Source organism: Pseudomonas sp. B14(2017) (assembly GCF_002113255.1).
GTDB classification, from domain to species: Bacteria; Pseudomonadota; Gammaproteobacteria; order Pseudomonadales; family Pseudomonadaceae; genus Aquipseudomonas; species Aquipseudomonas putida_Z.
This window is the reverse complement of the sequence record NZ_NEJY01000018.1, coordinates 113094-168658: the sequence shown is the minus strand read 5'-3', so window position 1 is coordinate 168658 and position 55565 is coordinate 113094. Positions and strand designations below refer to the sequence as shown.

The 55565-nt window shown below is 60.7% G+C and carries 49 protein-coding genes, 2 tRNA genes and 2 pseudogenes (1 of these 53 only partly in view); 28 read left to right on the top strand and 25 right to left on the bottom strand.

From position 1 onward, the window contains the following. Positions 1-154 precede the first annotated feature (154 nt). The 6 genes from hisF to CAG34_RS19530 all read right to left on the bottom strand — a co-directional run bounded on the left by hisF (position 155) and on the right by CAG34_RS19530 (position 5141). Positions 155-925: an imidazole glycerol phosphate synthase subunit HisF gene (hisF, locus tag CAG34_RS19555; RefSeq protein WP_025337372.1), complete on the bottom strand. Its 771-nt coding sequence runs from the start codon at positions 923-925 to the stop codon at positions 155-157. Between the two features lie 10 nt (positions 926-935). Continuing rightward, positions 936-1673, bottom strand: a complete 738-nt coding sequence (hisA, locus tag CAG34_RS19550) for a 1-(5-phosphoribosyl)-5-[(5-phosphoribosylamino)methylideneamino]imidazole-4-carboxamide isomerase (protein ID WP_003257484.1) — start codon at positions 1671-1673, stop codon at positions 936-938. 27 nt (positions 1674-1700) lie between these two features. After that, positions 1701-1961, bottom strand: coding sequence for a DUF2164 domain-containing protein (locus CAG34_RS19545; RefSeq protein ID WP_003257483.1), 261 nt, complete (start codon positions 1959-1961; stop codon positions 1701-1703). Beyond that, positions 1962-2600 (bottom strand): imidazole glycerol phosphate synthase subunit HisH, encoded by a 639-nt coding sequence (hisH, locus tag CAG34_RS19540; protein ID WP_025337371.1) that lies wholly within the window; start codon positions 2598-2600, stop codon positions 1962-1964. After that, a complete protein-coding gene (gene hisB, locus CAG34_RS19535; protein WP_003255736.1) occupies positions 2601-3194 on the bottom strand; it encodes an imidazoleglycerol-phosphate dehydratase HisB in 594 nt (197 codons plus the stop codon). It abuts the gene before it with no gap. Between the two features lie 285 nt (positions 3195-3479). After that, positions 3480-5141 carry an OFA family MFS transporter gene (locus tag CAG34_RS19530; RefSeq protein WP_015268635.1) on the bottom strand — a complete coding sequence of 554 codons (1662 nt, stop codon included), beginning with the start codon at positions 5139-5141 and terminating at the stop codon, positions 3480-3482. 387 nt (positions 5142-5528) lie between these two features. On the opposite strand from CAG34_RS19530, the gene CAG34_RS19525 reads away from it, so the two are divergent. The 4 genes from CAG34_RS19525 (at position 5529) to CAG34_RS19510 (ending at position 9274) form a co-directional block, all read left to right on the top strand. After that, entirely contained in the window at positions 5529-7775 is a 2247-nt protein-coding gene (locus CAG34_RS19525; protein ID WP_085591898.1) for an AsmA family protein, read from the top strand. Beyond that, on the top strand, positions 7772-8839 hold the full coding sequence (gene mutY, locus CAG34_RS19520; RefSeq protein ID WP_085591896.1) for an A/G-specific adenine glycosylase: 1068 nt from the start codon (positions 7772-7774) through the stop codon (positions 8837-8839). Before CAG34_RS19525 ends, mutY begins: the two co-directional genes overlap by 4 nt. Further along, positions 8836-9108: an oxidative damage protection protein gene (locus CAG34_RS19515; RefSeq protein WP_003257478.1), complete on the top strand. Its 273-nt coding sequence runs from the start codon at positions 8836-8838 to the stop codon at positions 9106-9108. The genes mutY and CAG34_RS19515 overlap by 4 nt, the downstream gene beginning before the upstream one ends. 90 nt (positions 9109-9198) lie before the next feature. Continuing rightward, positions 9199-9274: transfer RNA gene (locus tag CAG34_RS19510), tRNA-Phe, on the top strand. A 141-nt stretch (positions 9275-9415) separates the two neighbouring features. On the opposite strand, the gene CAG34_RS19505 is transcribed toward CAG34_RS19510, so the two are convergent. Beyond that, positions 9416-9622: a hypothetical protein gene (locus CAG34_RS19505; protein ID WP_085591894.1), complete on the bottom strand. Its 207-nt coding sequence runs from the start codon at positions 9620-9622 to the stop codon at positions 9416-9418. Between the two features lie 192 nt (positions 9623-9814). Between CAG34_RS19505 and ppk2 the strand changes: the two genes are divergently transcribed. Together ppk2 and CAG34_RS19495 are read left to right on the top strand one after the other, a co-directional pair. Next, positions 9815-10795 carry a polyphosphate kinase 2 gene (gene ppk2, locus CAG34_RS19500; RefSeq protein ID WP_085591892.1) on the top strand — a complete coding sequence of 327 codons (981 nt, stop codon included), beginning with the start codon at positions 9815-9817 and terminating at the stop codon, positions 10793-10795. Between the two features lie 59 nt (positions 10796-10854). Further along, complete coding sequence (locus CAG34_RS19495; RefSeq protein WP_085591890.1) at positions 10855-11298, top strand: hypothetical protein; 444 nt, start codon at positions 10855-10857, stop codon at positions 11296-11298. 181 nt (positions 11299-11479) lie between these two features. Here the strand turns inward: CAG34_RS19495 and gabP are convergent, their stop codons facing one another. Further along, entirely contained in the window at positions 11480-12865 is a 1386-nt protein-coding gene (gene gabP / locus CAG34_RS19490) for a GABA permease (protein ID WP_025337364.1), read from the bottom strand. Between the two features lie 664 nt (positions 12866-13529). Between gabP and CAG34_RS19485 the strand changes: the two genes are divergently transcribed. The 5 genes from CAG34_RS19485 (at position 13530) to CAG34_RS19465 (ending at position 17840) form a co-directional block, all read left to right on the top strand. Continuing rightward, entirely contained in the window at positions 13530-14303 is a 774-nt protein-coding gene (locus CAG34_RS19485; protein WP_003257472.1) for an ABC transporter ATP-binding protein, read from the top strand. A gap of 11 nt (positions 14304-14314) precedes the next feature. Beyond that, entirely contained in the window at positions 14315-15070 is a 756-nt protein-coding gene (locus CAG34_RS19480) for an ABC transporter substrate-binding protein (RefSeq protein ID WP_075044342.1), read from the top strand. A gap of 54 nt (positions 15071-15124) precedes the next feature. Continuing rightward, the gene (locus tag CAG34_RS19475) at positions 15125-15817 is read left to right on the top strand and encodes an ABC transporter permease (protein ID WP_025337363.1); all 693 of its coding nucleotides are present in this window, start codon (positions 15125-15127) and stop codon (positions 15815-15817) included. Next, entirely contained in the window at positions 15817-16506 is a 690-nt protein-coding gene (locus CAG34_RS19470; protein WP_015268628.1) for an ABC transporter permease, read from the top strand. The genes CAG34_RS19475 and CAG34_RS19470 overlap by 1 nt, the downstream gene beginning before the upstream one ends. 128 nt (positions 16507-16634) lie before the next feature. Further along, complete coding sequence (locus CAG34_RS19465) at positions 16635-17840, top strand: methyltransferase (protein WP_085591888.1); 1206 nt, start codon at positions 16635-16637, stop codon at positions 17838-17840. Positions 17841-18228: 388 nt separating this feature from the next. On the opposite strand, the gene CAG34_RS19460 is transcribed toward CAG34_RS19465, so the two are convergent. Next, a complete protein-coding gene (locus CAG34_RS19460) occupies positions 18229-18519 on the bottom strand; it encodes a DUF3077 domain-containing protein (protein ID WP_003257466.1) in 291 nt (96 codons plus the stop codon). 566 nt (positions 18520-19085) lie between these two features. Here CAG34_RS19460 and CAG34_RS19455 point away from each other — a divergent pair. From CAG34_RS19455 to CAG34_RS29255, 7 genes and pseudogenes are all read left to right on the top strand, one after another. Further along, entirely contained in the window at positions 19086-19334 is a 249-nt protein-coding gene (locus CAG34_RS19455; RefSeq protein ID WP_015268625.1) for a hypothetical protein, read from the top strand. Positions 19335-19432: 98 nt separating this feature from the next. Next, a tRNA-Thr gene (locus CAG34_RS19450) sits at positions 19433-19508 on the top strand. A gap of 164 nt (positions 19509-19672) precedes the next feature. Next, positions 19673-21001 carry an integrase arm-type DNA-binding domain-containing protein gene (locus tag CAG34_RS19445; protein WP_085591886.1) on the top strand — a complete coding sequence of 443 codons (1329 nt, stop codon included), beginning with the start codon at positions 19673-19675 and terminating at the stop codon, positions 20999-21001. A gap of 894 nt (positions 21002-21895) precedes the next feature. Then, positions 21896-22876: an integrase domain-containing protein gene (locus tag CAG34_RS19435; RefSeq protein ID WP_085591884.1), complete on the top strand. Its 981-nt coding sequence runs from the start codon at positions 21896-21898 to the stop codon at positions 22874-22876. Beyond that, positions 22873-23160: pseudogene (locus CAG34_RS29260) on the top strand (hypothetical protein). The gene CAG34_RS19435 and the pseudogene CAG34_RS29260 overlap by 4 nt, the downstream one beginning before the upstream one ends. Positions 23161-23833: 673 nt before the next feature. Then, positions 23834-24202, top strand: coding sequence for a hypothetical protein (locus CAG34_RS28445; RefSeq protein ID WP_135002095.1), 369 nt, complete (start codon positions 23834-23836; stop codon positions 24200-24202). Between the two features lie 317 nt (positions 24203-24519). Continuing rightward, positions 24520-24699, top strand: a pseudogene (locus CAG34_RS29255) (transposase); the annotation flags it as partial. Between the two features lie 322 nt (positions 24700-25021). Here the strand turns inward: CAG34_RS29255 and CAG34_RS19420 are convergent. The 9 genes from CAG34_RS19420 to CAG34_RS19380 form a co-directional block, all read right to left on the bottom strand. After that, positions 25022-26014, bottom strand: a complete 993-nt coding sequence (locus CAG34_RS19420; RefSeq protein ID WP_085591880.1) for a hypothetical protein — start codon at positions 26012-26014, stop codon at positions 25022-25024. A gap of 167 nt (positions 26015-26181) precedes the next feature. Beyond that, a complete protein-coding gene (locus tag CAG34_RS19415) occupies positions 26182-26745 on the bottom strand; it encodes a hypothetical protein (RefSeq protein ID WP_085591878.1) in 564 nt (187 codons plus the stop codon). A gap of 170 nt (positions 26746-26915) precedes the next feature. Next, positions 26916-27290 (bottom strand): DUF6527 family protein, encoded by a 375-nt coding sequence (locus tag CAG34_RS29250; protein ID WP_371858053.1) that lies wholly within the window; start codon positions 27288-27290, stop codon positions 26916-26918. Between the two features lie 77 nt (positions 27291-27367). Further along, a complete protein-coding gene (locus CAG34_RS19405) occupies positions 27368-28549 on the bottom strand; it encodes a ThiF family adenylyltransferase (protein WP_085591874.1) in 1182 nt (393 codons plus the stop codon). Beyond that, positions 28524-29273 (bottom strand): multiubiquitin domain-containing protein, encoded by a 750-nt coding sequence (locus tag CAG34_RS19400; protein ID WP_085591872.1) that lies wholly within the window; start codon positions 29271-29273, stop codon positions 28524-28526. The genes CAG34_RS19405 and CAG34_RS19400 overlap by 26 nt, the downstream gene beginning before the upstream one ends. Before the next feature lie 81 nt (positions 29274-29354). Continuing rightward, positions 29355-32741, bottom strand: coding sequence for a UvrD-helicase domain-containing protein (locus CAG34_RS19395; protein WP_085591870.1), 3387 nt, complete (start codon positions 32739-32741; stop codon positions 29355-29357). 2 nt (positions 32742-32743) lie between these two features. Further along, positions 32744-33313: a hypothetical protein gene (locus tag CAG34_RS19390; RefSeq protein ID WP_085591868.1), complete on the bottom strand. Its 570-nt coding sequence runs from the start codon at positions 33311-33313 to the stop codon at positions 32744-32746. Beyond that, positions 33313-34071 (bottom strand): ATPase, encoded by a 759-nt coding sequence (locus CAG34_RS19385; protein ID WP_085591866.1) that lies wholly within the window; start codon positions 34069-34071, stop codon positions 33313-33315. The genes CAG34_RS19390 and CAG34_RS19385 overlap by 1 nt, the downstream gene beginning before the upstream one ends. A gap of 770 nt (positions 34072-34841) precedes the next feature. Further along, positions 34842-35192 (bottom strand): transcriptional regulator, encoded by a 351-nt coding sequence (locus CAG34_RS19380; protein WP_256573567.1) that lies wholly within the window; start codon positions 35190-35192, stop codon positions 34842-34844. Between the two features lie 163 nt (positions 35193-35355). On the opposite strand from CAG34_RS19380, the gene CAG34_RS19375 reads away from it, so the two are divergent. Beyond that, a complete protein-coding gene (locus CAG34_RS19375; protein ID WP_085591864.1) occupies positions 35356-35562 on the top strand; it encodes a DUF3079 domain-containing protein in 207 nt (68 codons plus the stop codon). 594 nt (positions 35563-36156) lie between these two features. On the opposite strand, the gene CAG34_RS19370 is transcribed toward CAG34_RS19375, so the two are convergent. Continuing rightward, positions 36157-38454: a TonB-dependent siderophore receptor gene (locus CAG34_RS19370; RefSeq protein ID WP_085591862.1), complete on the bottom strand. Its 2298-nt coding sequence runs from the start codon at positions 38452-38454 to the stop codon at positions 36157-36159. A gap of 140 nt (positions 38455-38594) precedes the next feature. Here CAG34_RS19370 and CAG34_RS19365 point away from each other — a divergent pair, with 140 nt between their 5' ends. The 3 genes from CAG34_RS19365 (at position 38595) to CAG34_RS19355 (ending at position 42588) form a co-directional block, all read left to right on the top strand. After that, on the top strand, positions 38595-39314 hold the full coding sequence (locus CAG34_RS19365; RefSeq protein WP_025337347.1) for a response regulator: 720 nt from the start codon (positions 38595-38597) through the stop codon (positions 39312-39314). A gap of 1 nt (position 39315) precedes the next feature. After that, positions 39316-40683, top strand: a complete 1368-nt coding sequence (locus tag CAG34_RS19360) for an ATP-binding protein (RefSeq protein ID WP_085591860.1) — start codon at positions 39316-39318, stop codon at positions 40681-40683. 240 nt (positions 40684-40923) lie between these two features. After that, entirely contained in the window at positions 40924-42588 is a 1665-nt protein-coding gene (locus tag CAG34_RS19355) for an FMN-binding glutamate synthase family protein (RefSeq protein WP_085591858.1), read from the top strand. Positions 42589-42715: 127 nt separating this feature from the next. Here CAG34_RS19355 and CAG34_RS19350 read toward each other — a convergent pair whose 3' ends face one another. Continuing rightward, a complete protein-coding gene (locus tag CAG34_RS19350) occupies positions 42716-44035 on the bottom strand; it encodes an OprD family porin (RefSeq protein WP_085591856.1) in 1320 nt (439 codons plus the stop codon). A gap of 504 nt (positions 44036-44539) precedes the next feature. On the opposite strand from CAG34_RS19350, the gene CAG34_RS19345 reads away from it, so the two are divergent. Then, positions 44540-46618, top strand: a complete 2079-nt coding sequence (locus CAG34_RS19345) for a TonB-dependent siderophore receptor (RefSeq protein ID WP_085591854.1) — start codon at positions 44540-44542, stop codon at positions 46616-46618. A gap of 133 nt (positions 46619-46751) precedes the next feature. Here CAG34_RS19345 and CAG34_RS29245 read toward each other — a convergent pair whose 3' ends face one another. Together CAG34_RS29245 and aguA are read right to left on the bottom strand one after the other, a co-directional pair. Next, entirely contained in the window at positions 46752-46949 is a 198-nt protein-coding gene (locus tag CAG34_RS29245) for a hypothetical protein (RefSeq protein WP_075044327.1), read from the bottom strand. A 186-nt stretch (positions 46950-47135) separates the two neighbouring features. Next, on the bottom strand, positions 47136-48242 hold the full coding sequence (aguA, locus tag CAG34_RS19335) for an agmatine deiminase (protein ID WP_025337343.1): 1107 nt from the start codon (positions 48240-48242) through the stop codon (positions 47136-47138). Between the two features lie 279 nt (positions 48243-48521). Between aguA and rfbC the strand changes: the two genes are divergently transcribed. Genes rfbC through CAG34_RS19315 form a run of 4 tightly spaced genes read left to right on the top strand, consistent with a single transcriptional unit; the run spans position 48522 to position 52782 of the window. Next, entirely contained in the window at positions 48522-49067 is a 546-nt protein-coding gene (gene rfbC / locus CAG34_RS19330; RefSeq protein WP_085591852.1) for a dTDP-4-dehydrorhamnose 3,5-epimerase, read from the top strand. A gap of 42 nt (positions 49068-49109) precedes the next feature. Then, positions 49110-50924: an ATP-binding protein gene (locus CAG34_RS19325; protein ID WP_085591850.1), complete on the top strand. Its 1815-nt coding sequence runs from the start codon at positions 49110-49112 to the stop codon at positions 50922-50924. Beyond that, positions 50921-52327 (top strand): sigma-54 dependent transcriptional regulator, encoded by a 1407-nt coding sequence (locus CAG34_RS19320; protein WP_085591848.1) that lies wholly within the window; start codon positions 50921-50923, stop codon positions 52325-52327. The genes CAG34_RS19325 and CAG34_RS19320 overlap by 4 nt, the downstream gene beginning before the upstream one ends. Further along, positions 52327-52782, top strand: a complete 456-nt coding sequence (locus tag CAG34_RS19315; protein ID WP_085591846.1) for a YiiD C-terminal domain-containing protein — start codon at positions 52327-52329, stop codon at positions 52780-52782. Before CAG34_RS19320 ends, CAG34_RS19315 begins: the two co-directional genes overlap by 1 nt. Positions 52783-52971: 189 nt before the next feature. On the opposite strand, the gene cysQ is transcribed toward CAG34_RS19315, so the two are convergent. After that, positions 52972-53790 carry a 3'(2'),5'-bisphosphate nucleotidase CysQ gene (gene cysQ, locus CAG34_RS19310; protein WP_085591844.1) on the bottom strand — a complete coding sequence of 273 codons (819 nt, stop codon included), beginning with the start codon at positions 53788-53790 and terminating at the stop codon, positions 52972-52974. After that, positions 53787-54353: an ADP compounds hydrolase NudE gene (nudE, locus tag CAG34_RS19305; protein ID WP_015268611.1), complete on the bottom strand. Its 567-nt coding sequence runs from the start codon at positions 54351-54353 to the stop codon at positions 53787-53789. Before nudE ends, cysQ begins: the two co-directional genes overlap by 4 nt. Before the next feature lie 64 nt (positions 54354-54417). Between nudE and yrfG the strand changes: the two genes are divergently transcribed. Next, positions 54418-55080, top strand: coding sequence for a GMP/IMP nucleotidase (gene yrfG / locus CAG34_RS19300; RefSeq protein WP_085591842.1), 663 nt, complete (start codon positions 54418-54420; stop codon positions 55078-55080). Positions 55081-55192: 112 nt separating this feature from the next. Here yrfG and lysM read toward each other — a convergent pair whose 3' ends face one another. Then, a protein-coding gene (lysM, locus tag CAG34_RS19295) for a peptidoglycan-binding protein LysM (RefSeq protein WP_085591840.1) crosses the window boundary here: on the bottom strand, positions 55193-55565 show its 3' portion. It continues 68 nt past the right edge of the window; only the last 373 of its 441 coding nucleotides appear in the window; its start codon lies off the right edge, out of view; the stop codon is at positions 55193-55195.

The window sequence follows — 55565 nt, the reverse complement described above, 5'->3', positions numbered from 1 at the left end:
ACCATGACCGCATCAGGCTGAAACTCAATGGCCTGAGCCCTGTCAGCTACAGGACTCAGGCCACTGGCTAAAACTGTCCAACTTTTCGGGGGCAGTCCAACCTGTGGGAGCTGGCTTGCCGGCGATGGGCTGCAAAGCAGCCCCAATTAATCGATCAGCGAACGACGATCCCGCGCGAAGCCATGTAGGCCTTGGCTTCCGGCACCGTGTACTCACCAAAGTGGAAGATACTGGCCGCCAGCACCGCACTGGCGTGCCCTTCCAGAATACCGTCAGCCAGGTGCTGCAGGTTACCCACCCCGCCCGAGGCAATCACCGGAATACCCAGCGCATCACTGATCGCACGGGTAACACCCAGGTCGAAGCCGTTCTTCATGCCGTCCTGGTCCATGCTGGTCAGCAGGATCTCGCCGGCCCCCAGGCCTTCCATCTTCTTCGCCCATTCAACAGCATCCAGCCCGGTAGGCTTGCGCCCACCGTGGGTGAAAATCTCCCAACGCGGCTGCTCACCCGGCCCGGACACCTTCTTGGCGTCGATGGCGACAACGATGCACTGCGAACCGAAACGGTCCGCTGCCTCGCCGACAAACTCCGGGTTGAACACCGCGGCCGTGTTGATCGAGACCTTGTCGGCACCGGCATTGAGCAGGTTGCGGATGTCCTGCACGGTGCGCACGCCACCGCCCACGGTCAGCGGGATGAACACCTGGCTGGCCATGCGCTCGACGGTATGCAGGGTAGTGTCGCGGCCATCGACGCTGGCGGTGATGTCGAGGAAGGTGATTTCGTCGGCACCTTGCTCGTCGTAGCGACGGGCGATTTCCACCGGGTCGCCGGCATCACGGATGTTCTCGAACTTGACGCCCTTGACCACCCGGCCGTTGTCCACGTCCAGGCAAGGGATGATGCGCTTGGCCAGTGCCATGGTTCAGTCCTCAGCCTTGGTAGTTGTCGCAGAAGGCCTGGGCCTCGGCGACATCGAGGGTGCCTTCGTAGATGGCACGGCCGGTGATGGCGCCGATGATGCCCGGGGCCTTGGCGTCCAGCAGGGCCTTGATGTCGCCCAGGTTGTGGATGCCGCCCGAGGCGATCACCGGGATCGAGGTAGCTTCTGCCAGCGCCTTGGTGAACGGCACGTTGCAGCCCTGCATCATGCCGTCCTTGGCGATGTCGGTGTAGACGATCGCCGAGACGCCATCGGCCTCGAAACGCTTGGCCAGGTCGATGACCTGCACCGAGCTCACTTCAGCCCAGCCGTCGGTGGCGACGAAGCCGTCCTTGGCGTCCAGGCCAACGATGACCTTGCCCGGGAAGGCCTTGCACGCTTCGGCGACGAACTCCGGCTGCTTGACCGCCTTGGTGCCGATGATCACGTAGCTGACGCCAGCCTTGACGTAGTGCTCGATGGTTTCCAGCGAGCGGATGCCACCGCCGATCTGGATCGGCAGGGTCGGGTAGCGCTTGGCAATGGCGGTGACCACTTCACCGTTGACCGGCTGGCCTTCGAAGGCGCCGTTGAGGTCGACCAGGTGCAGGCGGCGGCAGCCACCCTCGACCCACTTGGCGGCCATGCTCACCGGGTCGTCGGAAAATACCGTGGAGTCTTCCATGCGGCCCTGGCGCAGGCGCACGCAGGCACCGTCCTTCAGATCGATAGCGGGGATAATCAGCATCTTGGGAACCTGTCTGTTCTTGGGTTTTCAGGGCTTCTCGAGCGCCCACAGATCGCTTTCGATGCTCTCGAACCGCTCCTTGAGGTGCAGCTGAACATCGGCAATCGCCCTGTTGTAGTAAAGGGGTGCAATTTCTTTGCTGAACAGCTCGAGGACTTCGGCCACTTCGAACGACCCCAGCTCCAGCTCGAAACGGTCTTCGAGGAAGCGCTTGAGCGTGTGCAGCGCTTCGCGCTCCTGCTCGGGGGCCAGGGTGATGACCGGGGCCTTGGTCTTCGACCTGCTCATTTACCAGCGCCCGTCCCAGGCGACGAAGTTCTGCAGCAGCTGCAGGCCATGGGTATGGCTCTTCTCCGGGTGGAACTGCACGGCAAAGCGCGAGCCATCGGCCAGCGCAGCGGCGAAATCGACACCGTAATGGCCGCGGCCGACCACCTGGGCCGGCTTGCCGGCATTGATGTAGTAGCTGTGCACGAAGTAGAACCGCGCACGGTCGGGGATGTCGTGCCACAGCGGGTGGTCGTTGGTCTGGCCGACTTCGTTCCAGCCCATGTGCGGCACCTTCAGGTGCTCGCCGTCTTCCTGCAGGTCTTTGCCGAAGAAGCGCACCTGGCCGGGGAACATGCCGATGCAGTCGACACCGTCGTTTTCTTCGCTGTGGTCGAGCAGCGCCTGCATACCCACGCAAATGCCGAGGAACGGGCGGTCCTGGCTGACTTCACGCACCAGGCTGTCGAAGCCCAGGCGGCGGATTTCGGCCATGCAGTCGCGAATCGCGCCCACGCCCGGGAATACCACGCGGTCGGCTTCGCGGATGACCGTGGCATCGCTGGTGACCAGCACCTTACCGGCCCCTACATGCTCGAGCGCCTTGGCCACCGAGTGCAGGTTGCCCATGCCATAGTCGATTACGGCTACCGTCTGCATTTACAGGCACCCTTTGGTGGATGGCATCTGCCCGGCCATGCGCTCGTCGAGGGTAATGGCCATGCGCAGGGCGCGGCCGAAAGCCTTGAACACGGTCTCGATCTGGTGGTGGGTGTTGTGGCCACGCAGGTTGTCGATGTGCAGGGTCACCAGGGCGTGGTTGACGAAGCCCTGGAAGAACTCCTGGAACAGGTCGACATCGAAGCCACCGACGCTGGCGCGGGTGTACGGCACGTGCATCTGCAGGCCCGGGCGACCGGAGAAGTCGATGACCACGCGCGACAGCGCTTCGTCCAGCGGCACATAGGCGTGGCCGTAGCGGAAGATGCCCTTCTTGTCACCGATGGCCTGGGCGAATGCCATGCCCAGGGTGATGCCGACGTCTTCGACGGTATGGTGATCGTCGATATGCGTGTCACCCTTGCACTCGATATCCAGATCGATCAGCCCATGGCGGGCAATCTGGTCCAGCATGTGTTCAAGGAAAGGCACACCGATATCGAATCGGGCCTTGCCACTGCCATCGAGGTTGATCGAGCACTTGACCTGGGTTTCCAGGGTATTGCGCTCGACGGAAGCCTTACGTTCGACCATCACCAGCTCCGCAAAATCATTAGGCGAAAAGGGCTTCATTATAGGCCTAGAACGCGCCGGCTTGAAACGCGGATGACATATGGCAGAACGAGGAATTACGCAGGCTGGATACCGTTACAGGTCTATACAACCGGGTGGCCTGGGGCTGCTTTGCAGCCCTATCGCCGGCAAGCCAGCTCCCACAGGGACCCTCACAATCTTCCAGGCCTGTGGCGTACCTGTGGGAGCTGGCTTGCCGGCGATAGGGCCAGTACAGCCAGCAAAGTCAGCCGGTTTTACCACTGATCAATGGAACAGCACAGCTGTCTTCTGCAGGGTAATCCAAACGCCCCAGGCCAGCGGCACGACCACCACAGCCCAGGCCAGCAGCACCAGCGGCAGGCTACCCGGCGCCGCTTTCCACTCCAGCGAGCGCGCCCCGTCGGCGCCCTTGTCATGGCTCAACGCCCGCTCGGCAGCCAGTTCGGCATCGCTCATGAAATGCTTGTCGGCCACCGGTCGCACCAGCATGTTGCAGACAAAGCCCAGCACCAGCAGGCCGGCGAGGATGTACAGGGTCATGTCATAAGCAGCCGCACGCTCCACCCCGGCCGCCAACTGGTACTCGCGCAGATAGGTGATCAACACCGGCCCCAGCACCCCCGCCGCCGCCCAGGCAGTCAGCAGGCGGCCATGAATGGCGCCGACCATCTGCGTGCCGAACAGGTCGGCCAGGTAGGCCGGTACCGTGGCAAAACCACCACCGTACATCGACAGGATGATGCAGAACGCCGCCACGAACAGCGCCACGTTACCCAGGTGCCCCATGTTCGGTACCAGGCTGTACAAGCCCACGCCCAAGGCAAAGAAGGCGAAATAGGTGTTCTTGCGGCCAATGTAGTCCGAGAACGACGCCCAGAAGAACCGCCCGCCGATGTTGAACAGGCTCAGCAGGCCGGTGAAGCCGGCGGCAATCGCGGCAATCTGCGCCAGCTGGGCGCTGTTCAGCTCGCTGAAACTCAGCCCGTTGCCCAGCAGCTTGCCGGCGAACACTTCCTGCAGCAACGGCGAAGCCATGCCGAGGATGCCGATACCCGCCGACACGTTCAGGCACAGCACCAGCCAGATCAGCGCGAACTGCGGGGTCTTCCAGGCCACGCTGACGTGCACGTGGCGGTCGGTGACCATGGTGTTGCCAGCTTTCTTCACCGGGGCGCTCCAGCCTTCTGGCTTCCAGCCGGTCGGCGGTACGCGATACGCCAGGGCACCGGCGGTCATGAACACGAAGTAGATCGCCGCCATGACGACGAAACTTTGCCACACGCCCACTTCCTGCGCATTGCCGAAATGACCCATCAGCGCGGTGGCCAGCGGTGCACCGACCATGGCCCCGCCACCGAAGCCCATGATCGCCATGCCGGTGGCCATGCCGCGCTTGTCCGGGAACCACTTGATCAGGGTCGACACCGGCGAGATGTAGCCCAGGCCCAGGCCGATACCACCGATTACGCCGGAACCCAGCCACATCAGCCACAGCTGATGGGTTTTCACGCCAATCGCCGAAATCAGCATGCCGCCGCACCAGCACAGCGCCGACACCAGGCCGGCCTTGCGCGGGCCAGCGTGCTCCAGCCAACCACCCAGCACGGCCGCCGAGCAACCGAGGAAGACGAAGAACAGGGTGTAGATCCAGCTCAGCATGGAAATCGGCCAATCGCATTCGGCGCTGAACATACGGGCCATGAAGCCCATGTCCGCTGCGCAGGCAACCGGGGCGGTGATGCCGAGGGCTTGCGACAGCGGCAGCCAGAACACCGAGAAGCCATAGGCCATGCCGATGCACAGGTGGATGGCCAGGGCGGCCGGCGGGACCAGCCAGCGGTTGAAGCCCGGACGGGCGATGATGCGCTCCTTCGACAGGAAGCCTGGCGCACTGGCCAAGGTCCCCGCCGCGACGGTACTGCTCATGGATCAGATCCTTCTTATAGGGAGGGTGCAGGCAAAGCGGCGCAAGGGTAGCAGCATCAAGTAGCGTGAAAGCAATCTGATATCGTTCATTTTTGCTCGGCTGAAACGGTCATGTTGCCTATACCGGCCCTATCGCCGGCAAGCCAGCTCCCACAAGTACCCCACCGACCTCGGGGACAGCGGGATCCCTGTGGGAGCTGGCTTGCCGGCGATAGGGCCAGTACAGGCCACACATTCGGAACTGACAAAATCATGGCCGTCGAAAGCCGTACCATCTGCTGTACGCGTAGGAAATGCCCTGTATCTCTAGTCGAATACGCAGGGGCAACCACTGCGGCGCTATACTCTGGCGCTTGAATTTCAAAAACGGACTACAAGGACTCGCCCATGAAAGCGTTCGGCAAAATCCTGGGACTTGGGCTTCTCGGGTTGCTGCTGATCATCGTGGCGCTGGGCTTCGCCCTGACCCACCTCTTCGATCCCAACGACTACAAAGACGAGATTCGCCAGCTGGCACGTGACAAGGCTCATGTCGAGCTGACCCTCAACGGTGACATTGGCTGGAGCCTGTTCCCGTGGCTGGGCCTGGAGTTGCACGAAGCGAGCATTGCCACCTTGAACAAACCCAAGGAGCCGTTCGCCGACCTGCAGATGCTCGGGCTTTCTGTACGTGTGCTGCCACTGCTGCGCCGCGAAGTGCAGATGAGCGACGTACGCGTCGAGGGCCTGAACCTGACCCTGGCCCGTGACGAACAGGGCCATGGCAACTGGGAAGACATCGGCAAGCCGCTGCCCGCGCAGGACGGCGCCAGCGCCGATGCGCAGGCCAGCGCTCCGGCCCAGGCACCGGCCGAACAGGCGTCGGCACCGGCCGCCAGCAACGAACGCGCCGTCAAGCTGGACATCGACAGCCTGACCGTGAACAACGCCCGCGTGCAGTACACCGATGCCAAGACCGGCCAGAGCTACAGCGCCGAAAGCATCCAGCTGAGCACCGGCCCGGTCCACGAAGGGGCAAACATTCCGCTCAAGGCCAGCGCCTTCCTCAGTGCCAGCCAGCCGAACATCAAGGCCCGCACCGAACTGGCCGGCGAGCTGCGCTTCGACCGCAAGCTCAAGCGCTACAACTTCGAAGACATGCGCTTGTCGGGCGAAACCTCGGGTGAGCCCACCGGCGGCAAGACCGTGACCTTCGCCGCCCAAGGCCAGTTGCTGGTCGACCTGGCCGCCAATGTCGCCTCGTGGAACGGCCTGAAAGTCTCGGCCAACCAGCTGCGCGCCTTGGGCGAACTGAACCTGCGAGACCTGGACAAGGCGCCACAGCTGAGCGGCGGCCTGTCCATCGCCCAGTTCGACCTGCGCACCTTCCTCGACAGCATCGGCCGCCCGCTGCCGGCCACCAACGACCCGGCGGCCTTCGCCAAGCTGGAGCTGGTCACCCGCCTGCAGGGCACGCCGAACAGCCTGGCCCTGGAAGATCTGGCGGTGAAACTGGACGACAGCACCTTCAGTGGCCGCGTGGCCGTCGAAGACTTCGCCAAACAGGCCCTGCGCCTGCAGCTCAAGGGCGACACCTTCAACGCCGACCGCTACCTGCCGGCCAAGAGTGAAGAGGCCAAGGGCGCCACCGCCGCGCGCCAGGCCGAGGTCAAGCAACAGGAAGCCACGGCGGTCGCCGGCCCTGGCACCACGCCGCTTCCCAACGCCCCGACCCAGGTCGCCTGGAGCGACGACAAGCTGCTGCCGGTCGACCGCCTGCGCGCCCTCGACCTGCAGGCCGACCTGGCCTTCGGCTCGCTGACCCTGGACAAACTGCCGATCGAAGACGCCCAGCTCAAGGCCATCGGCCAGGGCGGCCTGCTGACCCTGCAAACCCTGCGCGGTGAACTGTACAACGGCACCTTCGAGGCCAAAGGCACGGTCGATGTGCGCCCTGCTGTGCCGCAACTGGGCGTCAACACCAGCATCCAGCGGGTGCCGGTGGAACACTTCATCAAGACCGAGGGCAAGGAACAGACGCCACCGGTCAAAGGCCTGCTGACCCTGACCAGCGACCTGACCGCCACCGGCAACAGCCAGAAGGCCCTGGTCGACACCCTCAACGGCAACGCCAACTTCGTCATCAACGACGGCGTGCTGGTCAATGCCAACCTGGAACAGCAGCTGTGCAAGGCCATCGCCACGCTGAACCGCAAATCGCTCACCGGCGAGCCTCGCGGCAAGGACACCCCGTTCCAGGAACTGCGTGGCAGCCTGGTAGTACGCAATGGCGTCGCCAACAACCCGGACCTCAAGGCACGCATTCCGGGCCTGACCGTCAATGGCCATGGTGACCTCGACCTGCGTGTACTAGGCATGGACTACAACGTTGGCGTGGTCGTCGAAGGCGACCAGCGCGCCATGCCGGACCCGGCCTGCCAGGTCAACGAACGCTATGTGGGTGTCGAAATACCGCTGCGCTGCCGCGGCCCGCTGGAGCTGGGCGCCAAAGCCTGCCGCCTGGACCAGGACGGCCTGGGCAAGGTTGCCGCCAAGGTGGCCGGCAACCGCCTGCAAGACAAGATCGATGAAAAACTCGGAGACAAAGTGAGCCCGGAACTGAAAGACGCGCTCAAGGGGCTGTTCAAGCGATGAGCCCCGAGCAGTTCTCCAGCGCAGTGCTGGATTGGTATGACGAACACGGCCGGCACGACCTGCCCTGGCAACAGGGCATCAACCCGTACCGGGTGTGGGTGTCGGAAATCATGTTGCAGCAGACCCAGGTCAGCACCGTACTCAACTACTTCGACCGCTTCATGCAGGCCCTGCCGACCGTGCAGGCCCTGGCCGAAGCGCCGGAGGACGAGGTGCTGCACCTGTGGACGGGCCTGGGCTACTACACCCGGGCACGCAACCTGCAAAAGGCCGCGAAGATCGTGGTCGAACAGCATGGCGGCGAATTACCGCGCAGTGTCGAGCAGCTCACCGAGCTGCCCGGCATCGGCCGCTCCACCGCCGGCGCGATCGCCAGCATCAGCATGGGCATCCGCGCACCGATCCTCGACGGCAACGTCAAGCGCGTGCTGGCCCGCTACACCGCCCAGGCCGGCTACCCCGGCGAACCCAAGGTGGCCAACCAGCTGTGGGCCACGGCCGAACGCTTTACCCCGCAGCAGCGAGCCAACCACTACACCCAGGCGATGATGGACATGGGCGCCACGCTGTGCACCCGCAGCAAGCCCAGCTGCCTGATCTGCCCGCTGCAGCGCGGGTGCGAAGCGCACCTGCACGGTGAAGAAACCCGCTATCCCGAGCCCAAGCCGCGCAAGGCACTGCCGCAACGCCGCACACTGATGCCACTGCTGGCCAACCACGAAGGCGCCATCCTGCTTTACCGCCGCCCGTCCAGCGGCCTGTGGGGTGGTTTGTGGAGCCTGCCGGAGCTGGACGACATCGCCCAGCTCGACGATCTGGCCTACCAGCACGGCCTGCGCCTGGCTGACAGCCGCGCCATGGACGGCCTGACCCATACCTTCAGCCACTTCCAGCTGGCGATCGAGCCCTGGCTGGTGCGCGTCGACCCGGTCGGCCAGCACGTGGCCGAGGCCGACTGGCTCTGGTATAACCTCGCCACCCCGCCGCGCCTGGGCCTCGCCGCCCCGGTGAAAAAGCTGCTCAAACGCGCGGCCGACGAACTGATTGCAGGAGACGCCCGATGACCCGCACCGTGATGTGCCGCAAGTACAAAGAAGAACTGCCAGGCCTGGAGCGCCCGCCCTACCCCGGCGCCAAGGGCCAGGACATCTTCGAACACATCTCGCAGAAAGCCTGGGCCGACTGGCAGAAGCACCAGACCATGCTGATCAACGAAAAGCGCCTGAACATGATGAACGCCGAGGATCGCAAATTCCTCCAGGGCGAGATGGACAAGTTTTTCGCCGGCGAAGAATACGCCCAGGCGGAAGGCTACGTTCCACCCTCGGAATGACCCCACGGAACGTAAGCGACGGAATTAATTTAAAATTTTTTCAAAAAGTCGTTGACGAGCGGTCTGAAAGTCTATTTAATTCACCTCGTCGCCCAGATAGCTCAGTCGGTAGAGCAGAGGATTGAAAATCCTCGTGTCGGCGGTTCGACTCCGTCTCTGGGCACCACCTTCAAGCTTCTGGTGGTTGCAAAGTTACCCGAAGCGACAACAAGAAACCCGCCTAGTGCGGGTTTTTTGTTGTCTGTGGTTTTTGTTTTCCAGGAAAACCCCCGCCTCATCGAGGGGGGGGGCCGCACTACAAAAACGCTTAACCCTCAAACTCACTCTGCGTCATCTGCCCCAAGTAGGAGACGCTCAACAAATGCAGCGTCTGGCCCGGGACCGAATCGGCGATTTTCTTGATGTCCGCCGCGGTCACCCGATAGTTATCAGCGGGCAGAGTTCCCGAGCGGTAACCCACCTCCTCGCCGTCTTCGTCATAGCTGATGAAGTTGAGATAAAAGTAGTGCTTCATGTGTAACCTCCAGTTCAAGTGCCCCACACCGTGCGAGGCCTACGCAGCCTATTTGGCACTTGCAGCCGACAGCAGATGGAACCGATGACAAGGTGGCGCCAGGCCATTAGCCATTGACCCGCATCAACGAGGCAGCCGCCCACTCTCGATAGCATGGAGCATGGACATCCGAATCGACCCGCAAGGACCTCCATGAGCGAAGAATCCCCCCTCCTGCTCCCCGCCCCCAGCGCGCCCGCCACCACCCAAGCCCGCACGCGCCGCCCACGCCAGCGCAAGCCGGAACCGACGATTACCAGCATCAGCCAGCAGCCTGCAGCGCTGGAAGTCGCCACCGCCCCCAAGGGCAGCAACGAAGACAGCACCTCGGCCCGCTTGCCGACCAGCTATCCATACCGCACCCGTCTGCGTCGCCAGGACTACGAGAAGGCCAAGCACGCGCTGCAGATCGAGTTGCTCAAGGTGCAGAGCTGGGTAAAGGAAACCGGCCAGCGCGTGGTGATTCTGTTCGAAGGGCGCGATGCGGCGGGCAAGGGCGGTACCATCAAGCGTTTCATGGAGCACCTCAACCCACGTGGCGCGCGCATCGTGGCCCTGGAGAAGCCTTCCGAGCAGGAAAAAGGCCAGTGGTACTTCCAGCGCTACATCCAGCATCTGCCCACGGCAGGTGAAATGGTGTTCTTCGACCGCTCCTGGTACAACCGCGCCGGCGTCGAAAAGGTGATGGATTTCTGCTCGCCACTGCAGTACCTGGAGTTCATGCGCCAGGCGCCGGAGCTGGAGCGCATGCTGTGCAACAGCGGCATCCTGCTGTTCAAGTACTGGTTCTCGGTGAACCGCGAAGAGCAGCTGCGCCGCTTCATCTCGCGCCGGGACGACCCGCTCAAGCACTGGAAGCTGTCGCCCATCGACATCAAGTCGCTGGACAAGTGGGAGGACTACACCGCAGCCAAGGAGGCGATGTTCTTCCATACCGACACGGCCGATGCACCGTGGACGGTGATCAAGTCCGATGACAAGAAGCGTGCGCGGATCAACTGCATCCGGCACTTCCTGCATTCGCTGGATTACCCGGGCAAGGACCACAGCGTGGCGCATGCCCCGGATGCGCTGCTGGTCGGGCGCGCATCGCGAGGTTTCGAGGAAGATGAGGCAGAGCCGCAGGCCAGTTGAATCGGCGTGCCTGCTGCGCTTCAATACGCGCAATTTCCGCCCCACCAAGGATTCACCCCATGGCCACCCCCACCAAGCAACAGAAACGCGCCAAGCGCGCCGCCAGCAAGGCCAAGCAGAACCGCATGGTACGCAGCGGCCAGGCAGTCAAGGCCAGCGCAGGCGACAGCGCCAGCATCGAGCAGGTGTACAACAAGGCCATGGAATCGGGCAGCTACGAACCGCTGTTCAAGAAGATGAAGGAAGCCCAGGAAGGCGGCCTGGTACCGATGATTTCGGTGTTCCTGGTAGACCCGCTGCTGGCCCTGGTGCTCAAGGGGCACAAGGAAGAACACGCCACCGACTACATCGTGCTGGTGTTCAATGCCTACCGCAAATGGCTGGACGGGGCCGACGAAGAGGCCACCATGGCCTGGCTGGAGAGCGATGAGTTCCAGGCAGCCTATGTGGCGGCTTCGGAGCTGGTTGCCAAGCAGCAACAGCAGCAGAAGCAATTTGGCTGATAGGGCTGTGTAGCCTGCCCGGGCCCTATCGCCGGCAAGCCGGCTCCCACAAGAACACCACAGGGCCCGAAGGCAATGCCGTCCCTGTGGGAGCGGGCAAGCCCGCGAAAGGGCCGGTACAGTCAACAAAAAAGGCCGCGCCCTTCACAGGACGCGGCCTTTTCATTTCAGCCAGCGCGGATCAGTTGTCCAGCGCCACCCGCCCGGCAGCTTCACGCTTGCGGTGCACCAGCAAGCCAGCCGCCACCACACCAATGCTCAGCAGTGCGGTCGCGATGATTTCGGCGCGGTGGTCCTCACGCAGCGCCATTACCACCAGAATGGCAATGATGAAGGCAATGGTCGCCCAGGTCAGGCCCGGGAACAGCCACATCTTGAAGGTGATCTTCTCGCCGCGGGCCTCACGCTGGGCACGCATGCGCAGCTGCGACACGGCAATCACCAGGTACACCAGCAGCGCGATGGCACCAGAGCTGGCCAGCAGGAACTCGAACACCTGGGCCGGGGCCACGAAGTTGGCGAACACACAAAGGAACGCCGCTGCGGTAGACAGCAGAACCGCCACATGCGGGGTAGCCGACTTGGTGGTGCGCTGGGCAATGGCCGGGGCGTCACCACGCTTGCTCAGCGAGAACAGCATGCGCGACGAGGTGTACAGCGCCGAGTTCAGGCAGCTGGTCACGGCGATCAGCACGACGATGTCGACGATCAGCTTGGCATTCGGCACACCGATACGGCTCAGCACGGTCTGGTAGGAACCGGTCTCGGCCAGGGCCGGGTCGTTCCACGGTACCAGGGCCACGACCAGGAAGATCGACACCAGGTAGAACAGGCAGATACGCCAGATCACCGAGTTGGTGGCTCGGCTGATCTGCTTGCCCGGATCCTTCGACTCGGCAGCGGCAATGGTAACGATTTCGGTACCCATGAACGAGAACATGGTGGTCAGCATGGCTGCCAGCACCGCGCCCAGGCCGTTAGGCATGAAGCCCTGGGTGTCGAACAGGTGGCTGGCACCGCTTACCTGGCTGCTCGGCACAAAGCCGAACATGGCAGCACAACCCACAGCGATGAAGCCGATGATCGCCAGCACCTTGAGCAGGGCGAACCAGAACTCGAACTCGCCGTAGTTCTTCACGCTGCACAGGTTGGTCAGGGTCAGCGCCAAGGTGATGACCAGGGAGAACGCCCACAGGTCGACCGCAGGGAACCAGGCATGCAGGATGGCCGCGGCGGCGTTGGCCTCCAGCGGAATTACCAGCACCCAGAACCACCAGTACAGCCAGCCAATGGTGAAACCGGCCCAGCGCCCGATGGCGCGGTCGGCATATGTAGAGAACGAACCGGTGTCAGGCGAGGCGACAGCCATTTCACCCAACATGCGCATCACCAGCACGACCAGCGTACCGGCGGCAGCGTAAGCCAGCAGCACGGCTGGGCCGGCAGCAGCGATGGCGTGGCCGGAGCCAACGAACAGGCCGGCACCGATGACGCCAGCGATGGACAGCATGGTCACATGCCGTTGTTTGAGCCCCTGAGCGAGGTCATTGGAATTGTTACCGCTCATTAAAACTACCTTTGTAAGGAGTGGACCACTCCGACTGCGGTTACGGAGCGCGCCTGGGGTTGACCTGGGCGTCGCTGCAATCGGCGGTTTCCTACTGGCAATAAGCGCGCCATGTGCTGAATGCATTCGTCAGAAAAGTCGGCGGGCCTTTTAGCATGCGGTTTGGAGGGCTTTCGGCCAACGGCTGACCGAAAGGCCGCCAAATCATCGGATTACTGAAATACCCACTTACAAACGCACCAAAGGTGCTCCCCGGTAACACCTGTGCACCGCTGCAATGCAAAAAAGTGCAACCTAGAGGTACAACCTGAAGACATGGCCGCACCCGTTCGCGGGCATGCCCGCTCCCACATGTTAGGTGCAACCATTTGAGCTTTTTAACGAACCTGTGGGAGCGGGCGTGTCCGCGAAAGGTCTAAAACCGCTTCCATGAGCGGGCCAAAGCTGGCACCATCGCGCCTTTTTTCATCAAGGCTCTGGTGCTGGGCGACACCTTCGCGGACATCCGCGCGACGTTGCGCTGCAACGATGCGACAAACCGCCCCACCAGCGCCCCGAGTCCCCAGCGACCCTGTTGGCCGTGATAATGCCGCTATGCTAGCTTGGCGCACGCCAGGAAGGCCGCCAACAGCTGGGAACGCACCCGTACACATGAGGACCGCACATGGCTCAGGCCACGCCCGCGCTGGAAATCCGCAATCTGCACAAACGCTACGGCGAGCAGGAAATTCTCAAGGGCATTTCGCTGACCGCACGCGACGGTGACGTGATCTCCATCCTGGGGTCGTCCGGCTCCGGCAAGTCCACCCTGCTGCGCTGCATCAACCTGCTCGAGAACCCGCACCAGGGCGAAATCCTGGTCGCAGGTGAAGCCCTCAAGCTCAAGGCCGCCAAGAACGGCGACCTGGTCGCCGCCGACAACCGCCAGATCAACCGCCTGCGCAGCGAGATCGGTTTCGTCTTCCAGAACTTCAACCTGTGGCCGCACATGTCGATCCTCGACAACATCATCGAGGCGCCGCGCCGCGTGCTCGGCCAGAGCAAGGCCGAGGCCATCGAAGCCGCCGAAGCCCTGCTGAACAAGGTGGGCATCTACGACAAGCGCCACAGCTACCCCGCCCAGCTTTCCGGTGGCCAGCAACAGCGCGCCGCCATTGCCCGTACCCTGGCCATGAAGCCCAAGGTCATCCTGTTCGACGAGCCAACTTCGGCGCTCGACCCGGAAATGGTCCAGGAAGTGCTAAACGTTATCCGCGCATTGGCCGAAGAAGGCCGTACCATGCTGCTGGTGACGCACGAGATGAGCTTTGCCCGCCATGTGTCCAGTGAAGTCGTCTTCCTGCACCAGGGCCTGGTCGAAGAGCAGGGATCGCCGCAGCAGGTCTTCGAGAACCCGACCTCGGCGCGTTGCAAGCAATTCATGTCCAGCCACCGCTAACGGAGCAATACATGCACACTTACAAGAAGTTCCTCCTGGCAGCTGCTGCCACGCTGGTGATGTCGGCCAACGCCCTGGCCGCAGAAAAACTGCGCATGGGTATCGAAGCCGCCTACCCACCGTTCAACAACAAGGATGCCAGCGGTAACGTGGTCGGCTTCGACAAAGACATCGGCGACGCCCTGTGCGCCAAGATGAAAGTCGAGTGCTCGGTCGTCACCTCCGACTGGGACGGCATCATCCCGGCCCTGAACGCCAAGAAGTTCGACTTCCTGGTGTCGTCGCTGTCGATCACCGACGAGCGCAAGCAGGCCGTGGACTTCACCGAGCCGTACTACTCCAACAAGCTGCAGTTCATCGCGCCGAAAAACGTCGACTTCAAGACTGACAAGGCCTCGCTCAAGGGCAAGGTGATCGGCACCCAGCGCGCCACCCTGGCTGGCACCTGGCTGGAGGACAACTACGGTGACGACGTAGAGATCAAACTCTACGACACCCAGGAAAACGCCTACCTCGACCTGGTTTCCGGCCGCATCGACGGCATCCTGGCCGACAAGTACGTGCAGTACGAGTGGCTGAAGAGCAAAGACGGCTCGAACTTCGAGTTCAAGGGCGAGCCGGTGATGGACAGCGACAAGATCGGCATTGCCGTGCGCAAGGGTGACACCAAGCTGCGCGACGACCTGAACAAGGCCCTGGCAGAAATCAAGGCCGACGGCACGTACAAGAAGATCAACGACAAGTACTTCCCGTTCAGCATCGAATGATCCGCCCCGACCGGCGCGCCCTTGCGGCGCGCCAGTCCCTAGAATGACCTGCCCATGAATATCGACCTGCACGGATTCGGTCCGGCCATGATGGCCGGCACCCTGATGACCGTAAAACTGGCGCTTTGCGCCTTGCTGCTGGGCCTGGTCCTGGGCCTGCTCGGCGCCCTGGCCAAGACTTCCTCGATCAAGCCACTGCAATGGCTTGGTGGCTTCTATTCGACCCTGGTTCGCGGCGTGCCCGAACTGCTGTGGGTACTGCTTATCTATTTCGGCACCGTCGGCTTGATGAACGCCCTCGGTGAAGCCCTGAACATGCCGGGCCTGGAGCTCAGCGCCTTCGCTGCGGGCGTGATCGCCCTGGGCCTGTGCTTCGGCGCCTATGCCACCGAAGTGTTCCGTGGCGCCATCCTGGCGATCCCCAAGGGCCACCGTGAAGCCGGCCTGGCGCTTGGCCTGTCCAAAGGCCGCATCCTGTCGCGGATCATCCTGCCGCAGATGTGGCGCATCGCCCTGCCCGGCCTTGGCAACCTGTTCATGATCCTGATGAAGGACACCGCCCTGGTGTCGGTGATCGGCCTGGAAGAAATCATGCGCCACGCACAAATCGGCGTGACCGTGACCAAAGAGCCGTTCACCTTCTACATGGTTGCGGCCTGCATCTACCTGAGCCTGACCATCATTGCCATGACCGGCATGCACTTCATGGAAAAACGCGCCGCTCGCGGCTTTGCGAGGGCCGAATAATGAATTGGGAAGTCATCATCAAATGGCTGCCACGCCTGGCCCAGGGTGCGACCCTGACCCTGGAGCTGGTGGCCATCGCGGTGGTTGCCGGGTTGATCCTGGCCATCCCGCTGGGCATCGCTCGCTCCTCGCGCCACTGGTATGTGCGCGCGGTGCCGTTCAGCTACATCTTCTTCTTCCGTGGCACGCCGCTGCTGGTGCAGCTGTTCCTGGTCTACTACGGCCTGGCGCAGTTCGACGCGGTGCGTTCGAGTTCGCTGTGGCCGTACCTGCGCGACCCGTTCTGGTGCACCGTGCTGACCATGACCCTGCACACTGCTGCCTACATCGCCGAGATCCTGCGCGGCGCGCTGCAGTCGATCCCCAAGGGTGAGATCGAGGCGGCGCGGGCGCTGGGCATGTCGCGGGGCAAGACGCTGTTCTACATCATGCTGCCACGCGCCGCGCGCATCGGCCTGCCGGCGTACAGCAACGAAGTGATCCTGATGCTCAAGGCCAGCGCCCTGGCCAGTACCGTGACCCTGCTGGAACTGACCGGCATGGCCCGTACCATCATCGCCCGCACCTACCTGCCGGTAGAAATCTTCTTTGCCGCCGGGGTGTTCTACCTGGTGATCTCGTTCGTGCTGGTGCAGGGTTTCAAGCTGCTGGAGCGCTGGTTGCGCGTGGATGCCTGCCAGGGCCGCTGAGACCTCACTGACAGCTTCGCGGGCACGCCCGCTCCCACAGGTGTAGCGCCAACCTTGAATGTAGCGCTATACCTGTGGGAGCGGGCGTGCCCGCGAAGAGGCCCTCAAAACCACCACACATCCTTGCCATGCCCAACCACCTCCACAGCCCCCACCTAAGCACCCGCTTCCAGGCCCTCGACCAGTTCCTGATCGAGCACCAGCAGCTGTGGAAACCCCGCCCCTTCACCAGCCTGCAGCTGGCCTGGGAAACCGCCCACCCCGAGCTTGCCGCCCACCTGCGCCAATGCTCCCTGGCAGACGCCGAAACCGACACCACCGCTGCCCTGTTGCCCGCCCCGTTCCCGCAACTGGCCCAGCAAGCCCGACAGCTTTCGGCACTCGGCAACCTCCCGGAAACCGACCTGCCTCCCGCCGCGCATCGCCTCGACGTAGCCGTCCCCGGCCGCAAATGGCAGCAGATCGAAGCCTTCGCCAGCCACCTGGCCTTCCGCGAACAGCCCAGTCACTGGCTGGACTGGTGCTCCGGCAAAGGCCACCTGGGCCGCCGCCTGCTGCAACCCGGCCAACACCTGACCTGCCTGGAATACGATGCCGAACTGGTCGCCGCCGGCCAGGCCCTGAGCGCGCACCACCACTTGCCGGCGCAGCATGTGCACCAGGATGTGATGGCCAACGACAGCGCCCGCCACCTGGCTGGCGACAAAAGCGTGGTCGCCCTGCACGCCTGTGGCGACCTGCATGTGCGCCTGATGCAACTGGCCAGCCAGCAAGGTTGCCGGCAACTGGCCGTCGCCCCCTGCTGCTACAACCGCATCGCGGCGCAGCAGTACCAAGCGTTATCCACAGCCGCCCAAGCCTCCAGCCTGCGGCTGTCACTGGACGACCTGGGCCTGCCCTTGAGCGAAACCGTTACCGCCGGCGCCCGCGTGCGACGCCAGCGCGACACCTCGATGGCCCGGCGCCTGGGCTTCGACCTGCTGCAACGCCAGCAGCGCCAGACCGATGAGTATCTGCCGACACCGTCACTACCCGTGGCCTGGCTGGAGAAGCCCTTCGAGCAGTACTGCCGCGACCTGGCCGAACTCAAGCAATTACAGGTGAATGGCAACCCGGACTGGGCAGCCCTGGAAGCCGCAGGCTGGCAACGCCTGGCCGAGGTCCGCAACCTGGAGCGCGTGCGCAACCTGTTCCGCCGGCCGCTGGAGCTGTGGCTGGTACTCGATCGCGCCCTGTTCCTCGAAGAACAAGGCTACAACGTGCGCCTTGGCCTGTTCTGCGACTACCCACTCACCCCGCGCAACCTGCTAATCCTCGCCGAACGCGACCGTTAGCCGCAGCACAACCTGTGGATAACTCTGTGAACAAGCTTGTGATTACCTGTTGGATCCAAGCGCTATTTCAAGCGTTTGGCTTATTCCGGCTTGCGCGTCAAGGCCAGTAAAAACAGGCGTTTGCGCAAAGACCGGCGGTGTATCGATCCGGCATGCCTTTCGCGCAAGGCGCCGATGCCACTTGTGCATAAACATTTCTTGTGGTTGGCGACTGCGTCTAAAGCCTTACCCAGAATGGCCTGATTTACGCGGTCCCTTGTGGGAGCGGCCTTGTGTCGCGAAAGGGCTGCAACGCAGCCCCAGCGATCTCTGCAAATACGCCAAAAACGGGGGCCGCCTTGCGGCCCATCGCGACACAAGGCCGCTCCCACACTGACCGCATCAGGGCTCAATGCGCCTTATTCTTGGCAATCTCGATATCGTTCATCAGCGCCTTGGCCATGTCGCACAGATAATCGGCGGCGCCCAGGAATTTATGGTCATCCTCCATATCCCCCTCGCGCACCAGATGCTTGATGTAGCCCATCAGGATCGAGACATGCTCATAGGCAGCATCGACGGGGACGCCAGGCTCGACGCGTAGCAGATTGAGGGATGGGTTACCGGCTGCGAGGAAGGTTTCCACGCCTGCGGTGGTGATTGGCTTTGGGCTGCGGGGATCAGTATCAATCGTTTTCAATTTTCAAACTCCTAGTTCAAAGGAGTTGCCGTGTTCATTCTTTCTCACGGAACAAAGGCGGCAACCGTGCACGAGGTGAGAAACCGAGTGAACATAGGAAGCTCGGCCAGACCAAGGTCTGCCCGCGCACGGTCGCCATTACGCAGCCGATACGTTCAAAATCGGGTTCTCACACCCGGTCGCCAGAGCGACCCGAAAACGGTATCCGTGAGACATTTCCCCGACAACAGCGATACTTCGGCGGCGCGCGTAGGATAGTTCCGAAGCCACCAAACCCTGAAGCTGTTAGCCCTAAAGTTCAGAATCTTCGTACAGCTGATGGCCTATTCGCGGGCGCGCCCGCTCCCACAGGTACTACACAGTTTCAAGGCTTGTGGAGATCCTGTGGGAGCGGGCAAGCCCGCGAATAGGCCATCACAAGCAACACAAAGCTAATGCCCGACCGCCGCAACGGTGTATCATCCGCCCCCCAAATGATTAAAAAGTGACGTCGCGCGCTGCCCGCCAGCCCCGCGACCTTCTGGCGTTGCGCCAGAACCGACAATGGACTAACGGACCCGACCATCGTGACCCAAGCCAAGCCCCTCGCCCTGCTGACCCTCGCCCTGGCCCTGACCGGCTGCGCCAGCGGCACCGCTCCCCACCCCACCAGCAGCCTGGGCTGGAACCACCCCGGCATGCAGCTGGGCGGCGACAACGGCCTGCCCCTGCGCACCGAAAGCCCCTGCCGCAAGCGCGGCTGCGACAACGACAAGCTGTTCTTCAACCCGGGCAAAACCGAGCCAAGCGTCACCACCATCCATCGCGGCTGGTAGGAAAATTCTTCTTTCAGGTCGGTGACTTAGGTCATTTGCGAACATTCGCAACGAAGTGGTTTACAGGCGCCAACCGATCGTTATAATGACGCCCCATTGCCGGTATAGCTCAGATGGTAGAGCAACTGACTTGTAATCAGTAGGTCCCGGGTTCGATTCCTGGTGCCGGCACCATATCCAGCTCCATTGCGTTCCACCGAATGCCTTGGAAGCCCCTAAAACCCGCCCTTTGGCGGGTTTTTTCGTTCCAGGACCCTCCGTCGGGATCCAACAAAATACCCCATCCCCGGGGGTATTTTTAGGGTACAGCGTCTTGCCTGCATGGAGAACGTACCCTTATGCCACGCCTAGCCGTTCCTCTGAGCGACCTCAAATGCCGTACGGCGAAACCTCGCGAACGTGCCTACAAGCTATTCGACGGTGGCGGCATGTACCTCTTCGTGAAACCCAACGGCGTGAAAACGTGGCGATTGCGCTACTTCAAGCCCAGCGGCAAGGAAGGCACGCTGATCATCGGGAACTACCCCATCATCTCGCTGGCCGTCGCGAGGACCAAGCGCGATGAAGCCAAGGCCCTGCTACTCGATAACCTCGACCCGATGGAAGAGAAGAAGAAAGCGAAGCTTGCCGCCCAACGAGCCTCCCTACTTTTCCAAACCGTCGCCCTGGAGTGGCACGCCGAAATGTCCCGGCGCTGGACGGAGGGACACGCCAAGACCGTCATGAGTCGGTTGCGCACCCACGTATTCCCCCTGATCGGCCAACGCCCCATTGCTGAACTCGATACTCATGATCTGCTTGAGGTCACCCTGCGTATCAAAGAGCGCGGCACCATGGACGTTGCCCTGCGCGTGCAGAATTATCTCTCCACGATCATGCGGGGCGCGAAACGGGCGCGGCAGATCAGCCAGAACCCGGCGCTCGACCTGGCAGGGTCGATTCATGCCCCGCGTACCGTGCACCGCCCTGCCCTCTCACTCAACCGCCTCCCCGAACTACTGAACCGGATCGACAACTACAACGGCCGTGAGCTAACCAAGCTGGCGGTACTGCTGACGCTGCACGTGTTCGTGCGCTCCAGCGAACTGCGCTTTGCGCGCTGGGATGAGTTCGACCTGCAAAGGGCGATGTGGGAAATCCCCGACACCCGCAAGCCAATCGACGGCGTGCGCAATTCCACTCGTGGCACCAAGATGAGCGGAGACATACAGATGGTGCCGCTCTCTCCGCAAGTCATCGCGATAATAGAACGATTACGCGGCTTGAGTAGATTCTCCGAGCTGGTGCTGCCCGGTGACCACAAGTACTGGAAGCCAATGTCGGAGAACACGGTTAACCAGGTGCTGCGCAACGTTGGCTACGACACATCCAAGGAAGTATGCGGGCATGGATTCAGGACCATGGCCTGTTGCGCCTTGCTGGAGTCAGGGCTGTGGACAGACGCGGCTATTGAGCGGCAAATGAGCCACAAGGAACGCAATCGCGTGCGTGCCGCCTATATCCACAAGGCCGAATTTCTGGAGCAGCGTCGGCTGATCATGGCGTGGTGGAGCAATTACATCGATGCCAACAGATCGGGGCATGTCACTCCACATGAGTTCGCCCATCCAGCTGGCGACAACATCACTTCCTTGCCAAGTGGGCGTGGCGCATTCAATCGTCGATGAACCCTCCAGAACACCGTTGGCCGCTCTTTAATTCGGGTCCATCCAAACAGGGCTGCAAAGCCGCCCTGTTTGGATGGACCTAGCTTTGCAAAGCTAAAAGCCGACAAAAATCCTTTGAATACCACTGATTTCCACCGGTGGATAATTTCATGCACAGCCCCAGAGGCCACGAGGATTGGGGCGTTGACCAAAATTATCCACAGGCGTAGAACTGATCGTGCAAACGCTGCCTTAGGCAGCACCCCAGGTGACCCGAGCCTTCAAGGTCACGCCGCTCTCGCGGTGGCTCTACCCAAGGGCGATTCGCATCCGGCAGCTCGCCCGGTCACTACCCATGTGATGGATGCTCTTACACATATAGCGTTCGTGCGCCAGATACACAGTACCTCGCTGCCCTGCAGCAACCTATTCGCTTGGCCGAATCTTGCGCCAACCTGTGCCCGTCTCTTTCTTCTGGAAAGAGACGGGCGCTCCTGACACTGCTGCAGCCCTGATCGCACATGGCTTTGCGGCAATCCCCCTCGTGACAATCGGCGTGACAAACGCCGATGTCACCAGCAACAGCGCTGTAGATGATGGTGCCGTAGCCCAAGGAATGGACTGCACCTGACTGACAGTCAGGCATGCCCCGGTCATCGCATTGCTGCTTGCTTGTGGCTCAGGATCTCGCGGCGCTGGTCTCGTCAGCCAATGCAGCCTCCACCCGCCCACCGGTATCGGTGCTCAGGAGGCCAGATCATGAGATGCCCTGGCTCCCGGTCGTAAGGAGCCGCCAGTCCCGCGTCAGTGGACACCCTCACAGGTCGCAGGGGCCTTGATCCCTGATAACACTCAGCATTCCTGGCGGGATGACGTGGGGGCGAGGATCGGAGAGCGAACGATGAGGTGACCGACATGGCATTGGTGGGTAGACGCGACGGCCGTAATTTCGGCTACGGCAGGCAATTGAGCTATGCAGGGCCGCAGGCGCTGAAAGACATGTTCGGCGGTGGCCATTACGGAACGGTCAAAGCGCACTGTGACCGTTGGTTGGCTTTCGTAAAGTGGTGCCGCTCCGAACAGGGGCCCGGTATCAATGATGCGCGGCAGATTGATCGAAAGGTATTGGCCGACTACGCGGCGTATCTGCGCGACATTGTTAAGCGCGGTGATCTCGCCGTCAGCACCGCGCAAAACCGCCTATCCAGCGTTAACAGGACCATGGCAGCGCTTCGCGGTGATCAGCATGTGAAACTGCCAAGTCCGAGCAAGGCATTGGGTATGCAGCGCAGCGGAGTTCGACACTCAGTGCCGCAGGGCCAAGACCGCAAAAACGTTAAGCAGATTGTCGATGTGCTTTGCCGCGCTCATCAGCTACGGGCCGCTGCAATCGTTCTGTTGGCGCGAGCCACCGGCATGCGCTTGCGTGAGGCCATCCTAGCCGACTTGCCACGGCTGAGCCGTGAGGCTAACGACTTAGGCAGGATCAACATCCAGGATGGCACCAAAGGCGGCCGAGCTGGCGCCTCAGCGCCAAGATGGATTGCGGTGGATCACCATCTTCAAGACGCACTTAGTTTTGCACGGCAGGTGTCGCCTGTGAGTAGCCGCAACCTGATTGCGCCAGACGAAAGCTTTCTGAATGTTCAGCAGGAAATCATCCGCCCAGCGCGGGACGTCCTGCATGCACACAAGCTCAAAGGCTTCCATGAGCTACGAGCAGTGTATGCATGTGAACGCTATGAGCAAATCACCCAATACCCCGCACCTATCAACGGCGGCCAATGTTGCCAGGCAGATAGGAACCTAGATCGTGAGGCCCGAAGGCAAATCAGCTATGAGTTGGGGCACGGTCGGATCGATGTGGTCGCGGCCTACATTGGAGGACGCATATGAGTAAGCCATTCGATATGGAACTGTTCTTGGCTGCGGTGCTGACGGGATCGTACGCAACGCGGCAGCGCCATTTACGGCAAGCTAAGCTCATCCAAGCAGAGATATCTGAACGCTGGCAGCTAGAAACACCTTGAGGTTGGAAGAAAAAACATGTTGCGTGGTTTTTTGACCACCGACTAGCGAGACGATGCGAGGCGACTCGATATTACTACCTACTGACAGTGCGGCTGTTAGTTCGGCGCTTAGAAAGGACATGGGTCTTCAAGAGCTCAGCGAAGGTCTGACATTGATAGTCACGAGCGACCTCAATCAAGCCAGAGCAGACCTTGCCGCACATGATGTGCCATGAGCTACTCTCAAGCTAGGGTAATACTGTACGTATAGCACCCCGCCGTCCAGCCAGTCATAAAATCAAGGATTTAATCGCCCCTAGCTTCGCCAGAAAAGCTGTTGATAGACCGTAGGCCACGGGCCAAGGCGAACCGGTATATCACTACGCAGCATGCGAGCAGAGCCGCCATCTGGCCTCAGCCGGTCGCTCAGACAGGGCCGCCTTTGGCCGCGGATTTCGGTGAAAAGATCGGCAATCACAATCTAGGTTTCGCCGGAAAGTTCGTAACGCTTCGCCATCACCGAATTCTTCCCATTGATGGCGGGGGCTCTACAATATCTCAGCTTCCGAGATGGTATCGATTGGGTGTCTCGGGATTTCGTACAAAGCCTCAGGGGGCGTTGCGACACTACTGAGGCGTATGGACGTGCGGCTAACAAATTTGTAGTCTTGGTGCCTGCCTTGCCGCTTTCAATCCTCCAGCCATCGCGGATTTGTGGTTCTGCACTGGAGGAGCAAAGGATTTGCGTCTAGGCATGGAAGCTGATGCGGTGAACTTTCTGAATACTCCGCATCTGCTTAATAAGCTTTAGTTAGCTCACTAGATTTGCGAGGATTCTTAATTTATGTCGAAGCCACCCAGTCAAATTGTACTGTCAGGAGCTGCTTACTCTGCAAAAGAACTATTTGCACGCATTGGCGATGTTGCAGTTCATCCTGGGCCGAGGGGGACGAAATATATTGATGCAACAATATATGACGGTAGTTCATGGCGTGTCTTGTATCTGAAAAGCTTCGGTTTTGGCTCGGGCAGCAGAGTATTTTGCGAACCGCATCAGATCGGACCAATTATGCGCAACATTCAGAACAAAATTATTAGCTGCAAGGGAGGGATGGTTTACCATGACATCCCATTCGGAGATAAGACGCGCAAATACATATATCGAGGAATTCCACTCCCTTCTTTTTTACAGCCTAGCCCTTGGGGCATCTGAAAAATGACGAGGTAAAAACTTGCTGGTATAGATCGACATCCCAGAACCTCGTACCGCTAGGCTAGTCTGCTTTGTTGACGAGAGTTTGGGGATTTACCATTTTCATTTGAGTTCAGGATGGAGCATTTTAATAACAGATACTCTCTAGAGTTTCTGGGAGAAACGGCTAAAATACTTTGCCTCTCTTGATCCCCCCATGCTTACAAAAGAATTAATGATGGTTAGGCGCTGTACGAAATACCGAGAAACCCCGTCGGCGCTCCTCGGAAGCTAAAGTCTTGTAGCGTTTCCAGCCATCTACGGAAAGGAATACTGTGGTGGCAAAGCGTTACGAACTCTCGGATGAGGCTTGGGCTGTGGTTACTGATCTCTTCACCGAAACCCATGGCCGGCGGTGGCCCCGCCTGAGCGACCGCCTGATGCTCGATGGCGTGCTCTGGGCGCTCTGCTCAGGTGCTGCATGGCGAGATATACCGGAACGCTCCTGTCCGTGGTCAGTAAGCGCAGTACCGGCGCTAAACAGTTTGCTAAACGACTCAACGGCTACTGGTGGGGTAGTCTCAGCAGGGGCGGTGGCCTATGCACACTGGGCAGCTGGAAAGGATCAACATCCGCGAACGCAAGGGCCTAGATACACCCTTGAAACCTAGAAACCTAGAAACCTAGAAACCTAGAAACCTAGAAACCTAGAAACCTAGAAACCTAGAAACCTAGAAACCTAGAAACCTAGAAACCTAGAAACCAAAAAAGCTGCCAAGATGGCGAGTTTCTACGCTAGTTCGTGTGCCCAGCGAACGCTCATCCTAGCACCTGTCGAGATCACTGGGCTGAAAGTCTAGAACTCAAGCCCGATAGCTCGACCACAGGCGCAGACTTATACTCGCACCGAACACGTATGAAATCCGTCGGGACCGGTTCCGCTCCTTCAAAGAATTCAGCAAAGTCAAAGCTTTTAAGCTGGTAAGGAGCCACAAGAACGGCCTCCTGGCCGGCTCCCAAAAATATCACGGGCCGATTAGGAGCGACATTGCTGCACTCATGCGAGTAGTTGAAGTCAAGTGCATGAGCCATGAGGTAAACCTTATCCGGCACCCTGGAATCTGCAATCTGATCATGGGACCAGCTCCAACCGAAGTACAGAATCACACTAGATACAAAAAAAGCGAGCACAGAATACAAAGGAGGCTCGTTCACCTCTACACCTGCCAATTTACCTTTGACCCAGCCTACACCAATGAACCCGTGAACCAAGGAAAGAGCCAGTGCAACGGTGAGGATAAAAGGAAGCACCAGCTTTATGATTAGCAGGCCAGTAGTAAACACCAGAGTGATGGGTAGTGCGGAAGCATCTACATGAAAGACACCATTCACGTATGCCGCTGCGCTGCCCCTTGAATACAGCACCACTCCCGAAAGGATGACAGAGACTAGAAATTTGGTACTAGCAAAACTCCACAGCGATCGAATAACCGCTGATCGCTCCAATGATACGCCGATGAAGATCGTACACAACACGACAGCCCATAGGCGGAAAGCAACGGTGTGTTCTCGCACCCAATCGAAATCACTAGTGGCCGACCGGGTAATAGCAAGCATGACACCTACGATACCAATAAATCCAAGCGCCCAGCTAAGATCATAGCGACGCCGATCCTCAGCGTAGCCCTGTAGAGAAAGCCACTTCCCTAGTTGCTGATGGATGTCCCGTACGTAATATTTCAGAGACTTCTGACGCTGATTAACCAGATCATGCTCCCCGCCCTGCACTTCATGTCGTATTTTCTCAAGGTGTTGCTCAATTTGCTTACTCATATTTTCACTTCTTTCAAAACCAATTGGCATAGCTGTTACCTAACAAGCCTACCTCAACCCACTATGATGCTGTAGCTAATTAGGAAGCCAGGTAGATGCCTAGATACTCAGCCACATAGAAAAGTCATGTTATGGCTAGACGTTTATCGCCACCACTCATGACAAACTCAAAGCTCCCAATATTCTTCGATTTGGTAGAGAGGTCTGCCTGCCATTATCAGCTTAATAGCCTCTATATGTGCATCGTAATCGTCCTCAGAAAATTTTGTCCATCGCGGATTACGCTTTTGGGCAGCCATGAATGCTGAGCGTGCTCTGCTCATACTGGATCGGTTCTTCAATAGGAAACTCCGTAACCCTTTGAACAATTCGAAATCCAGCGGCGGGTGGAGCAAGGCAACGTTTGGGTGCTGGTGATGCCCGCCACAGACCAGGACCGTCTTCAGGTAGATATTTACCAGTTTCTGGGCACGGCCGAAGGTAAAGTTGGTTACACCAAAATTCTTCGCCTCCACTTCAATCTTCTTCATGAAGCTGACTTGCCATTTATCGACATTCTGGCCAATATCCTCTGGCCCCGTAACTTGGGACAAGCCGCTCAAATCAATTAGCTTGAACGCCAATGCGTTACCGCCACCAGCCAAGCCTCGGCCATATGCGGCGGCGGCGCACCACTTACCGTATTGGTGCTTGTGTTTCTCAATACAATACTGCGCTGTAGGAAGCGTCATATTAGATCCTTCTCACCCCATTAGAATTATCATCTGTAGAAAGTCTATTATTAAAACACCTTCAAATGAAGATCAATAACTGTTAGACTCGACCAAAAACAGAAATTTGTTCTAAGCTGCTTGTGATCCACTGCCGTTGACCAAGTACTATAATGCCGCCCCGACAGTGATCAGAGACCAAGCCACGATTTAAGCCGAGCCCAGATACTATTCGTTGGGGGAGTCGTACTAGGGTTTCGTTCACTGGATAACTGCAGGGCATTGGATCGAACCTTCGTTTCGGAGCCATAGTGCGCAGCTTTGGCCATCTTGTCGCGCAGCCGCTCAGCCTCGACCCTGGCTTGCGACCAAGGCCCAGCCTCCACGACGCGACCCCTTTGGACGATATAATGCGATCTGCAATTCTGATTCCAGTTACCTACCGACGGGTGAAGCGAGATGGACTCCCCATCAAACGTCATCCTCCAGTCGGTCGGGGTAAAAGGAGTTACAACACGCTCGCCGCAACCACAGCAGCACGAATGCACTGCGGTTGCGTAGTCCATCGAGATGTACAGAATGCCGGGCTCCAATTCGCGAGGAACATTTCGCACGAAACGGTGCTCAAGGCTGAGATACCGAATCATGATTGGTCACCGTTGAGCAGCATGCCCCCATCAGTCGTGTAGGTGCTATGATGCTCGCGCTCTAGGTCTCGGTAGAATCCGCGCAACTTTTTCCACTTCACAACAGCAAGGCATGCATTCAGGGCATTGAGGTCGGCCACTTGGATATTTGACGCGTACAGATCTTCGCCCCCGCCTCCAGCAAAAGAGATACGTCCCGCATGCACGTGGTCGCGTTGTGCTGGCGTACTCGCCGTGACGCGCAGTATTCCCCCCAGACTGCCGTTGTTGAGTTCAAGTCCCATCCCGACATCAATAAATGAGACGCCAAGTGCCTCTAGTTTCGTAACCACCGCTCTCTTTTCCTCACCGGCATCCATACTGATGAAAGCGAACGTAATGCCGTCAAGTAGCCCCAATGTCTCCGGTCTCATCTTCACTGGGTGAGCCACTATCCCGCGGTGCATCCGCTCATAGATATTCTTGAGGTAGAAGACCTTTTTGGGAGCATCACGCAACTCTTCGAGCGATGGAGCTCCAGGAGCGCGAAACGCGTTGTGCGACAGAAAGTCATCATCATCGAAAAGACGGATCTCCTTAACCGGTGTTTTCGCAACAAGGTCGAGAATGTATCCCCCCGTTCCTCCCGTGCCCAGAATCCCTACCACCTCACCTTCCAGCTTACTAGCGAGCGCCCCCAGGCCAACACGGCTGGATGCGGTATCGAGATAGTTGAAGACGCTGACCTCATCTTCATCATCCGTACCCCGGATCAGGCGCGGGCTGATACCCGGCTGAAGAACCGCCGCAGGCCCCGCCAAGATGGTCGCGTATGTAGCCATCTTGGTGTAATAGTCAGGGTATCCGTCGGCGTTGGGCTTACTGGAGAAACTGTGCTTCGCAGTAAGTCCGTACCCGAGATCCGTATTAGGCGCCGCGTGCGAGATGCCTGGCAATGGCGTCCCAACTGCGCTGCAAGGGAAGTCACCATCCCAATTGATTACATGGGTCTCCGGCTTACGGGTCCGATCTCCAGCCAAATCCAGGTTAGACACCAACGTTCCTGTGCGTACGCGGCATTGAGAGTCGACATATGGTACCTCCCGCATTACAAGGAGGTTTCCTTGTATGCGTACGAAATACCCCTCAGCTCGCAACCGAGCCAAATCCGCATTAAGACTGAACAGTGCGTGTGACATTGAAGATCGTCCCTTGTTTTTTGACTTCAACGGAACCGCCTTCAGCGAGCTCACCAGCGTGCGGGTGCGAGGCAGCGTTACGGTAGGTCATCGAAAACTTCACGTTGGCTTCTGCCGGCGCATTCGGATGCGACAACTTGACCACCTGCTCGAAAGTGACATGCTTGTCCGATACGACCTCTTCGACAGCGTTGACCACGATGACGTAGCCTTTTTGCGGCCGCAGGGCAGTCACGAATCGCTCGATTCCTGGAGCGTCCAAGTTGATCTGCTCTTCGGGTTCGATGAGACGGTCTTCACCGCCCCGAACCTCCAGAAAGATCGCTTCTTCAGGCAGGACGTCGACCAAACCATACAGAACACTGGCGTCCACGGTTGGGTGCCCCCAAGCCATCTGGCGGTCATTCAGGACGAATTTGAAGTCACGATCAGATTTGAACGCGATGAAGCGCTCGGCGCCCTTGCCGCGCAAATCCACCGTTTCGTCAGGACGTACGTCCTCGAAGTCGCCTGAAACAAGCAAGGCGTAGAGGATGTAATCGCTACGACGGTCAAGGCCAGCGCTATCCAGAATTTGCCGACCAGTCGGAACGGGATCGGGTACGTCAATGTCGCGGAAGCTGAGCCCTTCCAAGCCAAAACGAATGCGATAGGCGGAAGCTTCTCGCAATGGACGACCCTCACGGATTGCGTCGCCAACGTCTTCAAAATGTGTATTTTTCATACAGTCCTCTAGCGTGATGTGGCGACTCATTTCGCCTACATCCCACTAATCGGACCGACTGGGTCTCGCCGGTAAACTTTTTTAAAAAAGCTTGGAGAGCGCACCTGCAGGGACTTCTCCGCATACGAAGAAGGCCGGACAGTTCGGACAGGTGGCATCCGACACGTTCGTTCGGAACTGGCCACCTCGGATTTCGCGAAAAATCTCAGCAATTTTTACCTGTCGGTTGCTCAGCTCTCTTGACGACAGTTTCAATGGCTTGCTCTCAGCATCCGCGAGGTGAAGCAGTTCCAGCTCGGCGTCTGGGAAAACCGACTGGACTGCGAGTATCAATGCCGCAGAGCCCACATCCTTACCAACATTGCTAGGCGCGTGGCCGGTTTTGACTCGGCGTACTATTCGCTTTCCATTTCTCAATAGTATTTCGTCTGGCGTCACCTCAACTTCATGGCCGTCCACCACAATTCGAAGCGTTGTCGAAGCCTCAACTTGCGCCCCGGCCCTCGAGTCCATGAAGTATCGGAGCATGCTAGAGGCCATCGCACGGTAGTCGTCGACATAGCCATGATCCGCAAGCCCGCGAATCACAAATGCGTGGGAAAGCTGCTCCTCCCAATCACTTACCGGAAGGTTGCCCTGCGCTACAAGCTGGCGATAGACGTCCCGAATGGCCTCATGCATTTGCATGAATGAGTTCATCTTGCGTTTGCCACCAACCTGAAGCAGATGCGTATAGAAGAAGCGCCGCGCGCAAGAATCGTAAAGCGATACCGCGTCGGAACTAAAACGAGGAATTCCAGTAAACACGATGGGTATCGCCACTGAGTCTGGGGCGGGAGGCAAGACGGTCTTAGGCTTGACAGCACATTGCTTTACAAGGCCAATCCGATCGAGGTACGGCGAGAGTGCGCGTGTGCGCCCATTCGATGCTGCGGTTGCTCCATAGAACGACAGAGAGGTTTTCGCACGGGACATGGCGACGTAAAACAAGCACTCTTGTTCCTCATTGTGGGCCGCCCGTGTAACGTCATCCGTACCACCTTGAGCACCAGCGACCATGTTCGAAGGCGGAGGGCATTTTGATGTCCGATATGCTCCTGGGATGGAGTCTTTGTTAACGCCAGCGATGTGAACCGCCGGAAACTCCAGTCCTTTAGAGCCATGGATTGTCATCAATCGGACGGCATCAATCCCCTGAGCAGCAGAGGGGAGCTGCCTCAAGTCCCTATCATCCCGCAGTCGTAGCAGCCTCCTTATACGATCAGAAAGTCTCTGAATAGGGAGACCCTGCCCATTGGGTTGTGCACGGACGAAGTTCATGAATTGCCAAATCGCGATACCTCGCGCTTGGTCGGAAACCTCTGACGAAGAAGCAATACGAGCTGCCAATCCTGTTCGATCGAGCAAAATAGTTGTCAGCACCTTCCAAGGTTGAGAGCTAGCGTCAAAGCCTGCCAATGCGGAATTGAGCTCAGAAAGTGCTGATTGGCCAGCAGACGTCAGTTCTACTGGCGAGATGACGCGCCAAGCTCCGACATCCGAATTAACTTCTCTCAGAGTCTCAAAAATCCGAACAACATCCTCTAAACACATCGCAAACTCGGGCAAGCAAGCGGCCCGGATCAAACCCATCGCGCGTCGATCCACAAGCAGCGAGAGTATCGAAACCAAGTCCTTAACCTCTGGACGCTCGAAGAGACTTCCAAGGAACAGCACTGGGATACCAGCTCGCTCAAGCTCACGCCCAACGTCCGAAAGTCGATCATTGCCGCGGCAGAGAACCGCTTGGTCCCGATAACTGTAACCCGACGTTAGAAGCTCTTGAATGCGGTCAGCGATCGCAGGTGTCAGGAGGGAACCGTTATCCACCGTGATGACTTCGGGGAGATTTCCAGATCGCCCGCAGTCTGCCTCAAGACTTTCGTCTCCATCGGCCGTCGACATTCCTGCGGCAAAAGCAGAGCACGCTTCGACGATCTCACCTGCAGAACGGTAGTTGATCTTCAGTCGGTCTCGCACAGCGCCCGGGAAATCTTCGCGCCCAAACCGGGCCATGTTGAAGGACGAGGCACCTCGAAACCGATAGATCGACTGCTTGGCGTCCCCCACCACCCAGAGGTTTGTACCTGATGGTTTGAGTGCTTTGAGAAGTCGAACGCTGCTGTGGTTCACATCTTGGTACTCGTCGACCAGGATGTGATCATAGTCATTCTGCAACTGCGTCCGAACAGCTTCATCCCCCTCTAACAGCTGGACTGGGCGCATAACCAGATCGCCAAAGTCGACACAATTTACGAGTGTTTTGAGCTCTTCGTAACGCGCGTAAACCTTGGCGACCTCCATAGCTTTTTCAGCAGCCTCTACTGCGCTTGGGTCATCTGCCGTTTCTGCCATTGCATTGGCTAGATCAAGGTACCCTTGCGGATCGACAACTTCGTCCTTAGCGCGCGACACCGCAGTTAGGATGTCAGCAGCAGTTTGGGATGGATCGTAGAGGTTGCGATAGTGTGTCAGGCCTAGCCTAGGAAATTCATTCTCAAGCAGCTCTACGGCTTCGGTTCGATCCATCAGACGAGGATCAACCGGTAGGCCACAACGATCGTTGAATCGCCTGAGAATATCGAGGCCAAAACTATGGAAGGTGCCGATGCAAAGAGCCGCTGTTTCCTTGGGCCGCTTTAACGCAATTCGTTCGGACATTTCCGCAGCGGCTTTGTTCGAGAACGTTAGGAGAAGGATACGCCGTGGATCAACCCCATCGTCGAGTAGGCTCTCAACCCGCGCCACGAGCGTACGCGTTTTTCCAGTACCAGGCCCAGCTTGGAGAAGAAACGCGCCCCCCCGATGAGAGGCCGCATTACGTTGCTCATCATTGAGAGGGATTTCGACCGGAGCTTCTGGAGTAACGGCCGGCACAGGAGGAAGCAGAAGCGCATCTAGCATTTGCTGCGCGATCACGTCGAAGGGAGCCCCCAATCGAGTTGCGATCTCAGAACATGTTTGGCGTTGAGTCAGGTGCAGCTCGACGACTCGACTCCTCGGCAATAGCAGCTCTCTTGCGAAAAGGTCCATCTGGACCTCGCGACGTTGCCGGCGGCTGTAATCGACGACCCGCTCTATACCAACTGGCGAAACCTCAGAGGTTCGTGCGGGATCGATTTGAAATACATCGCCCTCCTCATCTTCACCGTCGCCTAAAACTGCGTGCCCAATCTCATGGGCGATCAGGAAAGCCTGCTCGAACGGTGTTCCTGAGTTCTCATGAACGATCAGTGGTAACTCAGCGTCGAAAGTCGCTCGTGCTCCGTCAAGAATCGAGGCGCCGGGGACACACGACTCAACCGTGATGCCACGCCTCTCCGCAATCTCTCGCGCGAACTGATAGGGAGACCAAGGATCACTGCCCTGCTCGATCGCTTCCTCATGCAGGCGCTCTGCGCGCTGACGAGCGAGTTCTATATGATCCATGGTTAGTCATCGCCCTGGAGGATCCGTGAAATGCTTTCCTCATCCAGTCCTGATTCCTTGAGCAGACGCTCAAACGGAACTTTTTCGGCTGTGAGTGGCTTGCCATCAGATTTGTTTGCACGAAGCGCAGATGCTTGGGCTGGCAAAGCGAGAAATGACTGAACAACGGAAACTGATGCATTCAATGCTCTAGCTAATCGCGCAAGAAACTTCTCTGGCAATACCACCGAATCTATTCGTCGCTCGCGAATAGCTACGCCAACTTGGATAGGCAACCCGAGCTCCCTCGCTGCTTTAGCAAAAACCTTCGGTGGTGCCGACTGCAAGAGCTCCACAGTCACAACGGAGTCGCGAAGCCGCCCCATCTTAGCGCTCACAGCAGCAAGCTCGTTGGCACTGAGAGGAAGATCTTCATCGACCTCACGGGATAGCTCCCTTGCAAGATCCACGAGTTCGATAGCGAATTGAGGATAATCTGACAGGTATCGTTTGAGTATGTCAGTTCCTGGCTCGTAGTCCATTGCGAAAGCGTTCATAACGTCTTCGCTAGCAATTGGCGAACGAATAGTCATTACAGTTTCCCCTTGAATTCAAGGCGCGACCGCAGACTTGCGAAAGCTTTGTCACGGTACGTACGGATAGTCTTTTCACTCTTACCCAGCGTTTTACTGATGGTGACGGCAGAGGGATCTTTCGAGTCGATAGGAATGTCATGGCGGATCATCTCGATGATTCTTTTTTGGATTTCAGGTAGACCATCAATCGCATCCTCGAGCTGAAGCCGGTAAGATTTTTGATCGAGCTCGGTTGGATCAAAGGGTTCGTAGCCACCGATAGCAGCTAAAGGGAGGGGCCCATCCTCCTCGTCCACCTCTAGCTCGTCAAAGCGATTCTCATGCTTCCAATGGCGATCACACGCATCCTTTCGGTCCCTGGCGACAGCCGAGTTGAAATTGATCTCGTAGTAGTCCAGACGGTCGTCATACACCAATCGGTCGCCAAGTAGCAGATCAATGAAATGGTCAACCACATCATCTCGGATGTTTGCGTTCGTAAGCGAAGCGTCATCAGCGCGCGGCAGGAGAAGGTGGAGGCGCTCGAGCAACCGCTCGGTGAGCGTTTCACGATGAATTCCAGGTTCTGCATTTCGCACAAAATGCACCAACGCTTCCGGCGAGACAAAATCGGGAGAGGTCCGTGAGCAGTCGGGTACTCTACGCTCAAGCTCAGCAGCGCCTATGACCTCAAGCTCTTGGATTTCAGCTTCGACGGCCGGACGTCGGGAATACAGCGTTCCATCAAGTTTGACCTTACGAAGGGGACGTGCCACGACTACTCCTTTTTCTCGTGTCCAAGACCTTCTGTTCGGCCCTGAATGTAACATCGGAGCAGTGTTTGATCACAGCTGTATCAGCGGATGGCGAGTACATCTTTTGATCTTCAGCATGAAGGGCTGTTGTGCCCGCCAGTTCCGCAGACGCGACCACCTTTATAGCTAGATTTTTCATGAGTAATCGAAGCTCTTACTTCCCTCAAGCCCCAATGTATGCAGGAATTCCTGCTACCAGGCGTCACGATGTCCAGTATCGCCATCAGCCATGGCATCAACTCCCACATCATTCTCAGGAGGCCGCCGATCTACCTCGACAAGTATCCCGTGCCAGTGCCAGCGTATGTGCCGCGGTAGCTGGTGCACAAACGGCACGCTGATGAAGCGATAGTTTTCTCACCGCCATGCCGGGTAAGTGTTGCCAAGCAGCAACTCCCCGATTCGATTCCACTAAATTCCATAACTAGCTGATTTCTTTGTAGCTATCCTTTGAGGTACACTCAAAAATCCACCAAATTCCAGCCCCGCGAATCCCCTGCCCTCACAGCAAGAAACCGTTCGTCTGGTGCCGCAGTATCAAAAAAGGCTCACCGAAAGGTGGGCCTTTTTTGTTTTCAGTGCCCCGCGATCCCTGCGTCCCTATCGATTTCAAACCACCCCATACATGAAAAACTCAACCGGTACGCTGAAAAACTCAGCAAACCCCTTTATCTGGGCAACCGTCATCTTCCGCTTGTTGTTCAGAATCTCTGAAACCGCGCTCTGGGTTGCTATCGAGGCAAGGTCCTTCTGCTTCCCCCCCTGTCCGACAGCAGGAAGGCCAACGCTTCGGCCTGGCTCGCAAACGGCACGAGTACCGACTCACTCTCATACTCGTAGACACGATCCGCCACCATCTCCGCAAAGCGCGCTGCTGCGTGACCTTCGCTGTCGGCATGCGAGTAGAGCTCATCGATCAACGCCATCCGCGCCTGGAGCTCAGCATCGTCCTTGATGGGGTCATGGCAGGCAGCAAGAAGCTGGGCCATGGTTGCCATCTGGGTGTTCAGGCCATCCAGCATGGGTGAAATATTAGCGATGAAGGCATCTAGTCCATTGGCTTCGATTTTATCCCGCTTCATGGTTGTCACCTGTCGAATCGGTAGGTTTGGGCAAGTGCTAGGTCAAACAGATTTCTGGATCCGGAATATACGCTCTGCTGAAGGACACCGGGACATTGATGTCGATCAAGCTGAGTAGCGGGCCGAGGTATAGGTTGGGGCATAGTCCTGAGGGAAGCTGACCATGGCCAAGAAATTCCCCACAAACCCCAGCCACCCGGAGCGCATCTGCTGGGGCTGCGACCTGTATTGCCCGGCCAAGTCATTGGCCTGTGGCAATGGGGCGAGTCGGACCATGCACCCGGTGGAACTGTTTGGCGAGGATTGGGACAGTTTCGAAGACCGGCTGGAGAAGCCGGTTGGTCGCGAGCAAGGGGCAGGACCTAGCTGAAATGGGACCGCTTTGAGGCCCATCGCCGGCAAGCCGGGCTCCTACAGGTACAGCGCATGCCTTGAAGCCCGATGCGGCCCTAGCGAATCAGGTGCCGCGGTGAATGGCACGGGCTTCGCCCGTATTCGCGGGCGCGCCCGCTCCCACAGGGATCGCACCACCTATCAGAAATTGAGCAAGGCAGTTGCTCCCAAAGGAGTGCGCCGGGCTCAAGGCATGTGCTGTACCTGTAGGAGCGGCTTTAGCCGCGAACACCGGCGCAGCCGGTGCCATACACCGCGTTGGATTCTTCGCGGCTAAAGCCGCTCCCACAGGGTACGCGGATTGCTTGCAATTTCAGTTATCTTCACGACAGCGCAGTCCAAAGGGCTGGGCCATCTACCACAGGTACAGCGCATGGTTTGAGCCTGGCGCCGACCCAGCGAATCAGGTGCTGCGGTGGATGGCACGGGCTTCGCCCGTGTTCGCGGGCGCGCCCGCTCCCACAGGGATCGCGCCACCTGTTAGAAATTGAGCAAGGCAGTTGCTACCAAAATACCTGTGGGAGCCCGGTTTGCCGGCGATGGGCTGCGCAGCAGCCCCAGGTGCGGTTGGTCAGAACGCTGTGCTGACCGTCAGCGACAGGTTGCGTGGGTCACCATCAATTGCCCCGGCATAGAACCCGTAGCGGGTGTAGTAGTGCTTGTCGAACAGGTTGTTGGCGTTGAGGCTGACGCTGGTGTCGTCGGTCAGCTGGTACTTGGCCATGGCATTCCAGATGGCATAACCGGACCAGTTCACGTCAGTGGCACCGTTGCTCACACCATTGCTCGGCTGGCCCGCCGGGCTGGAGATTGCGCGGATGTTGCTCTGCGCAGTAACCCCGGCGCCCAGGGTCAGGCGGTCGAGCGGGCCGGAAAGGCGGTAGGTGGTCGAGGCCTTGAACAGGTGCGATGGGTCGCTGCGGCCGTCGCTGTCGACGCGGCGGAAGTGCAGGTAGGTGTAGCCGGCGTACACGTTCCAGCTGGGGGTCAGGGCGCCGGCGACTTCCAGGTCGATACCGTCGGTTTCCTGGCCGGAGCCGGCCTTGTAGGCGTCGCCACCGGTCGGGGTGGTCAGGTCGCCGTCGAGCACTGCCTTGTTTTCCTGCTTGGTGCGGAAGTACGCCGCCGAGGCGTTCAGGCGGCCATCGAACCACTCTCCCTTGATACCCGTCTCGTAGCTTTGCCCGCGAATTGGCTCGACCTTGCTGCCGCTGCTGGTTTCAGCAGTTTGTGGGGTGAAGATGTCGGTGTAGCTGGCATACAGCGAGTAGTTGTCGTTGAGGTCGTACACCGCGCCCAGGTACGGGGTGACGATGCCGTTCTCTTCCTGGCTGGTACGTGCGCCAGCCACGCTGCGGGTGGTGGCCGAGTAGTTGCTGGTGCGCACACCGAGGATGACCGAAAGTGGGTCGGTGATGCTCAGGCGGGTTGCCGCGTACATGCCCTGCAGGCGGGTGGTGGTCTTGCTGTGGCGGCCGGTGCGCGAGGCGATGATGTTGTAGTCGTCATCCACGCCATTGCGCCAGTCGGTCAGCGGGAAGCCGTTGTTGGCGCGGAACTGGCAACCCAGCGCAGGCGCACTGGCCATGCCGTCGCCGACCATGGTGCAGGTGTATTCCGGCGACCAGGCCACGGTGCGGCTGTCGTTGTAGCCAACCATCGCCTGGTGGGTACGGCCAAACAGTTGGAACGGGCCGGACAGGTCGATCTGCGCCGACTGCTGGGTGGTGTCGGTGGAGCTGTGCAGGCCGTTGAGCACGGCGCCGCTGCCATCCTGGTCCCAGTAGCCGCCGTAGCTGCCACGGCCCGCCGAGTTGACCTTGGCCAGGCCGCGGTGGTTGAGGGTTTCGGCGGTGCTCTGGGCGGCTTTCAGGTCCAGCGTCCAGTCGTTGTCGAAGCGGTGCTCCAGCGAGCCGAACGCAGTGCGGGTGGTGTACTCGCCAAAGCTCCAGCTGGGTACCACGTTGGTGCTGCGCGGCAGGTCGGTCTTGCTGCCATCGCGATACCAGATCGGGATGTTCGCACCCCAGCCACCGCCGACAATCTTGTTGTACTCGTACTGGTAGCCGGCACCAAGGGTGGTGGCGTCGTCCAGGTCGAACTCGAAGTTGGCCAGCGCGGCGCGGGAGCGTTCGGACTGGTTGTCGCGGAATGAGTTGGCGTCCTGCTGGGTCATCACGAAGCGCGAACGCAGGCGGCCGTCTTCGGACAGCGGCAGGTTGAGGTCGGCGCCCAGGCGGCGCTTGTCCCAGCTGCCGTAGGTGGCATAGGCGCTACCGCCGAACGTCCTGGTCGGTGCCTTGCGGATCAGGTTGACGGTGGCCGACGGGTCGCCGGTACCACCCAGCAGGCCGTTGGCGCCGCGCACGATGTCGATGCGCTCGTACAGGTCCATGTTCAGTGCGTTGCCGCCGCCACTGAAGTCGGAGCCGCCCTGGAACTGCAGGCCATCGACCTTCCAGTTGCTGATCGAGTAACCACGGGCACGGTAGTCGGTACGCCCGCCCACTTCGGACTTGCTCGCGGTCACGCCTGGGGTGGTTTCCAGCGCTTGCTCGATGGTGTGGATGTCGCGGTCATCCATCTGCTGGCGGGTAATGGTGGTGACCGACTGCGGCGTCTGGCGCGGCGTCAGGGCCAGGCCGGTGGAGCTGCGGGTGCTTTCGACCGTGTAACCCAGCTGGCCGGCTTCGTCGGCAGGCAGCAGAGCGCTGTCTTCGATCTGCGTGGCCTCCAGTTCCAGGGGCTTGCTGTCGGCAGCCATCGCGCCACCGCTGACGGCCACGGCAATGAACAGGGCCAGCGGTTTGAGGCGCGTGCCGCCTCGGCTGATGGAGGGGAAGGCGTTCGGGGTGCTCTCGGAGTTCATTTGGGAAGGCTTCGTATTTGCAGATGATTTTTTGTTAGGATTCTAGGGATCGGCCCCCCGGGCTCCAGACCCGGCTTGTACGGGGATGTAATTGAACGTAACGAGCGCCACCGGCCCTCACCGAACAGGTGTTTTTCTGCATGAGCACAACTTTGCTTGTTGTCGACGATGACGACGAGATCCGCGAACTTCTTTGTGATTACCTGACGGATGCCGGCTATAACGTGCTGGCAGCGGCTGACGGGGAGCAGATGCGCGAACAACTGGCCCGGCACAAGGTGGAGCTGGTGGTGCTGGACCTGATGCTGCCGGGCGAAGATGGCCTGAGCCTGTGCCGCCAGCTGCAAGCCACGCCGGGGCTGGCGGTGATCATGCTGTCGGCCAAGGGCAGCACGCTGGACCGCATCATCGGTCTGGAGGTGGGTGCCGATGACTACCTGGCCAAGCCCTTCGAGCCACGCGAGCTGATCGCCCGGATCAAGGCCGTGCTGCGTCGTCCGCAACGCCTGGATGCGCCCGCCGAAGAGCCGGTAGAAGATGCGCAGCTGTTCGCCGGCTTCCGCCTGGAACACGTGAAACGCCTGCTCACCCGCCCCGATGGCGAGACCCTGACCCTGCCCCGCTCCGACTACCGCGTACTGCGCGAACTGCTGGAAGCCAACAACCGCGTGGTGTCCCGCGACCAGCTGACGCGCAGTGCATTCGGCCGCGACCACCTGCCCGACGACCGTTCGGTGGACATGTGCGTCAGCCGCCTGCGCCAGCACCTGCGCCACGCGCCGGCGGGTGCCGCGCAAATTCTCACTATCCGCAACGAAGGCTATTTGCTGAGCATCGCCGCCAACGGGGCCGATACCTGACATGCGCTGGCTGCGCCGGCTGTGGCCACGCACGTTGTTCGGCCAGTTGCTGCTGATCATGGTCAGCGGCACCGTGCTGATCCAGTTGATGTCCAGCAGCATCTGGTTCGATGTGCGTTTCGCCCAGGTTCTCGAGGCCCCTGTCCGGCTGATTGCCGCACGCAGCGCGCCGTTGATCGCCCAGGCCGACTGCCGTGCCGGTGCACTGCAGGCGCCAGCGCATTACCAGCTGCGTTGCAGCGAAGCCCTGCCCACGCCGGTGCAGGACGAGCGCCGCGGGCGCAGGCGTGTCGAGCTGTTGCTGCACCAGGCCCTCGAGTACGAATTGGGGCATGCCCAGGACGTGCGCCTGATGAAGGTGCAGTTGACCGACGAACAGGGCCAGCCGATCGTCTGGCGCAGCCTGTTCGGCCTGCGCACGGCCCAGGCGCATCTGCAGTTCGCGGTGCCGTTGGCCGATGGGCACTGGCTGACTATCGAGGGCCAGGAACTGCAAGGCTGGAGCGGCGAGTCGGCCTGGGTGTTGATCAGCGATTACCTGTTGCGGGTGTACGCGCTGCGCATCGTCGCGGTGTTGCTGGTGTGCCTGATAGCCGTGCGCCTGTGCCTGCGCCCGCTGCGGCGCCTGGCCGATGCCGCGCGCGGCCTGGGCAGCAACCTCGAGCAGCCGCCCTTGGCGCTGGATGGCCCGGAGGAAGTGCGCCAGGCGGCCCAGGCCTTCAACGCCATGCAGCAGCGGCTGATCGCGATGGTCAACGACAAGGCCTACTTCCTGGCCGCCGTGTCCCACGACCTGCGCACCCCGCTGACGCGCATGCGCCTGCGCCTGGAGCGCCTGCCGGACGACGAAAACCGGCAGCGCCTGCGGCAGAACATTGCGCAGATGGACAACATGATCGGCCAGGTGCTCGATTACCTGCGTGCGGGGGAGCAGCAGAACTTGCAGCAGATGGACCTGGACCGGCTGGTGGTGCGCCAGTGCGCGGAGCTGGCCACTGCCGAAGAGCCACTGCCGGTGCATGGCCAGGCGGGCAGCCTGCGGGTCGATGCCCTGCTGCTGCAGCGCTGCCTGCAGAACCTGCTGGTCAATGCGTTGCGTTATGCCAAGGAGGTTTCGGTCACGCTGGAACAGGCGACCACGGGGGTGTTCATCCATATCGATGACCGCGGCCCAGGGATTGCTCCGAGCCTGCTGGCGACCATCATCGACCCGTTCGTGCGCGGTGAAGGGTCGCGCAACCAGGCGTCCGGGGGGTATGGGCTGGGGTTGAGCATTGCCCAGCGGATTGCTGCCAGCCATGGGGGCGAGTTGCTGTTGGCGAACCGCGAGGGGGGTGGGTTGCGGGTCAGCGTGTTGTTGCCTCGCTAACACTTTTGCGGGGGAGGAACTGTACCGCCTGTGCGGGCCTCATCGCCGGCAAGCCAGCTCCCACAGGTACTGCGCATGGCTTGAAATCGGTGCGGTCGAGGTGGGAGCTGGCTTGCCGGCGATGAGGCCAGCACAGGCAACACAACCACATTCAGGTAACAGTCTTTTACCGATTACCCAGGTTTTCCCCTCTCCGCCTTTGCCTATCCTATGCCCGGTCATCCTGCCTGCGATGGACCCATGAAACACTCTCTACCCAGCCGCTACGCCTGCCTCGCCCTCTGCCTGCTGTTCACCTTCGCCAGCCTGCCGCTGCTACCCCAGCATGCCTGGCTGTGGCCGTTGACACTGATCACCGCGCTGCTCAGCCTGGTCGGCCTGAACGACCTGCGGCAAAGCCACCACGCCGTGCGCCGCAACTACCCGATCCTGGGCAACATCCGCTACCTGATCGAAACCATCCGCCCGGAAATCCGCCAGTACCTGATCGAGGGCGACGACGACAAGCTGCCGTTCTCCCGCTCGCAGCGTTCGCTGGTCTACGCCCGGGCCAAGAACGAAAGCGCCGAGAAGGCCTTCGGCACCCTCAACGATGCCTACAAGCCCGGCTTCGAGTTCATCAGCCATTCCATGCTGCCAGTGGCCACGCCAGACCCGGCATCGTTCCGCATCGCCATTGGCGGGCCGCAATGCCGCCTGCCCTACTCGGCATCGATCTTCAATATCTCGGCCATGAGCTTCGGCGCCCTCAGTGCCAACGCCATCGCTGCCCTGAACCGCGGTGCACGCATGGGCCGTTTTGCCCATGACACCGGCGAAGGCAGCATCAGCCCGTACCACCGCGAACATGGCGGTGACCTGATCTGGGAAATCGGCAGTGGCTACTTCGGCTGCCGCACCGAGGACGGCCGCTTCGACCCGCAGCGCTTCGCCGAGCAGGCGCGCTCGCCGCAAGTGAAGATGATCGAGATCAAGCTCAGCCAGGGCGCCAAGCCAGGCCATGGCGGCATCCTGCCGGGGCACAAGGTCAGCCCCGAAATTGCCGCAACCCGTGGCGTGCGCGTGGGCGAAGATTGCATCTCGCCGGCGGCGCACAGTGCCTTCCGCACACCGGTCGAGTTGCTGCAGTTCGTTGCCAGCCTGCGCGAGCTGTCGGGCGGCAAGCCGGTGGGGTTCAAATTCTGCCTGGGCCACCCTTGGGAGTTCATGGGCATTGCCAAGGCCATGCTGGCCACTGGCATCACTCCGGACTTCATCGTCGTCGATGGCAAGGAAGGCGGCACCGGTGCGGCGCCACGCGAGTTCAGCGACAACATGGGCGTGCCGATGCGCGAGGGCCTGATGTTCGTGCACAACACCCTGGTCGGCCTGAACCTGCGCGCCAGTATCCGCATTGGCGCGGCAGGCAAGATCGTCAGCGCCTTCGACATCGCCAGCGTGCTCGCCATCGGGGCGGACTGGGTCAACTCCGCGCGCGGCTTCATGTTCGCCATCGGCTGCATCCAGTCGCAGAGCTGCCATACCAACAAATGCCCGACCGGCGTGGCCACGCAAGACCCGCTGCGCCAGCGCGCCCTGGTGGTGCCGGACAAGGCCGAGCGGGTGGCAAGCTTCCACCGCAACACGCTGCATACGTTGGCCGAAATGTTGGCTGCCGCGGGCCTGGAACACCCTTCGGAGCTCAAGCCCAAGCATCTGGCGCGACGTATCAGCCCTAGCGAAATCGGGCTGTTCTCGGACCTGCACACATTCCTCAAGCCGGGCGAATTGCTCAGTGGCTCGATTGAAAGCGAGTTTTATGCGCGGATGTGGCGGATGGCGCGTAGTGACAGCTTTGCGCCGGAGACTGGGGAGGGAGAGGTGAAGGTTGCTGGGGTGCGGCGCAGGGAAGTGGAGCCTGCGTGAAAGCCGGGGGCCGCTTTGCGGCCCTTTCGCGACACAAGGCCGCTCCTACAGGAGTACGCAATCTCATGTAGGAGCGGCCTTGTGTCGCGATGGGCTGCAAAGCAGCCCCTAGGCCATCAGATCAGGATCAGAAGATGCTGATCGGGTACTCGACGAATACGCGGACTTCGTTGCCGTCGTCGTTGTAACCGTTCTGCTGCACGGCGTTGTTGGTACGCACGAACGAGCTACGCAGCTTGATCGACAGGTCCTTGGCCGGGCCGTCCTGCACCACGTAACGGATCTGGTTGAAGATTTCGCGCTCTTTACCTTCACCGAAGCCCTGCGGGTTGTCGACGTTGCGGGTGTTGATGTTGTCACCCACCACGTAGGCCAGCTTGTAGGTCAGGCCCGGGATGCCGTAGGCACCGAAGTCCAGGCCGTAGCCCAGCTGCCAGGAGCGCTCGTCTTCGGCGTTGAAGTCGGACCAGTACGAGTTGGCCAGGTAGATGGTCGAACCGCCGTCACCCACGCCACCCTCGTTCTGGTACCAGCCGTAGTTGTAGCCGGTGCTGCCGGTGCTGCGCTGGTGGGCGATGGTGAACGAGTGCGCACCGTACGCGTAAGTAGCTGCCAGGCTCCAGATGGTGTTGGAGTCGCCGTTGAGTTTGGCGCTCTTGACGAACTTGTTGTCGATGTCCGACTTGTAGCCGTTGAAGTCCAGGGTCAGGGACTGGTCGTTGGCGATCGGGAAGACGTAGTTCAGGCCCAGGTAGTGCTTCTTCATCACGTCTTCGTTGTCGGCGGTGTACAGCGAAGCGGTGAAGTTGTCGGTGAACTTGTAGCTACCACCAAGCACGTTGATCGACTTCAGGCCACCACCGTCACGGCGCTCGGCGCTCTTGCGCGCTTCCTGGGTGAAGCGGCCGGCGTTCAGTTCCAGGCCCTGGATCTCTTTGGAGGTGATCAGGGTACCGGTGAAGCTTTCTGGCAGCAGACGGGCGTCGTCGTACTGCAGCACTGGCAGTGCCGGCATCTGGTCACCGTACTTGAGCACGGTGTTGGAGATGCGGAACTTCACTGCAGCGCCACCACGGGCCAGGTTGTGCGGCGAGTTGGCGTTGCCGTTCTCGTCCTTGAAGTCCGAAGGCTTGAAGAAGTCGACACCGGCGCCACCGTTGTGGCCCTTGCCGCCGTCCAGACGCACGGCGTACAGGCCGAATGCATCGACGCCGACACCGACGGTGCCCTGGGTGAAGCCGGAGGAGAAGTTGGCGATGACGCCCTGGCCCCATTCGATCTGGTCGTCGGTGCCGTGCTTCTTGTCACGATTGATGTAGGCGTTACGCAGCAGGACGTTGGCGTGGCTGTCCTCGATGAAGCCTTTGCTGTCGGCCTGATCATTGGCCTGTGCCTGGGTCGCGGCGATCATCGCCAAGGCGACCAGGCTGATCCTGGTTTTCAACATGTTGTTTTCCTTATTTCTTAATCAAAAACGCTCTGCAATATGACGCCAGGAACCAACGCCCCTTCGTAGGTTCGACGCTATGCGGATCCAGACTGGAAGGCCTGCCGGTAATCACACGGCGGCCTCTGGCAGCAGCATGGCCAAGATCATGGCCAGCAGGCGTTGGCCGAATCCTAGCCGTGTGCGATTACAAATGTCAAAAAGTCGTGAAATGCAGGTTTATATAACCAAAATTTCCTGTGGGTCTGGTGCATTTCTATGCAGGTTTGCGCTATCAGCGGACAATTTATCTTGTGTAGGAAATAGCCTTTTGATCGAACGGACAATTTCCGGTGAGGGCGCTTTCGCAGCACAAGGCTGCTCCTACACGGAAACGCGGCGCAGCAGCGACCGTAACAAACTGACACAGATGTAATGACAACCCTTTACAAATACTCAAGCAATAGCAAATAACAAGCATTACCATCCGCACCTCTTTTTCACCTGCTCGATCCGGATGTGCCCATGCTTGTACCCTGCCGTCTTTCACCCCTGACGCTTGGCCTGTCGCTGCTGTTCGGCGCCGGCCTGGCCAGTGCCGCCACCACCACCCTGCCGGAACTGTCGGTAACCGCCGACAGTGAGCGCGAAGAGGACAACCCGCGGGTCAAGGAGGTAAGCACCGCGACCCGCACCTCGACGCCGGTACGTTATGTGCCGCAGGCCATCGACACGGTGAAGACCGTCAACGTGCTGGATTACGGCAGCAACACCCTGGGCAAGGCGCTGGAAGGCATCCCCAACGTCAGCAGCGGTGCCGACACCCGCTTCGACAGCGTGCGCATCCGCGGCTTCGAGGCCAGCAACGACTTCTACCTGGACGGCATTCGCGACGACAGCCAGTACATCCGCGACCTGCATAACATCGAGCGGGTCGAAGTGCTCAAGGGGCCGGCAGCGGTGCTTTATGGCCGTGGCAGCCAGGGCGGTATCGTCAACCGGGTGAGCAAGGCGCCGGAGCACGGCCGCCGTTCGAGCATCGAGGCGCAGGCCGGCAGCGAAGACCTGCGCAGCCTGTATGCCGACCTCAGTGCCGACCCCAGCGACACCGTCAGCCTGCGCCTGAACATGGGCAACCAGGACAACAACAGCTTCCGCGACGGCATCGACGGCAGCCGCCAGCTGTTCGCCCCGTCGATCAGCTGGCAGGTCACCCCCGACCTGAACTGGCTGGTGCAATACGAATACAGCCGCTACAACCGCACCCCGGACCGTGGCATCCCCGGGGTCAACGGCCGCCCGGCAGATGTCAGTCGCAGCACCACCTATGGCGACACCCAGCGCGACTACATCGACGACCGCGCTCAGTCGCTGCGCTCGCGCCTTAACTACCAGCTGAACGAAGCCTGGCAGTTGCGCCATACCTTGGGCCTGTTCAAGCTCGACAGTGAGTTCGACAACACCTACGTCACGGGCTACGACGCCAGCACCGACACCTTGACCCGCCAGCGCTGGCAGCAGGACCTGAACACCCGCAACCTGTTCAACAACCTGGAGGCCGAGGGCGACTTCGACACCCTGGGCCTGGAGCACAAGCTGTTGCTGGGCCTGGAGTTCGGCAACCAGAAGCGCGACCCGGTGCTGTACAAAGCGGTCGACCAGAAACTGCAGGGCCTGGGCAAGCCCGGCCGCGACCAGCAGCTCAATGGCCCGATGACGGTGTTTAGTGACAACCATACCGTGGTCGATAGCCGCGGCCTTTATCTGCAAGACCAGATCCGCTTGAACGATCAGTGGCAAATCCTGGCTGGCGTGCGCTTCGACCAGTTTGAAGTGGAAACCACCAACAAGGATGGCGTGCGCGAAACACAGGACAGCAACAGCACCAGCCCACGCCTGGGTGTGGTCTACACGCCTTGGCGCGACCATTCGTTCTACGCCTCGTGGAGCAAGACCTTCTCGCCGGTTGGCGGCGGTCTGATCGGCATCACCCCGGGCGCAAAGGGCAACGGTAACGATGCCAAGCCGGAAGAAACCCGCCAAAAGGAAATCGGCGTAAAAAGCGACTGGCTCGACCAGCGCCTGACCACCACCCTGGCCATCTACGAGCTGGAACTGTACAACCGCCGCACCCGCGACCCGCTTGTCCCGGAAAACATCTTGCTCAGCGGCATGCAGCGTTCGCGCGGTATCGAGCTGACCGCCACCGGCAACATCGTTGGCAACTGGTACGTGCGCGGGGGCATCGGCCTGCAGGACGCAACCATCGTCAAGGACAACAACGGCCAGGAAGGCAACCGCATCAATGACGTGGCCAAGCGCAACGGCAGCCTGTTCGTGACCTGGAAACCGGAACTGGGCTGGTACGCCGAAACCGGCCTGACGCTGGTGGGCGAGCGTTATGCGGACAACCAGAACACCACGGTGCTGCCGGGGTATGGCCGCTGGGATGCATTGGCGGGGTACCGCACGCATGACTGGGATGTGCGGGCGGCGCTGAGCAACATTGCCGACAAGACCTACTACAGCTCGGCGACCAGTGCGGCGCAGATCCAGGTGGGTGACCCGCGTAGCCTGGTGGTGACTGGCAGCTACAGCTTCTGATCTCTAGCGCCTGTGCCGGCCTCTTCGCGGGCTCGCCCGCTCCCACAGGGGCACCACATGCCCCGAAGCCTGTGAAGTACCTGTGGGAGCGGGCATGCCCGCGAAGAGGCCGGTACAGGTAATACCGATTCGATCAGTGCCACACCGCCATCAGCGCCTGCATTTCTGCTTCGCTGATCAGCCCTTGGGGATATCGTCCGGCAAGCAGACGTTGTGGGTCGGTCGTCCTGACCCTGATGCATCCATGGTGTTTCAACCACTTCGCCACAAGCCTGAGCGATTGGTGATTCACTGCCGATGGGCGCAAAGCCGACTCACTTGCTGCGTTCATCTCTACACGTACTCCCTGGCCCGTGAGCGGCTAATCTACGTAAGGATTGTTACAGATCCGAGAGCGCGGCATGGCCGAGCTATCTGACTGAAAACAATACAAAACATATGCCAGCACAGGCCTGCGGACGGCCCCCGGAAACAAAAAAGGCCCGTCATCTGACGGGCCCCTTCATTCACCGTGCGCTCAACGCTTGACCGGTGCCGGCTGCTGCTGGGTCAGGCAGTGGATGTTGCCACCGCCCAACAACAACTCGCGACCTGGGATCATCACCACCTCGTGGTCGGGGAAGATCTTCGCCAGAATCGCTCTGGCCTCGGCATCTGCCGGGTCGTCGAAGCTTGGCGCGATGATGCCGCCGTTGACGATCAGAAAGTTCACGTACGAGCCGGCCAGGCGCACCGATGGGTCACGCTCCTGGCTGCCGGCCACCTGATCGACACCGGCACACTCTTCGGCGGTGGCGAACAGCGGGCCCGGGATCGGCATCTTGTGCACGATGAATTCACGGCCCTTGGCATCGCGGGTGTTCTTCAGCACCTCCATGGCGGCATGGCAGCGTGCATAGTTGGGGTCGTTGGAATCATCGGTCCAGGCCAGTAACACTTCGCCCGGGCGCACGTAACAGCAGAAGTTGTCGACATGGCCATCGGTCTCGTCGTTGTACAGGCCATCCGGCAGCCAGACCACGGTGTCTACCGCCAGCTGGTCGCGCAGCACCGCTTCGATCTGCTCGCGGTTCAGGTGCGGGTTGCGATTGCGATTGAGCAGGCACTCTTCGGTGGTGATCACGGTGCCTTCGCCGTCCACGTGGATCGAGCCGCCCTCGAGCACGAAACCTTCGGTGTGGTAGCGCTGGCAGCGCTCCATTTCCAGGACCTTGGCTGCCAGCTCCTCGTCGCGGTTCCACGGTGCGTACAGGCCGCCGTCAAAGCCGCCCCAGGCATTGAAGCCCCAGTCCACGCCACGCACTTCACCCTGGTCGTTGATGACGAAGGTCGGGCCGGTGTCACGCACCCAGGCGTCGTCGTTGCTGATCTCGACCACGCGGATGTTCGGCTGGTCGAGCTGACGACGGGCATTTTCGTACTGGCCAGCGGAAACCGCGACGGTTACCGGCTCGAAGCGGGCAATGGCCTTGGCCAGGGTCACATGGGCAGCCTGCGCCGGCTTGCCGCCCAGGCGCCAGTTGTCGGGGCGCTCCGGCCAGACCATCCACACCTGGGTTTGCGGGGCCCACTCGGCGGGCATGTGGAAACCATCGGCACGGGGAGTGGAGTTGAGGGTTTTCATGGTTGACCTCTGTGATGGCCCTGAGCCGGACTGTGCTGGGGCGTTTGTCAATTTATAACCGATATATATCGATATTTGAAGCCCAGTAATCGGGAAAATCATGAGCAGACAAGGGCATTAAATCGATAACAATCGATACATACCCAGCCTCGGCCGAGAACCAAAGCGGCACGACCTCAACCATAGCCAGCCCTTGTGAATGCCGTTGAAGCCCAAAGCGGAAAAAACGGCCAGACCGGCTAGGGTCAATACATGAGCAGAACGGGCCAGCGAACCGCCATGAACATCATCCCTACCGCGATCCCTGAAGTACTGATCATCGAGCCAAAGATTTTTGGTGACAGCCGTGGTTTTTTCTTCGAGGCGTTCAACGCCCGTGAGTTCGCCCGGCAAACCGGCGTGAATGTCGAGTTCGTCCAGGACAACCACTCGCGCTCCATCAAGGGAGTACTGCGTGGTCTGCACTACCAGGTGGAAAACACCCAAGGCAAGCTGGTGCGCGTGGTGCAGGGGGAAATCCGTGATATTGCCGTGGACGTGCGCAAGAGCTCGCCAACCTTCGGCCAATGGGTCGCGGTGCAGCTGTCGGCCGACAACCATCGCCAGTTGTGGATTCCGCCCGGCTTCGCCCATGGCTTTGCGGTGATGAGCGAGTCGGCCGAGTTTCTCTACAAGACCACCGACTACTACAACCCGGGCGCCGACCGCTGCATCCGCTGGGATGACCCGACGCTGGCAATCGACTGGGGGCTGCAGCAGCCACCGGTGCTGTCGGACAAGGACAAGCTCGGCCTGCCACTGGCAGAGGCGGAACTGCTGCCTTAACTAGCGCATAATTGCGGCAGACTTTTCTGGCGCCTTTACGTGATGATTGCAAAACCCACGCCCCCACGCCGTCCCCGCTGGCGCAGCCTGGCCCTGTTGGCCCTGTGCCTGGCCCCGTTACTGTGGCCCCTGCATCACCTGGCCGAACGTTACTACCAGGAAGAACTGGCCTCGCAGAACCGCCAGACCCTCGACCTGTACGTCGCCAACCTGCTCGGCACCCTGCACCGCTACGAAACCTTGCCGCAGATTCTCGGCGACCTGCCGGCGCTGCGCGGGGTGCTGGCCGACCCGTTCCGCCTGGAAGCGGTGACCAACGCCAACCGCCTGCTCAAGGACATCGTCCAGCAGACTGGCGCCGAGGTGATGTACCTGATGGACGTCAGCGGCAACACCCTGGCCGCCTCCAACTGGGACAAGCGCGACAGCTTCGTCGGCCGCAACTTCGCCTTCCGCCCCTACTTCAACGAAGCCATGGCCGGCCGCCTGGGGCGCTTCTTCGGCCAGGGCACCACGTCGGCCAAGCGCGGCTACTTCTTTGCCGCCGCCGTGCATGACCGTGACCGCATCGTTGGCGTACTGGTGGTCAAGGTCGACCTCGACCACACCGAAACCCTGTGGGGCCGCACCCCCGAGCAGCTGTTGCTGACCGACCACAATGGCGTGGTCATCCTGACCTCGCGGCCCGACTGGCGCTTCCGCGCGACCCGCGCGCTGACCGAGGCCGAGCGCCAGGCCATCATCGCCATCCAGCCCTACCCGACCCAAGCCCCGCAACCGCTGGTGCTCAACCAGGACGCCTGGATCAGCCAGACCCGCGACATCAAGGAAACCGGCTGGCAGGTCAGCATCCTCGCCCCGCGCATGCTGGTCGACCGTTCGGTGCAAACCGTGATGGCCATCGGCGCCGGCACCCTGCTGGTGCTGATGCTGCTGGCCGGCCTGGTGATGCAGCGGCGCCGTCACTACATCGACCGCATCGACTTCGAGGCACGTGGCCGCCAGGAACTGGAAAAACGCGTGGCCGAGCGCACCGCCGACCTCGAAGGCCTGAACACCCGGCTCAAGAGCGCCGTGCTGGAGCGCGAGAACGCCCAACAGGAGGCCGTGCGCGCCCAGGATGAACTGGTGCAGGCCGGCAAGCTGTCGGTGCTCGGCACCATGTCGGCCAGCATCAGCCACGAACTCAACCAGCCGCTGGCCGCCATCCGCAGCTACGCGGAAAACGCCGAGATCCTGCTAGACCACCAGCGTACCGAAGACGCCCGCGGCAACCTCAAGCTGATCGGCGAGCTGACCGGGCGCATGGCCTCGATCATCGCCCACCTGCGCGCCTTCGCCCGCCGTGACCGCCATGCCCCGGAGAGCGTGGCCCTGCAGCCAGCCCTGGACGATGCCCTGGCGCTGCTGGCCAAGCGCCGCCGGGCGATGGCCGTGGAGCTGATCCGCGACCTGCCGGAAGCCACCTTGTGGGTACAGGCCGGCGAGACCCGCCTGCGCCAGGTGCTCGGCAACCTGCTGGCCAATGCCCTCGATGCCCTGACCGAAAAGGCCAACCCGCGCCGCCTGTGGCTAAGTGCCGAGCAGCGCGATGACTGCGTCTACCTGTACATTCGCGACAACGGCCCCGGCTTCAGCCGCCAGGCCCTGGAGCACGCCAAGGAGCCGTTCTTCACCACCAAGACCCGCACCCAGGGCCTGGGCCTGGGCCTGGCCATCTGCGAAAGCCTGATGCGCGCCCTGGGCGGTGAACTGCTGCTGGCCAACCACCCGGAAGGTGGCGCTCTGCTGACCCTGCAGCTGCGTGTGGCCGCGCCTGGCGCTACTTTGCCCAATTCGGAGGACCCCTCGGCATGACCACCGAGACACTGATCGACAGCCGAGCCCAGGTCATCCTGGTCGATGATGACCCGCACCTGCGCCAGGCCCTGAGCCAGACCCTGGACCTGGCCGGCCTCAAGGTGGTCGCCCTCGCCGATGCCCAGGGCCTGGCCGAACGCATCGAGGCCGACTGGCCCGGGGTGGTGGTCAGCGACATCCGCATGCCGGGCATCGATGGTCTGCAGCTGCTGGAACAACTGCACGGTCGTGACAACGAACTGCCGGTGCTGCTGATCACTGGCCACGGCGATGTGCCGCTGGCGGTGCAGGCGATGCGCGCCGGCGCCTACGACTTTCTGGAAAAGCCCTTTGCCAGCGATGCCCTGCTGGACAGCGTGCGCCGCGCCCTGGCCCTGCGCCGCCTGGTGCTGGACAACCGCAGCTTGCGCCTGGCCCTGAGCGACCGCCAGCAACTGGCTACCCGCCTGTTGGGCCAGTCGCCGTCCATGCAGCGCCTGCGCGAGCAGATCGGCGCCCTGGCCGGCACCCGCGCCGATGTGCTGATCCTGGGTGAGACCGGTGCCGGCAAAGAGGTGGTGGCCCGCGCCCTGCACGACCTGTCCAGCCGCCGCGACGGGCCATTCGTGGCGATCAACGCCGGCGCACTGGCCGAGTCGGTGGTCGAAAGCGAGCTGTTCGGCCATGAGCCTGGGGCGTTCACCGGTGCGCAGAAACGCCGCATCGGCAAGTTCGAGTTCGCCAACGGTGGCACGCTGTTCCTCGACGAAATCGAGAGCATGAGCCTGGATGTGCAGGTGAAACTGCTGCGCATGTTGCAGGAACGGGTGGTCGAGCGTCTGGGTGGCAACCAGCTGATCCCGCTGGACATCCGCATCATCGCCGCGACCAAGGAAGACCTGCGCCAGTCGGCCGACCAGGGGCGTTTCCGCGCCGACCTGTATTACCGCCTGAACGTGGCACCGCTGCGTATTCCACCGCTGCGCGAACGCGGCGATGACATCCTGGTGCTGTTCCAGCACTTCGCCGACGCCGCCAGCCAGCGCCATGGCCTGCCGCCACACGCCCTGCAGCCGGCCCAGCGCGCCATGCTGCTGCGTCACGACTGGCCCGGTAACGTACGCGAGCTGCAGAACGCCGCCGAGCGTTTCGCCCTTGGCCTGGAACTGGCCCTGGACGGCCAGGCGCCACCTGCGGCAATGCCTGCGGTACCGATGCCGAGCGGCAACCTCAGCGAACAGGTCGAGCAGTTCGAACGCTCGCTGATCGCTGCCGAACTGGCCCAGCCACACAGCTCCATGCGCAGCCTGGCCGAGGCGCTGGGCATCCCCCGCAAGACCCTCCACGACAAGCTGCGCAAGCATGGCTTGAGCTTCGACGGCGGTAGCGGCGGGCATGACGATCAAGAGGACAACCGTTAATGAACACCGATAGCCAGTACTTGCAGTCCGTCCTGCACGGCGACATCCCGCTGACCCGCGAAATGGGCCTGGAAGTGCTCGATTGGCAGCAGCACACCCTGCGCCTGCAATTGCCGCTGGCGGCCAACGTCAACCACAAGAGCACCATGTTCGGCGGCAGCCTGTACTGCGCCGCGGTGCTGGTGGGTTGGGGCTGGCTGCACCTGCGCCTGCGCGAGTTGGGGATCGATGACGGGCATATCGTCATCCAGGAAGGGCAGATCAGTTATCCGCTGCCGGTTACCGGGGCGGCGGTGGCGCGCTGTGCGGCGCCGGATGAAAAGACCTGGGAGCGGTTCTTGACCATGTACCAGCGCCGCGGGAGGGCACGGTTGACGCTGGCGACCACGGTGAGCAATGCCGGTAGTGACGAGCCTGCTGTAACCTTCAGCGGCCAGTACGTGCTGCACCGCTGACCGCGGGCAAGTACTGATGCCAGTCAGTTAGTGCTGTTGGGTCTGCTGCGCAGCCCATCGCCGGCAAGCCAGCTCCCACAGGTGCAGCGCCATACTGAAGGTCCGCGCAGTACTTGTGGGAGCTGGCTTGCCGGCGATGGGCCGCAAAGCGGCCCCGGCGATATAGGCGGCGAAGCTCAAGTCCTGACGTCAGATCAGGCTCAGGAAGGCTTGCCGCCAAGCAGCATTTGCCGGCAACGCCAGGAAATGCGGGTTGAGCAACGACTCCCGCGCCGGGTACCGGAACGGCAAGCCATCCAGCCCGATTACCTCCCCACCAGCCCCTTCCACCACGCCCTGCGCCGCCGCGGTATCCCACTGCGAGGTCGGTGCCAGGCGCGGATAGCAATCGGCGCTGCCCTCGGCCAACAGGCAGAACTTCAACGAACTGCCGATATTGGCCAGCTCCAGCTCACCCACCGCAGCTGCCAACCCGGCCAACAAGGCTTCCTGTTCCGGGCTGGAATGGCGACGGCTGGCAACCACGGTGAAACGCCCACCCGTCGGCGGCGCATTACGTACCTGGATCGCCTGGGCGGCCTCACCCGCTTCCGCACGCCAGGCGCCCAACCCGCGACCACCGAAGTAGCAGCGCCCGTTGGTCGGCATGGAAACCACGCCAAACACCACCTCGCCGTTTTCGACCAGGGCGATGTTGACCGTGAACTCTTCGCTGCCGGCAATGAATTCCTTGGTGCCGTCCAGCGGGTCGACCAGCCACCAGCGGCTCCAGCCCTGACGCTCGGCCAGCGGAATGTTGCAGTCCTCTTCGGACAGCACCGGGATCTGCGGCGCCAGCGCCAGCAGGCCATCGGCAATCACCCGGTGTGCCGCCAGGTCGGCGGCGGTGACCGGCGAATCGTCGGCCTTGTTGGTCACGGCCACATCGGCGCGCCAGAACGGCAAGATCGCCTCGCCCGCCAACAGGGCCAGCTTGACCACTTCGTGCATCAATTGCAGGTCGTTCATGCTTCCAGCAGCCCCCGCTGAATCAGCAGGTCACGCGCCAGGTACAGCGCCGCCAGGGCACGCCCCTCGGTGAACTGTGGGTGCATGGCCAGGGCCGAGAGTTCGCGCAGGTTTACCTTGTCGACCCGCATCGGCTCCGGCTCGTCGCCCTCCAGGCGCTCCTCGTAAAGGTCGCTGGCCAGCACCACCTGGATCTTCTGGCTCATGTAGCCCGGCGACAGCGACAGCTCGGTCAGGTGCTCCAGCTGGCGCGCGCCAAAACCGGCCTCTTCCTTGAGCTCCCGGTCGGCTGCCGCCAGCACGTCCTCGCCCGGCTCGATCAGGCCCTTGGGCAACGACAGCTCATATTCGTCGGTGCCGCCGCAGTATTCCTCCACCAGCACCGCGTGCTCGGCGTCGAGCATGGCCACGATCATCACCGCCCCGTAGCCATTGCCCCGGCCCACCAGCCGCTCGTAGGTGCGTTCGTTGCCATTGCTGAAGCGCAATTGCACGGCTTCGACGCGAAACAGGCGGCTGCTGGCGACGATTTCGCGGCTGAGGACGGTGGGTTTCTGGCGCATGGGGCGGCTCCTTGGCGTGAACGGGTTACTATACCGTGGCTTGCCGACTGATCGAGAGTTTCCCATGCCTGTTCTTCCCTGGTCTGCCATCGATACCGTCCTGCTGGACATGGATGGCACCCTGCTTGACCTGCATTACGACAACCGCTTCTGGCTGGACCACCTGCCCCAGCGCTATGCCGAGCTGCACGGGGTGAGCCGGGCCATGGCGGAAATGGAGCTGCAGCCGCTGTTCGAACGCAATGCCGGCACGCTGAACTGGTATTGCCTGGACTTCTGGAGCCGCGAACTGCGGCTGCCGATCCGCGAGCTGAAACAGGAAATCGCCGACCTGATCGCCCTGCGCCCGGATGCCGATACTTTCCTTGCCGCGATCCGCGACGCGGGCAAGCGCGTGGTGATGATCACCAATGCGCACCGGGATTCGCTGTCGCTGAAGCTGGAGCGGGTGGAGCTGGCGCCGTATTTCGAACGGCTGATCAGCTCACATGACTATGGCTACCCGAAGGAAAGCCCGCAGTTCTGGGACGCATTGCAGGCGGACATCGGCTTTGAACCGGAGCGCAGCCTGTTCATCGATGACACCCTGGCGATTCTGCGCAGTGCGCGACGGTTTGGCGTGGGGCATCTGCTGGCGGTGCGCCAGCCGGATAGCCAGGCAGGGCCGCGGGATACCGCGGAGTTTGCGGCGGTCGAGGATTACCGGGAATTGTTGGCAGGCTTGTGAGGGCCCTATCGCCGGCAAGCCAGCTCCCACATGTACCTCGCAGGCCCTCAGGCCTGTGATAATCCTGTGGGAGCTGGCTTGCCGGCGATAGGGCCGGTACAGGCTGCAGAGATCATTCAGGAATACGCAACACCTGCCCCGGATAGATCTTGTCCGGGTGCTTGAGCATCGGTTTGTTGGCCTCGAATATCTTCTGATACTTGTTGGGGTCGCCATACACCTTCTTCGAAATGGCGCTCAACGTATCACCCTTCTCCACCGTCACGAACCGCGCGGCCTGGGCCACCGGTCCGGTCACGGTGATCTGGTCATCGACACTGGCCACGCCAGCGACGTTGCCCGCCGCCAGGATGATCTTCTCCTTCTCCTCCTGACTGGCCACCTCACCCTTGAGGATGATCGTGTCTCCCTCTACAGTGGCCGTGATATTCGGGTTGCCCAGGCCGACACTTTCCACGTGTTTCTTCAGCTGCTCTTCGGCATTG

Bases quoted from the DNA above. Each gene is read 5' to 3' on its own strand.
- hisF (WP_025337372.1), bottom strand. From the start codon at position 925: ATGGCACTGGCCAAGCGCATCATCCCTTGCCTGGACGTGGACAACGGC.
- hisA (WP_003257484.1), bottom strand. From the start codon at position 1,673: ATGCTGATTATCCCCGCTATCGATCTGAAGGACGGTGCCTGCGTGCGC.
- CAG34_RS19545 (WP_003257483.1), bottom strand. From the start codon at position 1,961: ATGAGCAGGTCGAAGACCAAGGCCCCGGTCATCACCCTGGCCCCCGAG.
- hisH (WP_025337371.1), bottom strand. From the start codon at position 2,600: ATGCAGACGGTAGCCGTAATCGACTATGGCATGGGCAACCTGCACTCG.
- hisB (WP_003255736.1), bottom strand. From the start codon at position 3,194: ATGGTCGAACGTAAGGCTTCCGTCGAGCGCAATACCCTGGAAACCCAG.
- CAG34_RS19530 (WP_015268635.1), bottom strand. From the start codon at position 5,141: ATGAGCAGTACCGTCGCGGCGGGGACCTTGGCCAGTGCGCCAGGCTTC.
- CAG34_RS19525 (WP_085591898.1), top strand. From the start codon at position 5,529: ATGAAAGCGTTCGGCAAAATCCTGGGACTTGGGCTTCTCGGGTTGCTG.
- mutY (WP_085591896.1), top strand. From the start codon at position 7,772: ATGAGCCCCGAGCAGTTCTCCAGCGCAGTGCTGGATTGGTATGACGAA.
- CAG34_RS19515 (WP_003257478.1), top strand. From the start codon at position 8,836: ATGACCCGCACCGTGATGTGCCGCAAGTACAAAGAAGAACTGCCAGGC.
- CAG34_RS19505 (WP_085591894.1), bottom strand. From the start codon at position 9,622: ATGAAGCACTACTTTTATCTCAACTTCATCAGCTATGACGAAGACGGC.
- ppk2 (WP_085591892.1), top strand. From the start codon at position 9,815: ATGAGCGAAGAATCCCCCCTCCTGCTCCCCGCCCCCAGCGCGCCCGCC.
- CAG34_RS19495 (WP_085591890.1), top strand. From the start codon at position 10,855: ATGGCCACCCCCACCAAGCAACAGAAACGCGCCAAGCGCGCCGCCAGC.
- gabP (WP_025337364.1), bottom strand. From the start codon at position 12,865: ATGAGCGGTAACAATTCCAATGACCTCGCTCAGGGGCTCAAACAACGG.
- CAG34_RS19485 (WP_003257472.1), top strand. From the start codon at position 13,530: ATGGCTCAGGCCACGCCCGCGCTGGAAATCCGCAATCTGCACAAACGC.
- CAG34_RS19480 (WP_075044342.1), top strand. From the start codon at position 14,315: ATGCACACTTACAAGAAGTTCCTCCTGGCAGCTGCTGCCACGCTGGTG.
- CAG34_RS19475 (WP_025337363.1), top strand. From the start codon at position 15,125: ATGAATATCGACCTGCACGGATTCGGTCCGGCCATGATGGCCGGCACC.
- CAG34_RS19470 (WP_015268628.1), top strand. From the start codon at position 15,817: ATGAATTGGGAAGTCATCATCAAATGGCTGCCACGCCTGGCCCAGGGT.
- CAG34_RS19465 (WP_085591888.1), top strand. From the start codon at position 16,635: ATGCCCAACCACCTCCACAGCCCCCACCTAAGCACCCGCTTCCAGGCC.
- CAG34_RS19445 (WP_085591886.1), top strand. From the start codon at position 19,673: ATGCCACGCCTAGCCGTTCCTCTGAGCGACCTCAAATGCCGTACGGCG.
- CAG34_RS19435 (WP_085591884.1), top strand. From the start codon at position 21,896: ATGGCATTGGTGGGTAGACGCGACGGCCGTAATTTCGGCTACGGCAGG.
- CAG34_RS28445 (WP_135002095.1), top strand. From the start codon at position 23,834: ATGTCGAAGCCACCCAGTCAAATTGTACTGTCAGGAGCTGCTTACTCT.
- CAG34_RS19420 (WP_085591880.1), bottom strand. From the start codon at position 26,014: ATGAGTAAGCAAATTGAGCAACACCTTGAGAAAATACGACATGAAGTG.
- CAG34_RS19415 (WP_085591878.1), bottom strand. From the start codon at position 26,745: ATGACGCTTCCTACAGCGCAGTATTGTATTGAGAAACACAAGCACCAA.
- CAG34_RS29250 (WP_371858053.1), bottom strand. From the start codon at position 27,290: ATGGACTACGCAACCGCAGTGCATTCGTGCTGCTGTGGTTGCGGCGAG.
- CAG34_RS19405 (WP_085591874.1), bottom strand. From the start codon at position 28,549: ATGTCACACGCACTGTTCAGTCTTAATGCGGATTTGGCTCGGTTGCGA.
- CAG34_RS19400 (WP_085591872.1), bottom strand. From the start codon at position 29,273: ATGAAAAATACACATTTTGAAGACGTTGGCGACGCAATCCGTGAGGGT.
- CAG34_RS19395 (WP_085591870.1), bottom strand. From the start codon at position 32,741: ATGGATCATATAGAACTCGCTCGTCAGCGCGCAGAGCGCCTGCATGAG.
- CAG34_RS19390 (WP_085591868.1), bottom strand. From the start codon at position 33,313: ATGACTATTCGTTCGCCAATTGCTAGCGAAGACGTTATGAACGCTTTC.
- CAG34_RS19380 (WP_256573567.1), bottom strand. From the start codon at position 35,192: ATGAAGCGGGATAAAATCGAAGCCAATGGACTAGATGCCTTCATCGCT.
- CAG34_RS19375 (WP_085591864.1), top strand. From the start codon at position 35,356: ATGGCCAAGAAATTCCCCACAAACCCCAGCCACCCGGAGCGCATCTGC.
- CAG34_RS19370 (WP_085591862.1), bottom strand. From the start codon at position 38,454: ATGAACTCCGAGAGCACCCCGAACGCCTTCCCCTCCATCAGCCGAGGC.
- CAG34_RS19365 (WP_025337347.1), top strand. From the start codon at position 38,595: ATGAGCACAACTTTGCTTGTTGTCGACGATGACGACGAGATCCGCGAA.
- CAG34_RS19360 (WP_085591860.1), top strand. From the start codon at position 39,316: ATGCGCTGGCTGCGCCGGCTGTGGCCACGCACGTTGTTCGGCCAGTTG.
- CAG34_RS19355 (WP_085591858.1), top strand. From the start codon at position 40,924: ATGAAACACTCTCTACCCAGCCGCTACGCCTGCCTCGCCCTCTGCCTG.
- CAG34_RS19350 (WP_085591856.1), bottom strand. From the start codon at position 44,035: ATGTTGAAAACCAGGATCAGCCTGGTCGCCTTGGCGATGATCGCCGCG.
- CAG34_RS19345 (WP_085591854.1), top strand. From the start codon at position 44,540: ATGCTTGTACCCTGCCGTCTTTCACCCCTGACGCTTGGCCTGTCGCTG.
- CAG34_RS29245 (WP_075044327.1), bottom strand. From the start codon at position 46,949: ATGAACGCAGCAAGTGAGTCGGCTTTGCGCCCATCGGCAGTGAATCAC.
- aguA (WP_025337343.1), bottom strand. From the start codon at position 48,242: ATGAAAACCCTCAACTCCACTCCCCGTGCCGATGGTTTCCACATGCCC.
- rfbC (WP_085591852.1), top strand. From the start codon at position 48,522: ATGAACATCATCCCTACCGCGATCCCTGAAGTACTGATCATCGAGCCA.
- CAG34_RS19325 (WP_085591850.1), top strand. From the start codon at position 49,110: ATGATTGCAAAACCCACGCCCCCACGCCGTCCCCGCTGGCGCAGCCTG.
- CAG34_RS19320 (WP_085591848.1), top strand. From the start codon at position 50,921: ATGACCACCGAGACACTGATCGACAGCCGAGCCCAGGTCATCCTGGTC.
- CAG34_RS19315 (WP_085591846.1), top strand. From the start codon at position 52,327: ATGAACACCGATAGCCAGTACTTGCAGTCCGTCCTGCACGGCGACATC.
- cysQ (WP_085591844.1), bottom strand. From the start codon at position 53,790: ATGAACGACCTGCAATTGATGCACGAAGTGGTCAAGCTGGCCCTGTTG.
- nudE (WP_015268611.1), bottom strand. From the start codon at position 54,353: ATGCGCCAGAAACCCACCGTCCTCAGCCGCGAAATCGTCGCCAGCAGC.
- yrfG (WP_085591842.1), top strand. From the start codon at position 54,418: ATGCCTGTTCTTCCCTGGTCTGCCATCGATACCGTCCTGCTGGACATG.